A 57,671-nucleotide genomic window follows, 5' to 3' on the forward strand; every position below is an offset into this window, starting at 1 on the left:
CTATAGCTACGGTATTTTTCTTTTTTATTTTCATCCAAAAAAAGAAAATAGAGGTGCTGTTTGATAACATCTCGAATCCTTCCAATCTGCTGGTGATAGTAATAATAGCATAACTGTATGTCGGAGAGCTTATCAAAAGATTCCTGCAAAAAAAGCTCTACATATAGCTTGGTCTCATCCTCTTTAAGATGAACTCTTTCAATTGCTGTGGTATTGAAACTTGCCAATTCTGTTACATATTCTAATAGTTCAGGGATATTCTCGTCTATAGGAATATTCACATATCCTTTTTTTGGAGTATCAACTTTGTAATTGTAAAACGGGATTTCTGTATAGTGTATAGAGATCGGAGATTTTTCTTCTGTTTTTGGAAATACGAAAGAGAAATGAGTGTGTAGTTTAGGATAGTTCTTTTTAAAAAAATCAAGGTATAATGGAGTAGGAAGGTAACAAGTGGTAAGCCATCCCATATCCTCATGGAATAGGCGATGCAATACATTTAGGTATTTCATGTAGTAAATAGGTATTAATTAGTACTTTTTTTGTCCTCAATAAGCAAAGCGGAATCGCCTTAGGGTAGGATTGCTTATAATAATAAAATTACAATAAAAATTANGCCATTGCTTGGTACTGTAGGGATAGAATAGTAGAACTCATTACTCTCTGAATTTGTTAAAAAATGAAAACTAAAATCTGGAAAAAAATAAGGATCAGTACATTTTGAGTCTTCTTTATGTACTGTAAAGACTTTATTACACATAATTTTATGATCAAGATCAAAAATTAAAAGAGACGTTTTTTTAAGTTTTAGGATATCAATCATATTTCCGACCTGAAGAATACAGGCATCAGAATTCCCGTACACACGTTGATTCATTTTTAAAGGAGTATAACTAATATCTGAATATACAGGGTAACCAGAGAAGAAACCTGTAGTGTTATGATGAAGTGAACACCTAAAATCAGGGGTTAAAATCGTGTCTATAGTATTTTTTATGGTTGTTGGTTTCATTCTATTGGTTTTAAGAATAGTAAACATTATCTGATTAAGTGTGTAACTTAATATATTGAGACTGCTGCTTTAAGACTATTTTCTAGCTTAACGATTTTAGCTTCTATCTCAGCTAAAGATAATTCTTCTTTTATCTTATTAAATGTTGAAATAAATCGAGTGATGTTTTTTTTGTTTTTCCCCCAATCGATTAGTTGACTTTCAATACAAGAACTTTTTAGATATATAGTGCCATTATTAATATTAACTGTTATTTCTTCACTCCAGGAACTCAGAGAGAATTTAGTAATCGCAACGCATCCTGTTTCGGATAAAGTATTAATATTCCATTTTAGTTCTTCTATGGTTTCTATAGCTATAATGAATAATTGTTTATCTGATAGTTCTGGTACTGTAATGTTTTTGACATATTTTGGTGGAAATCCGAATATCATATTATTTATTATTTAGTTGTTGTACAAAAATACTTAGGGATTAATTTTGAAAAAATTGAAAATATGGAGTACAAAGAGTCTATGCTATATAAGTTCTATTGGTCTATTTTTAATGCTATTCTGTGTTTTATTAAACACAAAAACCAAAAATCGATAGTATAGCAGTAGCTCAATTATGAGATATAAGTGTATGTAACACCATCTCGACTAATGTCAATTTTAGTTGTTCATAATATATATTAGTCTTTTTTTCGTTTCTTTAGCCAAGGGAATTAATCGGATTCTGGGTGGTAAATTACCATTATCGTATAATCTCTAGTTTATTACTGCCTTTGGGTTTGTGAAGAAATAGATAAGTGTAATACTTATATTTATAACTTTCCCCATCTTCTACTTCCTCTATAGCATGGTAATAAGCAGATTCTCCACGTTCTATAAGCCCCTTTAAAGTTACAACTCTACCATTCCCTCCAAATATAATCTCATATTTATCTAATGGATATTTCTCTTTAAATTTACTGTCAAAAACATTAATAGAATGGTCTATCCTACTTTGGATTCCAGAGTTTTTGGAATCGTTATAATGAACAGATATAAGATATTCTAGCTCCCTATTTTTAACTATTCTTACCCATTTTTCCTCATTTTGATTATATATAACATCCGCATATTCATCATAAAAATCTAGAATTTCTTTTTCTAATTCTTTTTGATCTAGTTCTGTAAGTATTTGTGATTCGCTCCATCCTTTTAGGTTATACGGCACTTCTGCTTCGAAGGTAAATGTTTCTTCATAATAGGGTAACCCATTGGTAAGAGGGGCATAATATTCTTTTACGATATCATAGTCTCCTGCTTCATATGGTTGTTTTTTATCTCGCTTAAATATTTTAAGCCTAAAACTATCATCAGCATCTATAGTTGTATATTCTTTATCATCTATTTTACCTAGCGGAAATAGCTTGACGGTTACTTCTTGAAGACCACTTTGTAAAATCATATCATTAATCGGAGTCGCATGATTCATTAAGCCTACATTTTCATAATGTCTAAACACTAAAAGTCCATTGATGTAAATCTCATAAAAGCAACCGCTTTGATAGCCTTCTATAAAATATTGTGGCATGGTAGTATAGTCTAGAGAGTCTACATTACTATATAATTGTTCTATAGGTCTTTTCATATTATTTTTTTTATGGTCTTGTGCGCAAGAAATATAAAAAACAAAAACCAACAGAGTAGTAGCCCAATAATAAGACTTGGCTATTTGTAACCTCGCTACCATTACCTTATAATCTCTAGTTTATTACTCCCCTTGGGTTTGTGGAGAAATAGATAGTATGAAGTTCTTGCTTTTGCCCTTTTACCATTACGATCTTTGTTTTGAGCGAAAGAATATGCTGACATCCCCAATCTTTCAGTACTCTTTAAAGTAACAACTTTTCCATCTCCTCCAAAAACAATTTCATATTTATCTAAAGGTATACTCTCAACCAATTCTGTATCAAATGGATTTGCATGGTAGGCAATTCGTAATTTCACTTCTTCATTTTGTGAATCATTATAGTAAACAGACTTAAAGTATTCAGTTTCCTTGTTTCGTATCATTTCAACCCAGCCCTTCTCGTTTTGATTCTGTATGATTTTATCATATTCTTGATAAAAATTTAATATTTCTTGTTCTAATATATCCTCATCCATATCTTGTAAATTTATAGATTCACTCCATCCTGTCAATTTATAAGGTACTTCTGCTTCGAATGTAAATGTTTCCTCAAACATAGGAACTCCAACATTTTTAAAACTACCAGTATCTTTACCAGTTGTAGTAGGTGCAAAATACTCTTTAACTATATCATAATCCAAACCTTCCCAAGGTGTCGCTTTGTCTCTTTTAAATATTTTTAAACGGAAACGAGTATTATCTTCAAGTGTTTTATATTCTTTATTACCGATCCTTCCTAAAGGGAATAATTTCACTGTTACTCTTTGTGTTCCACTTTTTAAAATAACGTCATTTATAGGAACTGCGTGATTAGATAATCCAACATTTTCGTAGTGTTTAAAACTTAAAATTCCATTTACATAAATTTCATAATAACAACCACTCTGATGCCCTTCTATAAAATATTGGGGCATAGAAGGATAATTAAGAGGGGCTACATTAGTATATAATTGTTCTATTGGTCGGTTTTTCATACTTGTTTTGTCTTTTTTATGTTCCTGTCCACAAGAACCAAAAAAAACAAAAACTGATAGTAAAAAAGTAGTCCAATACGAGATATACATTTGTACCCTCATGTCGTTATCTTATAATCTCTAGTTTATTACTGCCTTTAGGTTTGTGGAGATATAAATATCTAGAACTTCTAGATTTAACTCTTCTTCCATTATAATCAATATTTTGAATAAATGAAAAAGCAGATTTTCCTTTTCTTTCAATACTTTTTAATGACACCACTCTTCCTTCTGCTCCCAAAATGATTTTATATTTATCTAAAGGTTGAACTTCTAATATTTCATTATCAAAAGTGTTTTTATATTCATTAACCCTTTTTTCAACTTCTTCTTTACCAAAGTAATCTGTAGAATGAATTTGCTCCTTCTCTGATTGAAAAACCATTTCTACCCACTTTTCTTCATCTATATTTTGTATGATTTCACTATAGTTTTTGAAGAATAATAATACTTGTTTTTCTAAGTCCTCCTCATTAGATAAATCTTCTGATTCACTCCATCCAGTTAGCTCATATGGAACTTCAGCTTCGAATGTAAATGTTTCCTCAAACATAGGAACTCCAACATTTTTAAAACTACCAGTATCTTTACCAGTTGTAGTAGGTGCAAAATACTCTTTAACTACATCATAATCCAAACCTTCCCAAGGTGTCGCTTTGTCTCTTTTGAAGATTTTTAAACGGAATCTGGTATTACTTTGTAGCGTAGGATATTCTTTATCACCTATTTTTCCTAATGCAAATAGCTTAACTGTTACTCTTTGTGTTCCGCTTTTTAGAATTACACTATTAATAGGTATAGCATGATTTGCTAAACCAACATTTTTATAATGATTGAATACTAAAAAGCCATTTACATATATTTCATAATAACAACCACTCTGATGCCCTTCTATAAAATATTGGGGCATAGAAGTGTAGTTTATTTTTTGTTTATGTAATTCAAGAATCTTATCTATAGGTCTTTTTTTCATACTTGCTTTGTTATTTTTATTCTCTTGTCCGCAAGCCACTATGGTTATAGCCGCTATTATTAGTAGTAGTATTGTTCTTGTTAATTTCATTTTGTTTAAGAATATGTTGTTTTAGCAGTAAACATCTCAAAAAGATACATAGTACCCAAACTTATAGTTTTTTGCCCAAATACAGGAATATCTTTCTCTTCATTTTTTGGATTAGTGTCTATAATTTCTTCATCATTAAAAATAACAACAGTAAGCTTTTGTTTATATTTTCCTTTAATCCCATCAAAGAATAATTTATCTTCCAAATAGGGTCCTCTTTTATCATCTACACCAAATCTACGGGTAACTCCTGCTGCCGAGTGTAACTCTACATTTCCTTCTGCTGCTANAAAGTTTGTTTATAAATAATTGATTAAAATTGTGTCATGTGTCATGTGGAGTGGAAGCCAAAAAACACCTGTTTGAAGGATTAAAAAGAACTAAATATAGAGGAAGTAGTGTATCTTGTGAAACAAATCAGCAGAAAAGTCAAAAGATAAACAGGAGAGTAATTCCGCATATCCTAAGACATAGTTTTGTTACTTATATTTTAAAAAATGATATCGATTTAAGATATATTCAAACTCTTTTAGGAGGATAGTAGTACTTTAGCAATAAATAATTGAAATTTTACTTGTTTTTCACCTCAGTTATTTATTGTATACTTTTAAACATTAGAGAATCCAACCTGTTTCTTTCTTCCATTAGTTTCTTTAAATTCTGATTTAGTGGCATTTTAAGATGTGATCTATAAATCTGATTATTAATTCCAGAGAGTGTTCTCATTTTTTGAAAGTACACATCTCTCAATAGGAAAAATAAATCAAAAATTTCTAGGTTATTAGAATTAGAGGAATTAAGCTTTTTCAACTGTGTTTCTTTATCTTCGATTAATTTGTATGCAAACAAAAAGTCACGAAGGTACTCATCGTGAAAGAATATTTGTTGTTGAGTTCCGTAACTTCTTACTCTAAAATCCAGTCGCTTTATGTCTTCATAAATTTTCTTTCGATCATTCATTATTGCTTTTAGAGAATCTAGGTTTGTTCTCATTATTCCAATTCTACTTAAAGTGTTTTCATTGAAGAGTTCTACTTCGGAATGAAGTTTATACCATTTAGACTTTAAAAGCGTTATAATATGCTTGAATATAAAACTGATACGCAGTTATTGATTTTATAAGTTGATTTTCAAGAGTTTCCAGGAGTTGGTCTATCTTATATTCCAAATCTTCTAATGTGTCAAATATTTTCATTGCCATTTTATCCTTCATCCATTGCCATACTTTCTCTGCTGGATTTAATTCTGGGCTATAGGGTGGGATAGGTAGTAGAATTATATTTTCAGGTATGGTTACATTTTTTGTGGAGTGAAAAGCAGCATTGTCAATGATCAGGATTTTGACTTCCCTAGGTTTATGTTTAGCAAAATCTTCAAGATATTTTATGAACAATTCTTTGCAAACTCCATCGGTTGTCATGCAAAAAGACTCTCCCGAGATTGGCGAAAAGCTTCCCCATAACCATTTGTATTGGTAACTGTGCTTGTATTTCCCTATAGGCTGTACGCCTCTGGCAGAAATAACCCTTTTCTGTTTGGTAATCAATCCAAATCTGCTTTCATCCTGAAAATATAGGTTGACCGTATCATATTTATTTTTATCTAGACCAGTTCTAATTTGAGTAAATAAATTTTCAAGGTTTTTTAAAAACCTCTTCGGCTTTATCATCTTTCTTATAATGGGATTTTCTAGAAACCTTTAGCTTGGTTTTGTGTTTTCGCCTACAATGAGCATACAAAGCGGCATAAGTTACTTGTTGATTCAATTCCTGTGCTAACATAGCTTGGAGCTCTACATAAGAAGTAATCGTTGTGTGTTGATCCAGAACCTTATTGGCTATAAAAGCTTTAGCTTCTTGGGTAATCATCTTTGTGTTATTGCCACCGCTTTGCACTTCTACTAAACCAGACAAGCCTTTTTCTTGATACAGCACTACCCACAAACCAATAGTGGTAGGGCGTCTTCCCAATTTTATGGCTATATCCTTACGGGATCCGTACTTTTCTTGCTTTATACATAAAAGCATTTTTAAACGATCCCTAACTAACTCTGTAGAGCAGCCTGAATGCAACTTTTTTAAGTACGCTAAATCCTCAACTATATTTATGTTTATCTTTTTTGGCATACCACAAGATAATGAATTATTATCTCGAATTCAAAGTTGAAATAGTATTAGATGTTTCTAAAAACAATTCATTAAGAACGTTTATCTTGTAATTTTCTTCAATTTGTTTTGGAACATAATAATTATTGCCAATAAATGCAATAGCCAATGCAATAAAAGCAGATATAAGCGTCTGTACAAAAGGTTTCTGAAGTTTATTTTTCATAATTGTTTAAAAGATATGACACTTCGTGTTTTAGTACCAAAGATATTGCAGAATTAGCTATGATTGACAAAAAAATTACTTGTCATATCTCCCGTCACAGTTTTGGAAATATTGCTGGAGATAAAATACCAGTACAGATGTTACAAAAGTTGTATAGGCACTCTGATATAAGCACAACTATAGGGTATCAAAGTCATTTTGACCATAGTAAAACAGACAAAGCCTTAAATAATGTTCTCGATTTCTAAAGTTAGCAGTGTTCAATAAACTATGCCAAAGTTTAAATTTTACCTAAAAGGATAGTCGCTATAACTCTTTATTATGAGTTATAGCGACTATTTTACTCTATTTCAATTGCAGCTTTTAAATTATTCTCTAACTCCGTTATTTTATGTTCTATATCAGCTATAGACAGTTCCTCTTTGATAGTGTTAAATGTCGAAATAAATTGAGAACCATTCTTTTTATTTTTTCCAAAATCTGTTAGTTGACTTTCAATGCATTCACTTTCTATAGTAATAGTACCATTATTGATCGTAATTATTATTTCTTCTCTCCATGATCGCCAAGAGAATCTAGTAAAGGCGATAATAATAGATTTTTCATCATGAAAAGCATCAACGTACCATTTTAATTTCTCTATGGTTTCTAAAGCTATGATTACTGATTGTTTATTAGATAGTTCTGTTGTAAAATCAGTTATATATTTTGATGAAAAAAATCGAAATGCCATAATTATTTATTATTGAATTGTTTGTGAAAAATAGTTAATAGTAGAGCTCTAAAAAAAAGCTACCATTCTCCAATACGACTGTTTAAGACGTATTACAAGGTGTTTTTAGATAAATTAGGGTATATCATTTAATATGCTTTTAGGATTGCATATAAAGCTAAGTAACGATCACTTTATAAAATTGATCTTAATTTAAATCAACTTGCCAAAAGCATTAAAAACATACCATTAAATAATGTTTTGAATTCCTAACTCTTATCGAGTTGTTTGGTTATTGTGCCATGCCATACTAGTTTTCCTGTCTTTTGGTCAAAAACTTGAACCGCAACAGGTAGAATATATCTAGGATCATTTTCTACTTTTTTTATAATAGTTTCTATGCATTCTTTTATCCCTCCTAAACTAATTAAATGGTAGTATTCTGAATCCAACCTAAAGGAAAAACCATTATATATTGATGATCTAAAATTTTGATTTATTACACATCTAAAATCAGGATTAATTAATTTTTCTATAATGTATGTACTGGTCATTGTATTATAATTTTAGCTATGATTTACCATCCTCCAATTTTTTTTCGTTCTCTTTGTTGAGCAAGGGTAGCCTCTGGGGTATCAATAGTACTAGGGTATAAAGGTTTAGGAAACCCCTCTGCCTTACGACGCTCATAATCTTGCTGGCGGTAGGCATCAAAAGCATCTCCTAGGGGTAATGGACGGTTTTTATCCATATACCAAACTATTAAAGACCATATTTCATAAGCAGCCCCATCTGATAAGTTATGAGGCTCATAGGCATTGTTTCTATATATATGTAAGTTCTCATAGGCTACGGCATCTACATTGGTAGTAAATACATATTCTCCTATCAATTGATTAAAAGGAAATGTCTGTGCTGGGGTTTTGTTCCATTTAGGCAAGCCTACCAAACCATTTTGCCTATCCATGGTAAAATGTCGTATCTCTGTCTTTCGGACTATATTAAAAATCATTAAAAATAAACCGCCCCCGCCGCCTAGAATTATCAATGCAAATCCTCCAACAGATAATTTTTCTTCAATAGGTAGAAATAAATACCCCCCAGCGAGACAAATAAAAGTGAACAATCCGATGCCTGCATATACTTTTTTCTTAAAGGTATAATCGATAGCAGAAAAATTGGCATCGGCATATAATACGGGGTGTTTTCTTTTTTCTATATCCTCAAGGCGTACAGGCGATGGGCTTTTATATATTTTATGTGATAGTTTACTCATTATAATTTAGCTTACTGTTCCTATTAATTCTGATTTTGTTCCAATCTTTATATTAGTACCAAAAATATCGGTTACTGGTTTGATGCTTTCTTCTAAAGCCCCGAATACAGTTTCTTTATCTAGATCATCTGCTCTAAAGATAAATCCATGATACCTATCCTGATCTCGCTGGCTAGGCCAATATTCTTGTCGCTCTCCATCTAATAAGGCTCTACTGACTAGCATAAACATAGAGCTTTCTTGTTGATAGGGTGGCGCACTGATTTTTTGATATTGTTTGGTGGTTAATCGATAGGTAAGTACCAATACATCTAGGTGATGTTCTTCGTCTAGGGTTATTGTATGGCACTCGATACGTTCTTTATCCATGGTATTGCTTAATCCTTTTGGAAAAAAATAGAGCTCGCATTCTAAGCTACTGGTATTATAAATAAACTTACGCAAAGTCACTCGTACCGCAAAGCTTTTAAGATGTTTTATACCATCTAGTTTTTTAAACTGCTCTTCTTTCCATTTTCCAAAGTCGGTACGCTCTTTATATTCAGGATCATAGGGGTAGTCTTTATCTATGATCTGTAGATCTGTACGGTATCCTATAATAAGATCATACAGATCCTTAGCAGCAATATCAAAATCTGCCCATTGCTCAGAGCCTTTTTCTACCAAGGTATCGCGTTGTTCATACATCATATTACTATACTCATGGGGGTATGTAGGCAGCACCCCTTCTGGCTTGGTATCGCTATTAAGTGCATTATTTTTTAAGAATTTTTGTAAGGGGGTATCGGTATAATAGATTGCAATCACTAGCCCTGCAAAAAATAGAGCATTGGCAGTAATCACCTGCCATGTGGGTAGTTTTTTTACAGTTTTTCCTTTTGCCATATAGCTACTATAAAAAGAAATTCCGCTATTAAGTACCGTTACTGCTGCCATAGCAGAGGTAGCGATCCATGCTATAGAGGCATCATAATCCTTAGCATTATACGATTTTACAGCATCTACCATACACATTATTACTGTAATACCAGAGCCTATTACCCCTAAGCCTTTCCCCCACATAGTTCTATTAGAGAGATTAATAGTTTCAGGAACAGCTCCTCTTTTTATCAATATCGCTTCTTGATATGCTCTGGCTGCGGATAGGGTTTTGGCAAGTGCGCCAAAAGAATTAGTCAAGTTTTTAATATTAAACTCATTTGATAAATCCTTTAATTTTACAGCTAGATTTAGCAATTCTAACCCTGCAATAAAAGCTCTAAACTGTGTGCTGGCGAGTAATCGTTCTATTTTTTTTGCCATCTCAGAGGGTACACGCTCTAGCTCTAGGGTTATTTTTTTGTTTACTACAGCTTCTTCTATGGCTTGCCTAGATTGATTGGTGGCAATGGTTGCAAATACACTTCCTTTTTTGGTATTTATAGTCGTTACCATCTTTAGATTAAGTCCTAATCCCTTGGGGGTATTAGTGGCTAGATCTCCTTTTTTAAACTGAAAAACATTTTGCCCGTTTACCGTAAAAGATTTTAGATACTTAAGAGTTGCAGTATAGGTAAACTGATCTGTGGCGTATTTGGCAAAAGCATCCAATATCCCTTTAAGCGATTTAGCAAATCGTGTTTCTATTTTTAGATGTTCATTGGCTGATAATCCTGTATCACTAAGATCTGTAAACTCTACCCCAGCCATCAGGAGTTTTGGGGTGATTAAGGATTCATCTTCTTGTAGGATTCGATTATAATAGGATGCCCATCGATCCTTATTATAGTTATGCTGATGTTTTAGATCAAACTGGTAATCCTTATATTGTGGGTGGATTGCCAGTAGCGAAAGGTGTTGCTTCTGTAGCTCATATCCTCTAAAAATGCCATCCGCAGTATTTTCTACATAATCATTAAGTCGGTTTTGGTATAGTTGGCTTTGTTGGCAGATGCCAAAATCATCTCGTAGCTTAATGATATATGCTCTTTGCTGTTTGCGTAGATCAACTCCTAGAATTTGTAATAATTTATTCTTGTCTGTTGTTTTACCTAGTTTCTCTATTGCCTCATTATGGTTATAAATGGTTTGATATACAGTTAGGCTATAGGAGAACAATGCATTTATCTGTTTTTCATATACCGATAGTGCTGCTCTATATGGTTGCCCTGATCGCAATCTGTTATAAATTGCCTTGTAATCTTGCCCTGTTTGTATCGATTCTATAATGGCATCTAGTTTATGATACTCTTGCTCTAGTGTATAGCCTATATCTTCTGCAATACCTATGGGATCCTGTAGTATAATAAACATATCCTCTTTTAGCTCTGGATCGGTATCCTCTAACTGCACCTGCTCTAATCGGTGGTGTAACCATCGTGCTTGTATGCTCTCTTCTGCGGTAAATACGGCATCTACCTGATCATAGGATTTTACCCAAGGGATTTCTTCATTGGGTTGCAATCCTGTGCATTCTATACGCTGCATTCTGGCAGCTCTTGCCGAGGTATCGCTACGCATCTTTTGATGATAAGCTACTGACCACTGTACATCAGAGAATGCTACCCATACCACATCGCACTGTGCTACCGATATACCACTATCGATAATGGTGTTATCTGGCTGGCGTACATCATAGAATCCATCATTGCCTGCTATGGTACTGCCTTGCTCCCAGATGATGGGTCTTAGACCGCCCCCCATAACTACTTGGTACTCTAACCACAGACTGTCATCCTCTGCAAATAGGATATAGATATACCCCTGTCGTATTGAGGTCTCTGCATAATAATGGTTATGTAGTTGTGGATAGTTTGGGTAGTGTGTTATTACAAATTCTTCTAATGGTTCTGTACCATCCTTGGTTACTTTAATAGGTTTTGGTTTTTCTTCTTTTTTTGAGGCTGCTACATCTATAGTGCTATCTGTTGCATTTTTATCAAATGCCCCGTGCCTCAGAAAATAGAGTTTTATCCCTGCTTTGGTTACTGTAAGTTCTCTACTCTGCACGATGGGTGCCCCAGGGTATTCTACTTCAAAAATATAACGCCCTACGACCTCATTATATGCCTGTCGTTGTCGCTGCTGAAATGTTAGTTCATCTGCCATTATTGTAGTGATGCTGTATTAGGTTCTTCTTCTGTTTCCCAAACGATGGTTACCTTCTTATCCTGTACCTGCCCCGATAGCTCTTCTATGGTATGGTATCCATCTGCATCGGGTATTGGTTTTTTTACTCGTATGGTAGCAATACCTCCATCGGGGATCGTATAGGTATCTGCCTGTAGGGTTACTCGTTTTATTACCTTAGATTGTCTAATAAGTCGTTCTTCTTTGATCCATCTAGGGTTTACGACTCTGGGGGTGCCTTCTTCTGGTTGTCGTAATAGGTCTTGGTTTTCTTGTGCTATTCTGGTAGTGCCGAGTATACGATTCATAAGGGTACTCTCGGGGAAGGGTATCTGATCTTCGGGTAGGGTGAGTACTGTTTCTGGGCTAGTGGTAGTTAGGGTTACTCCTGGGATGCCTGTGGTGATTACTCCTCCATGTGCGGTTTTGCAATCTACCGTTGCTATAGGGATACCATTGATAAAAACGCCGCTACTGCCTTGTACAATCATATCTGTTGCTCCGACACATGCACAGCTATCTCCTTGTAGAGCAATTGCTTGCCCATTAATGGTTACGCCTGGTGCGGCAGAGGTGATAATAGCACCTCCTATATGTGGGGTGCTACCCGTATACATTGGGCAGCTGTGCATACTGCCTACTACTGCGATGGGTTTTGATGTCATAGGTTCTACTAATATTAGGTGATATCTATTTTGTTACTTGCTCCTTTAATCTCCGTTGTTCTGCCCGATACGGTGGTGGTCTGTCCTATCATATCGGCATTGGATAGGGCTTGGCTACGGATATTTTGCCCCTCTATAATGGTGTCCGATTGTGCGTGTAGGTTCATATTAGCATCGCTATTAATGTTTGTATTACCCTGCGAGTGTAGCGATAGTGTACCTGTGCTATTGGTAGTGATATTGCCCTGTGTGGTGATACTGGTGTCTTGCTGGGATATGATTTGTATATTCTCTATGGCTTGTAGTAGTATATTCTTAGCTTCTAGGGTTAGTGTCTCTGGGGCACTGATCTTAATATTACCATTGGGTTCTAAGGTAATAGTACTACCACTCTGGTTCTGTACAGTGATACTACCAGTTTCATCATCAGAAATTATAGTATTACCACTCTTGGTTTGTATCGCTTTGATCGTATTATCTGGGGTATAGAATTCGCTTTTGGCGGTTTTATTATATGCCGATCCTATAACCAATGGACGTTCTGGATTATCGCCTAAAAAATTACAAAATACCTCGTCTCCGATCTCCGCTACCATATAACTGCCATGTGCTGCTCCTGCATGGGTATTGGTACAGCGTACCCAATCGGTAGTGGTATGGGCTTGTTGCTGCCACGGGAATTGTAGTTTTACTCGGTTTAATCCCTCTGTATCTCTATTATCGATTACTATAGCAGACATGGCTTCTATCTTAGGTACGGCATTAATATTACTATATGGGGGGTGTTCTACTCCTGTTACAATTCCCTCAATCTCATTATGGTAATAGCCAGTGTTATTAAAATGGTGGGTTACTTTAGTCAGCTCATAAGTACCATAGGGATGCTCTGAGGTAGCACTATTACTATAGTGATGCCCTGTTACCTGTAGGTGGTCGCAGGGTTTTAGCCCCAGTATCGTAGTCCTACCGATAGCAGTAATCATACGGGCTTTTTGGCTCTCTGCATGTACTTTGGTTAGGTAATCTAGGTGTTGCTGTGCAAAATAATCATCCTGTAGGTGTGTATAATAATACGTACTTGGTTTACTAAATGCTGCTTCGGATCTATTGGCGGTAGGTGCTAATAGATCTGGGGTACTACTATTGGATTGTATGGTAGTAGCAGTATGGGGCTGCTGTGTGATATGATCGTGGTAGTGTAGTGTGGCTAGCTGCTGCTCTAGATCGTCATTGATAGTAAACTCTTTGATATCTTGCCCGAATGTGCCAGACCATTCTACTACCTTAGTGGGATTTCTACCAATATTTAATTGCTCGCCATCATAGTAGGTAAATATGCCATATCGCTTGCTCATACGGGTAATAAAATCCCAGTCGGACTCATTATATTGTACGGTATAGCCTAGTTGTTTATCGGTTTCTGAGCCGTAGTAAGTGGGTAGTGTGGAGTACTCCCGTAGGATATGATTGCTAATGTTTCTAAAGGTAGTACCTGTATCGAAGCTCTGGCACTGTGTTGATTTTTGTAATCCTATGGTGGGGCTGGCTCCTCTAAAGAGCATCCCTCCATGATTGCCATCATCGTTCTTAGTATGCTGTACACTAAGAATAATCCCTGTAAATTGTAATGCGCCATCTGCTGAGAAGATAGAAATCTCCTGATTCTGGTATTTCTCATGATCTTGGAAGGGTACAGATTGTAAGTCCTTATCCAAAAATGAAGAAAACGATATGCTAAACAAGTGGTGCTTACCTATCTGCTGTATAATTGTTCCATTAAAAGCGGTGTACCCCAATAGCGGTGTACCACCGATGTAAACATTAATTTCTTGTATCATCCTTTATGTTTTTTTTAGTTACTGACTTACGATTATGTTTAGGTTTTAGTCAACTAAATCCGTAAAGGTTTGGGGGGATCATTAGTAACAAATATACCCTATACCTATGGAGTAGTTGCTGCGTAAAAACCGTAGCATTAGTACTGCTTTTTTATGGTTGTTGGTTCGTAGTTTTTTAAAATACTGTTACCCAAATGTACTCTTATATATAAGGGTATACAAGGGGTTGATCAGGGGAAGAAACCCCTTTTTTTATTACGATTATTCCTACACCTGTCTTTTGATCATTTTTAACCTGAGTCTGACATAACAAAATTTACGTCAGTCAGAGTGATTTTCGATAGAAAATAGTATCGAAGACAAGTGAATTTTTCATCAAAATCAAGCCCTTACATCCAATTCATGTTTTTAAGTGTCTTTATGCTCATGATACCTAGCATAGATCCATGCATATATTTTTATGTAACGGGGGTCATCCTCTAGTAGTTTATTTTCAAAATCTGATGTATTGATATTTAGTAGTTCTAGTATACCGAATACGATTTCTTTTGGTACTTCTTCTAAGTTGTCTTCTACTAGCATTATTGTTTTTTTATATGTTATTATTGATCTAAAAAAAAGGATACAAGAGTACTATTGTACACATTGGGCTACAGTGGGGTAATGGTGTACAAAAATTACTCTTGTTCTCCTCATTGGGGGACTACTTTATTTTTTAAAAAATACAGGGGCAATTGATTGGTATATAGTATACATTATATGTCCCCAAGCTATAACCTATTATTATATAGTATTGCCCCTGACCCTATATTTTATTAATTACTTTTTTTTAGTTATTAGACAGCCTATTCCAAAGCCTATTAGAAATAATACTATATGGTCTATCATTTATTTATGTTTTTTGTTTAGAGCGAGGTAGTTAGTTAACAAAGACATCTGGTACGTAGCATTGGGGTATACTGATAGAAAAAAGGAAGATTGTCAAAATAGAAAATAAACTCTATGTATACCTTTTTACTATAACACATCATGTATTATATTGCTATCGTACCGACATCTTTGCACAAACTAACTCAACTTACTCTCACTCTACTATTTTTAAGGATCACCTCTTTTATCGATAATGGTTTATTCTGTCTAATATGATTTATATCTAAAGGAGACTTGCGTATAAGATCTGCAACCTCACAAGAATTTTTCCCTTTTTTATAAAACTCTTTTATCCATTTGCGTAACAATAGAGCATAACCTCTATAAGTTTTTACGCAAAAGCTAAATTGCGAGTGTTTGATCTCTAACTGAGCAAATACGCGTTCTTCAAAAAGGCGTACTTTTCTTTCTTTTTCGTGGGTGGTCGTACTTGGTTCCATATCTATATTATTTTGGGATAATTAAGTTATTTAACTGTGTTTCTAAGGTGTATAAAGTTTCTTTATTATTGGTAATCTTCCTTTTTTAATTAGCAATAGTATCAGTATCATTGTCTTTAAAAATTTGACATTTTCTTTAAATACTTGAATAGTAATAATAAACGTTCGTCATTTAAAGTCCGACCTCCCTTAACAAACTTTTGAATTGAACTAGAAGGAAACCCCAAATGCCTTTCTAAAGCTCTAAGCCTTATAAATTTCTTGTATTTTGTGAGCCAGTTTTTTACCCGTACTCTTATATGATCATTATCCATTTTTAAAATCTTTCAAATTTTTAAAGTGTTAAAAAAAGTTAGAATGTTAGGGGCATATTCCTCTTTTATAAATTATAATTCTTACTTATGCTTTGTATAAAATTTTCTTCGCTAATTATAATTTTCAACTTTAGCTAGTAATGTTTTATTTTAAGTTTGGTCTGCTTTGCTGTTAAATTCTATATATTTGTATAGCACACTATAAATATAAGGAATTTAAAGGAAAAACAGATAAAAATTCTTCAAAATTCAATTATTTTCGGTTTTTTTATGAATACACAAAGAGAAAGAATAGAATTTGTCAGAAAAAAGCGAGGATTAAGTTATCCAAAAATGGCAAAACTCATAGGGGCTGTTAAGGGAGATGCTTTAAGAAAAGCTATCAAAGCTGATTCTGTTAAGGAATACTATATAACACTAATTTCTAATAAACTAAATGTAAATGAAGACTGGATTTTAACAGGCAATGGTGAATGGGAAAATGTAGATGGAAGTAGTGTTGATCTTAATGAGAGAATGTATTTGGAGAAAAACGGAGTAAAAATATATCTAAAGGAAATAACTCAATATTTAGATAAAAACGAGAAAGAGTTAAAAGAAAAAGAAGAGCATTATCGACTTTGGTGGGCAGATAAAATAAATAGTGGTATGTTTAATTTTTTTAAAGAACACGGAATAGAAGTAAAGGTTAATAGTAAAAAGGAAGATTAACTATTACATTAGGGTTTTCCTGTTTAAAAATATGTGCTAGCTCCTGTAAACGAGTATTGTCTCTCTTAACTTTTTTACTTAGGTATTTTTCATAATCTTGATTACTCTTTTGTAAAGATTCTTTGGTTAATAAATCCAGTTCTTCTAAATTTTGTGCATTTGATTGAATTTTGTTTTTGCTCGCCATAACTTTAAAAACAATTATTTTTTAATAATTTCAGAGACAGTATCAAATTCTTTATGATAATCTCGTATGTATTCTTCTTTTTGTTCTTCGCTTATAAATTTCTCATTAACCTCAATAATTATAAAATCAAATAATCGTTTTGAAACGTTGCTTAATTTTTCGAAGCCAATATTAGGTGGTGAAAAAAAGAATTTCTTGGCTAAAAACCAAGTTATTAATCTATATGAAATATAAGCAGCAGTTAATAAGGCGACCATCCAAACTGATCTATCCAAATTCATTTTTGGAGAAATTGCCCAAATTATATATACAAGTGAGGTAATGAAAGAAACTTGAGAAATCAATTTTACCAATTCTGCTACTGAGCTGTATTTTACTCTTTTAAGAAATACGCTTATTATATACAGGAGAATAGAAATACAAAATAAAAAGATGGGAAGACCTATAGCACTAAGAAAAAAGTTTAAATGATTAAAACCCCTCACTTTATGTTCAGCTTTTACTTCATCTAATACCGCTTTTGCATAGTTTGAATTTTCAGCTCTTATAGAATACTCTTGCCTTAAATCTGCAACTTTGGTTTTAAAATCTTCTGATCCAATACTACCGCTTAAATGGTTATCGATTAATAAAAATATTTCATCTCGGGTCTTGTCTCGATCATTTCTAAGTGCAATATTACTACTTCTTGCTTCAGCAATTTTTGGAGGTTTAGGATTTGTCAATAATTGAGAAAAAGCTGCAATGATAGAAATCATTACAGCCGTTATCACAATTGTTTTTCTAATTGTAGTCTTCGTCCTCGTTTTCTCCTGAGTTTCCAATCGATGCTTGATCACCTTTGTCACTATATTTTTCTTCAATTAATACTCCTTGTTCATCTTCAATTTCTGTAAGAGAACAAGCGTTAAAAAGTAACGTGGTTAAAAATAGAAAAGAAAATGTAGAAATTGCGGGAATTGTTTTTTTTAAGCTCATCTTACTAATTTTAAAGTTAAATTTATTTATTTTAAATTTATGTAATTAATTGATATTCAATTAAAATAAACGATATATTCTTGTTTTTTTATTATTAAAAAAATGAATTTTTATGCTGCATTTGCATCTTTTTTTTGAGGTTTTATGTGCCTTTTTTAGTTTTTTTTAACAAAAAAATTACCCAAAAAAGATAAAATGCTACTGCAAGGTATGCAAAATTGCACATTTTTAGACTTATTTAATTGATTATCAATTGATTTAAAACCTTATTTGTGATATGCTAAACCCGTAACTTTGTAGTTCAAAATATGTTTTATTATAGCATCCAATAATTCGGTTTTCCGTAATAATCCATAAAATATATTTATGGCTTTAATGGCAAGATTAAAAGTTATGCAATTTTAGATGGTAGTATCTGCAATTTACGTTCAAGAAAGATCAAGCGCACCTTTTTTACTCAGATAAATAGTCTATTAGATTGGACTGCTATCTCTGCTAGTATTTCTGCACATTACAGCAAATGTAAAAGTGCTACAGGCAAACCTAGTTACAGTGGTTTGCTATTGTTTAAGATGTGTCTACTTCAGACTTGGTATGGTCTGAGCGATTATGAAGTAGAGGATCGTGTTAATGATAGTATTTCCTTTAGTTATTTCTGTGGATTGAATATTGATCAAATAGCTCCAGATCATAGTACTTTAAGTAGGTTTAGGGCAGCTATGACTAACGCCAATGCTTACCAACCACTTTTCAAAGAGATTAATACTCAGTTGGAATCTCATGGTATTATAGTTAAAACAGGAGCCATTGTAGACGCTAGTGTAATAGATACTCCCTTAAAGCCTAAAGGCAAAACCAATCATAAAGTTACTGAGGATAGAGAAGATCTTGAAGAAATAGAAGTAGATAAAGAATATGCCGATAGTGTGGATAAAGAAGCTTCTTGGTTAAAAAAGCAAGGCAAATAGCGTTATGGTTACAAAAAGCATCATGTGACCGATAATGAAGGCTTGGTTTTAGGAATCTTAACTACAAAAGCCAGTGTCAATGAGGTTGGTAATTTAGAAGAGGTATTGGATACAGCAGATTTACCACAAGATATTCCGCTAAAAGCAGATAAAGGGTATCAATCAAAGAAAAATGCAGCACTGCTTAAAGAACGTAAACTAAAAAACCATATTCTCAAAAAGGCATATAAGAATAAACCCTTGACCCATTGGGAAAAGAAATTCAATAAACTGATAGGAAAAACAAGGTTTAAAGTAGAGCGTACTTTTGGAGGTATTAAAAGATGGTTCTCTGGAGGTGTAGCACGTTACAAAGGCATTCAAAAATGCATACTCAAAATCTTATGGAGGCTATGTGCTATAATTTGTATCGAAGTCCAGGGATAATTGCGTCTAATTGTGAAAATTAAGAAAAATGAGCATTAGAAATAGGCATATAGCGGCTAAAAATCAATCAAATTTCGATAGTTACTCCTTTTTTTGATCTAAAAAATAGTAATCCAAATATCATAATCACTTTTAAGAACCTTTTGCAACGGTCTTATTTTATAGGCGCAAAATAGAGTTCATAATAGTATAAAATTAATGAATTATTTAACCTATGTTTAACCTGTAAAAATAAATTAAAAATCAAACTACTGATTAACAGGATATTATGTCTTTTTAATTAGCTATACTCATAGGTTTTAAAAACCTTGAAGGTCTAAAACGTTAATTTTTATACCTAAATCCTAAAAGAACAAAGTGTAAAACATTGCTCCCAGCACTATATAATACCTATTCCCAGTGATAGTATAATTACTCCCAGTAGCTAGGAATACTAAAATTGGTACTGGGAAGTGAATCAGACCTTCGAGGTTTTAAAAACATGTACTGATTATTCTCTAATTTCTATAAATTGTGTGCTTAGGTATAGTTGTTTCCATTCTCCATCTTTATAATCCCCTACCTTAAAATTATACGTGGAGTCATCAACATACTCCCACATATCGGTAACTGTAGATTCTCCATATGTGTATTGATAGATAATGTTCTTTCCTTTAGAAAATACTATTCCCTGAGTTAGTCCACCAAAGACATCAAATTCCCAAAATTTGATCTGCTTAGATTGCTGATCAAATTGTCTTATTCCATGGTTTCGTACTCCTAATTTGGTTTGTTTTTTATCAATGAATCCTATAGAATTTACGACTACAATTGTATTATCTAAGGAGTAGCTAACTTTTATTTCTTGTTTAAACTTGCTTCCATCTCCCCAATTTCCTTCTGCTTTCCATGTTTTATCTATAAGGTTATCAAATATCGAAAGTGCTGAACTCTGCCCAATAGTAAGTATCGGAATCCAGAATAATACTAGTAGTACTGTGTTTTTCATAATCATATATCATAAGTTATCTAAAAAATTAAAAGTATCTGTAGCAACGGTAGTTTTACTTTGCGACTACTCCTAATTCATTTTTTATATCAGTTCGTTCTGTCAGTTTAGTTGGATTTACGCTCCAGCTTTCTGCTATTTTCATAACCAATTCTTCATCGGCATAATCTAAATCTTCTCGTTCCCAATACGTGTCGGATTTTGCTTCTTTAGAAAGTGAATTAAAAAGGTGTAATCCAATTTCTGGCGTAGTCAATTCTCCATAGACTTTTATATTCTCTCCACTTTCTCCGACATAAGCATAGATCCTTTTAGTGGTTCCATTAACAGATTTCATCCAGTTATGGTAGTCTACAATTCTATGAGTTCCAAAAAAATGAGCTTCTCCAAATTCTGTACTTAAACTGTTTAACAGTTTTTCTAATTTTTCAATACTCTGTTTAGTATCTCCTAGTGGTAAGCCCATTCCAACCGCTAAGGTCCATTCTCCTATTGGAGGGGTTATAAAAATACTATTTTTATAAGCACTCTCAATTCCACTTTTCCAGTTCGAAGGTGTAAGGTTCTTTATCTCTAGTATATTTGCTAATTGTATTTTATTATGTGTCTTTACAGCAATCCATACTATTTTATATCCAAAATCGATTGGTTTGTCTTGATCTGTTAGGATTTCTTTTGATTCAGTTTCATATCTAGCTGTTACTCCTTTCTTTTTTGCATACCAAATCGATAAACTGATAAAGGCTATAAGTAATAGTACTAGTACTAGTTTCATTTTATTTTTTTTAATTCTTTATATTTTACAATATTAAAATAGTTAAATAAATTATCTTTTGGTTTTTCGAAATCAATAACCGTTCTTTTAGATTCAATATGAGTTATACAACGATTACAGGTGTTGGTGGTCGTTTTTACACTGGACTCCATTTCCAATTTATACTATATTTATGTTTGTATTTGGGGTAATTAATAGTCCATAATATTTGTTTTCTTTCATCTTTAAAATTTGCCAAATATTTAGTTTTATTTGACTTTATTTTTACTTTTTCAATTTCTTTTTTTATAATTGATTCTGTATAAAGTAAGTCACTAGGGATAAAGTCTTTTGGATATATAATATGAAGGACTAAACTTTTGCATTTATGATACTGAAGTTTAGTACCACAACTATCATCATTTAATTCTGATTCTTTTTCGTCCAAAGTAGCAGTAAATGAATCTTCAAAGATTAAGTTTTCTCCTCTTGATTTGTTATATATTGTATATGTCATAACATCAATAATATCATCTTTTTTTATATATTCATTTTTAATTGGCAGGTTATCAATCTTCAAAACACTATTTTTATTTGCCCCATAATGATTGTAATGTCCAAGTTTTAATTTTGCATTTTCTCTTTTTACTTTGATTTTACAAGTTTGATAAATATCAATTTTTTCTTTGGAAATTATGTCAAATGTTATGTGTAGGTTTTCAAAGATTAAATCATCTTTTGCTAACAAAATTTTAATTTTGTTTACATACAATTCGTAATCTATAATAATTGGTATTGACCCTAGAAGTCCAAAAAATATTCCTATTGCTAATTCCATAGTTCAAATCCCTATTAGTATTAAATTTTGTCGTTGATATTCAGTTGATTATTTTTTTAAATTTATCATTTTTTTTAATTTTTAAAACCTTTTCTTTCTCGTTAGCTCGAGGAATTAAACTGATTCTGATGTGGGAAATTATTGTCGACTAATATTTAATAACAATTCCTACTATTTCTGTCTTATAAAAATAGTGATTATCATTAAAAAAGTCAGACAAAATTATCTGACTTTTTCAATGGTAATCTATAATTCTCTTCATACATCTTTTTATCAAAAATATTTCCAAATAGGTTTTCTTATAAATTTGTGTTTATTTTCTAATAAATATGTGTCTAGCACTCTGGGATGTTTACCTAATAATGATGTTATATTACTTTTTTCTAACTCTGGGATTTTCTTTGCCAAATTGTCTAATTCTATAATATGATTGGCTAACCAATGTGGTAGTTTAGCTCTTTTAATCAACATAGTAAGATGCTCTTCTTTAGATACATTATAATACCGAATAGAGGTGTTAGTAACATATGAAAGCTTTTTTGCTATATCTGTATAGGTTACAGCTTCTGGTCCCGAAATAGTAATGAATTCATTATTTAAGGTATCACTAAGTAAATAATGTACTGCTACTTCTGCTACATCTCTGGCATCAACATAATTACGAGGTGCATCATCCATTGATCCTATTATTTTTTTAAACCTTTTGATTGTAACCGTATTTCGTTCTAAATTTTGCATAAAAGCATATGGCTTTATACAACAGAATTCTATTGCTGATTGTTGTAGATAGTATTCTATTTCTTTATGCCATTTAGCGACTTCTACCAATTCTATCGGATTAATTTCTGGAGCGGATAGTTTAACGATTTGTTGTACTCCTTTTTGCTTGGCTGCATCTATTATCCTTTTTTCATTTTCAATTTGATTGGGGTGTGTCGCTGTTAGCAAAAATACGGTATCAACACATATACAAGCTTTCTCTACCTCTTCTTTGTTCTCTATATTAGCACTGATATAAGAGAGGTTAAAAAAGTTACTTGTTGTAACAGTAGGTTTTCTTTGTGGACTACTCAATACACCTCTAACTTCGCAATTCTTATGTAATAATTCTTTTAATACATAGGTCCCTACAGTACCTGTACAACCAAATACTGCTATCGTTTTTTTATAGTGTTTTTTCATCAGTATCTTTTCTTAGAGGGTTCATTAATGTTACAATCACTCCTCCTATTATAGAGGATAAAAGAATATCAAAGGTATGTGTGTGTAGTTTAAAAGCTTCTACAATGATCATACTTAGTAGTCCCATTAGTATACCAAACAACAGCGCAGTTAGTATTCTATTAAATAATACTACTTTTTTCTTATGTAAATAGGACAGTACTATAAAACAAAATACTGTAGCGATTAATGATGGTATAGCTATATATGAATAACTGCGGTGCATCAGCTCATTATCTTTTAGAAAAAAACTAGGGATACCTGACATAAGAAATGGACCAAGGTATGCTGGTATAGCGTTTTTTAATAATGCTTTTTTAGTAAATCTAAGTTCTTTATTTTCCATTTTGCGGTCTTTTTTTGTGTAAACTAATTTTAATTCCTGCATTGATATAGAGTTTAGTAGTGGATTGAAAATCAAATATTTTATCATCATTAGTATTCTGAAGCTCGAAATTATCTGAGATAGAGTGTAATCCTCTTAGTGTTATCCCTACATTTTTAGTCATCCAATACTGATATTCTACCCCTGTTGATATCACAGTAAATACTGCACGATCAGCCATCTGAGTATTCTCATCATCTAGTGCAATTGGTGTACTAAGGTGAGTCGTAAAATCATTGATATCTCCCACAAGTCGTAGCGTATGCTGCGGAGTAAATTTGTATTCTATATAGGTGTTTGGTAATCCTAATACGAATGAAAATTTTTCATTTAACTTTCCTGATAAACTTACCACAGGGTTAACCCTTGTTTCTCCTGCTAATGTTAGATATCCTACTCCAAACGATAATTTTAAAAAATGCCTCTCTCTACTACCAAACATTTTCTCAGCAAATAGTATCCCATTTATTTGTAAATCATCTGTGCTTATTGCTCCTCTAAGATTAGAGAGCATAAAAGGCATTGCTAGAGCATTGATAGAAAATTTTTTAGAAAAATTATACTTTAGTAACATTGCATAATTAATAGCGTAGATACGTTCTAAATCCGAAGTGGTAAAGGGTATTGATTTTTCATAATCAAAAGTGTGGTAGTCAAATCCAATAGAATTTATGATCATAAATTTTTGTGTGCCTATTGGTGGAATCGTTACTCGTGTTTTTATGCCTTGGTAAGCATATAAATCATCTTTTATAGAGGTATTATAATTTCCGGAAAAAATAGTACGTTCTTCCGTTATTTGGGCATTAACACCTATATAAAGAAATAGTAGTATTAATGAAAAGGGTATTCTGCTCATCTCTGCATTTTTTTTGATTAATTCGATGCAAAGGTTTACAGATTTGAGAAAAGATTACTTGCCATATGATAAGTAATGACTTATAAAAGCCTTTAACCCGCTTTATGCTAGAGCTTCGTTATGAAGTTCTAATACATAAATCGGGTTAAAGAAGTATTTAATTAATCAAAACTAATAGTAACTCATATACATTAATAATCATAGAGTTAGCTCACAAGATATACTTCTAAAAAACACATGTTATTTATGAGATCTACACTTAGGAAGTCAGTTGCTCTATTAGAGATTAAATTACTATATATTAAATCTTAAATAGTTGAAACACTTTTTCTGATACGACTTAATGAGGTGGGTGTTATCCCTAGATATGATGCTAATAGTTTTAGAGGTACTCGCTGAATTACATCAGATTTATGTAAAAGGCGTATGTATCTTTCCTGAGCATCCATAACTTGAAAAGATACTAGTGTGTCAATAATATTTAGCAAGGCATCTTCTGTAATCAACCGTCCAAATTCTTGCCATTCTGGATATTTTTTATACATCTGATGCATTTTTGATGTATGTATTAGGCAAAGCGTCGTATCCTCTAATGCTACTATTTTTGATTTAGAACCTTGCCCTGTCTTTATAGATTCTAAGTCTGTAAAGAAATTATTTTCAAAAATTAACCAAGCCGTGATATCTTTTTCTTCTGTTTCTAAAACAATTCTAATACTACCTTCGGCAATAAAGAAATATTCATTTACAAATTGACCAACCCTTACTATAGTATCATTTTGCTTATATTTTTTAATTATAAAACAATCGACAATATCTTGTAACATTGCTTGATCAACTGTTATTTTTGATTCGATATATTTTGATAGTAGTATCACGTAATGTTAAGGTTTGGGATTGTGTTTTTTACTTTTAAATAAAGTGCTACCAAGTGTTTAAAAAGCTAATTTAGAAAAAACACTTGGTCTAATAAAACTTAGTACTATATCTTATAATTAATAGTGTATTATAGGGTCTAAATCTAGTTTAGTTTTCTGTATTCTTTTTTCCTATTTCGGATATCATCTTTTTAATCAGAGTTATCTGACCTAAATGATAGTAGCTATGCTCAATCATTCCATCAATATTCCTCTGATAATTGCCATATTTTTTATCTACAAATACTTCACCCAGTTTTTTATCTGACATAGATTCTATAGTATCGGCAAATTTTTCTGCCGTGTTCCACATAGTATGTAATAGCTGTTCCCAATCTTCCTTAGATGTTATAGGAGGAAAATCAAAGCTATATTTATCTTTTATCTCTAGAGCTCCTCCTTCTAATACATTTAATACTCCTGTTATATAGTAGCTAATATGAAATGTAAGTGCTGCTATGGTATTTAAAGTTCCAATTTTTTGTATTGCCTGTTCCCAAGTTACGTCTGATAATTGGTCTTTATAGTTTGTATTAGCAACCCATACTCCATTAAGAATAACTTCTCTAAACCGATTCGCTAGTTCTGTTGTACGTTTCATCTAGTTTTTCTTTTTTTTATATTCTAAAGATACTCATAGTCTATCGTATATCGGTTATTTATCTTCAACTACAATAATTATATAGTTCCGTATAGCCTACTGTATATAGCGTTTTTACTAGGTATTATGGTACATATACTGTATGCGTACGCTTCTAGTATGCTAAATTTTGGTTGAATCCAGATCCTAATGTTTCTTTGTTTTCATAAACAATAAACATTTTTATTTTATGAAATTTTCTACAGTATTGCTATTACTTTTTTCTTTATCTTTTATGAATAGTACAGCACAAAATGACTTAAAATCTTTTTCGTTTAAAAAAGGCGAAGTCTTAGATATCATTCTTCTGAGTACAGCTCCTAATTCAGGGGCATTATTTGAACGTTATAAAAAAACCGCTTTTCCTGTAGGATTCGAATACACGTATCAACCCCAACCTGGTTTTAAAACAACTGAACTTACACTTGGTAATCATTTACCTACTAGTTTAATTCTGGGTAAATGGAGTAGTAAAGAAAAACGAGAGGGATTCTTAACTACTATCACTAAAAGGGTGCCTGATTTTCATTCGCAGCGTAGAGCACTTTTTACGTATTTTGGACTTACATATTATGTAGCTCCTAGAGATATTCAATTTTCTGTTGATACTAAAAAATATAATTTAGCGACATCGTTTTGGAAAAAAGATTCAAAAAGTTTCTCTAGTTTTTTAACGCAGTGGAAAAAGGAAGTTATCAAATCCGGAGGAAAAATCATTCTACAGTTACAAGACGGAACATCGCCAACAGGATATGATTATAACCCTGATATATTCTACATTATAGAATGGAAGGATGAATCTAGTTTTGAAACATTTGCTAAGAAACATCCTTTATCTAGTTATGAGGTTTTAAAGAATGTACATCAACTTGTGATTGATTAACTTGCAAAAAAAAAGCTGTAAAAATAATATTCTATGCAAATACTTCTTAACCAATTAGTCTATTTTGGATTTTTTCAAAGTCTTTTTATACTACTCGTTTATCTTTTTTCTCCTAGAAAAAGAAGATATATAAGTGGGTTTATGGCATTCTTGATTGCTGTTCTTTTTATAGGCTTATCGGGTAAGGTTTTGCATAGTGCTGGTGTGTGGGATCGTAATTTTAGGCTTATTGCTTTCTCTGAGCTTTCGGCTTTACTTTTTGGTCCTACGATCTATTTATTTACACGTGCTACTTTAAAAAGAAAAAACTACTCAAAAGAAGATCTGGTTCACTATATCCCTGCTTTAGTATATTCTACATTCATAGCAATATACTTTATAATTCCTTCGGATTCGGTGATACAAGAGCGAGCACGTACTGGAGAAATGATGCGAGTTATATACGCATGCCATGCTGTTGGTTTAATCGTTAATTTAACCTACTGGATACTTAGTTGGAGGGTTTTTCAACATTTTTCTAAAGATATGAAGAACGAGCTTTCATATGAGGTACGTACTCGTTTTATGACTAATTTTTTACTCATCGTAGGAGGGTGTTTATGTATATGGACTCTACTTTTCCTTACGAGCTTGTTTGGTTTCGGTATGCTAGAGCGTAATGCCAGACCTTACATCTGGATTATTTTAACATTCATCATTCTTTTTATCACATATTATGGAATGATATCTCCTCAGGTATTACGCATTGTACCAGATACTGGTTCTAAAAAATATCATCAATCAAAATTAAGCGTAACAGATATGGATCGGTTAAAGGAGCAATTAGAATCATTAATGCTTAAAAAAAAACCGTATTTAAATAGCAAACTTCTGAAAACAGAACTTGCTCAGATGCTTGGTGTAAATAATCCAGAACTTGCTCGGTTACTAAATGAGAATATCGGCATGAATTTTTTTGAGTATGTAAATTATTACCGTATTAAAGAGTTTGTCTCTTTAGCTAAAACTGATAAAGCAAAACAGCTTACTTTTTTTGGCTTGGCACAAGAAGCTGGTTTTAATTCTAAAACTACTTTTAATAAATCATTTAAAAAACTGATGGGAACTTCGCCAACAGTTTACTTTAATAAAAATCTATAAAAAAAAATGAAAATATCTAGTATACTATTAACTATCTTTTTTTCTACCATCATAAATGCCCAGTTAAAAACTCCTAATCTTAGCTCATCGGCTACAATACAACAAACTATTGGGCTTACTGAGGTTACTATTAAATACTCTCGCCCTAGTGCAAGAGAACGTATTATTTTTGGTAAAGATGGATTACTCTCCAATAATGAAGTATGGCGTACTGGAGCTAATGCTGCTACTAAAATTACATTTTCTAATACGGTACATATTAATGGGCAATTATTAGAAAAAGGAAGCTATACTATCCTGAGTATTCCTGGAGTAAAAGAATGGCAGATGAACTGGTATTCATACGAGAATGGAAATTGGAACTCTTATGCAGAAAAAAAACCTGTACTGACATTACAACTTCCTGTGTATACAACGTCTTCTTATATAGAAACTCTAGAAATGCATTTTCAGGACATTACTATCAATAAAGCTTCGCTTGTACTAGAGTGGGAACATACTTTACTAAAAATTCCAATTTTGGTAAATGAAAAAGATCGGATCTTAAAATCTATAGAAAAAACATTGTCTGGCCCTTCTAATTTTGATTATTTCCAAGCTGCATTATACCTCCATGAGTCTAAAACGGATCTTAAGAAAGCGCTAGAATATATTAAAAAAGTAACAAGTTCTGATAAAGCTTTATTTTTTCAGGTTACAAGAGAAGCACTAATACTTAGAGATTTAGGACAAAATAAAGCTGCTATAACTGTTGCCAAACGTGGATTAGCACTTTCTAAAAAAGTAGGAAATAAAGATTTTATAAAACTAAATACTAAAATTATCCAAGAACTGTAATACTACATATAGTGATAGCCCTATGTATGACATTAAAAAAAAATGATGATAATAGATAGTGCTATCACTACGTTTTTGTATGTACAGATGTATAGAAATAGTGATTATTAAAATTTTCTTTTGTAAAATATGCTGTAGGTGTCTTATGAGCATATGATTTAAAATCTTTTATAAAATGACTCTGATCAAAATATCCGTTGTCTAATACTGTATCTAAATAAGCTGTATCATTACTTAGTATTATTTTCTTTACAGTGTCTTGTAACCTTGTTATTTTCTGAAATGCTTTAGGTGTAATTCCAAACTGGTTCTTAAAATTTCTTTCGAATTGTCGAATACTTAGGTTTGTCTTCTTAGCTAATTCTTCTATAGTTTGTATCGTATAATTGTAATATAACTGATCAATAACAGTATCCCATTTTTGGTTTTTTGATTGATAATGGTTTATAAATGATTGCATCAAGAATTTTTCTATTTCTTGGATTTTATCACTAACCGCATTAGTGTTTTCTAATATATCTAATAATAGTTCTCCTCTACTCCCCCATAAATCTTGTACTGATATGTATCTATCATTAAGTTCTGAAAAAGGAACCGAAGTAAAATGACGAAATGCCCCACTTTTAAACCGCACAGATATAAATGATACATTATTGGTTTTATCAAAATACGCAATGCACCTAGGACAAACAATATGCCCTTTACTTAATCGAGTAGTAGCAATAGATAATGGCGTATGTATATAAAATAATAGTTCTAAACCTGTTCCTGGTAATATAGGAGGCAGTCCTAATTCTATATCACTGGATTGATTAAAAGTATAAAATCGATCAATATATTTTGAGAGAAACAGGTTAGGTATATATGTTTTTTTATAGGTCATTAAAACGTTTCTATACTAGGTTCTTTTGCTAACAATGGTATTACCGAATTTACAAAATCTTTATAATGTACTGATGAATGGTGTATTTCAATTGCTTTTTCATTTTCATACGCTTCATAGATAAAAAAATCATTGTCTGTAGCGAACTCTTTCAATAATTTATAGGTCAGACATCCCTTTTCTGCATTACTTTCTGCAACCATAATTTTTGCAAGTTTCAAAAAGGTATCGACTTTATTTATCTGTAAACTTAATTGAGCAATAACAACTTTTTTCATATGTATCTATTTTTATACTGCAAATATGAAAATCAAGATTATATTACAATTGTAAAAAAACGACATTTACCTCAGAATATAAATTAAAAAATAATTTTATGTTAATCGCCTAAATTGTGTAACTGTTTCTATATCTGATTAATGTTATATCAAATTTATATTAAGAAATTATTTGATTATGTGTTATTCATCATCTACTGTACCTCTTCCACCGTATCTCTTATCAATAGTTTCCATATTAAAGTTGCTATTATTCCTCCTAAAATTGGTGCAATTATATATACCCACAATGCGGTTAAATTTCCTGAAATAATCGCTGGGGCTATACTTCTTGCTGGATTAAATGATCCCCCAGAAATCGGTCCTGCAAACAAAATAATCCCTGTCACTATACTGCCTATTACTATTCCTGCTACGTTGGAAAATTCTTTTTTTGCGGTTACTCCTAGAATGGTAAGCATTAAAAACAATGTTAATACCAACTCGATAGTGAAGGATTGTAATACATTTCCTGAGGGTACTGTACCTCCTAAAGATTCGTTTTCAGGAAATAGTACTGTTAGAATAGTACTTGCCAAAATCGCCCCTGATAATTGTGCTATAATGTAGCCAAACACGTTGTTTTTGGGCATTAATTTTCCTATTGCTAAACTAATGGTCACTGCGGGATTTATATGTGCTCCAGAAATTGCTCCAAAAACATAAATCATTGCTGTAACACTAATCCCAAAAGTAGCTGCGATTCCTAATAACCCTAAACTGCCATCTGCATATTGATTAACTAGTATTGCTCCGGTTCCACAAAATACTAATACAAAAGTACCTATAAATTCGCCTATATATTTTTTCATTTGATTGATATCATTTCTTGTTGTAAGTCTTATGCTATTGTAGTATATATACTTCATACATTTTTTGAATAAAAAAAAGAGGATAATGTAAACTCTTACTATCCTCTTTTTTTTACTAATTGTATCTAGTTACCTTAGATTGCTGTTGCTCCAGCTTCTGCTACAGCATGGTCGTTCTCTACAGAACTTCCACTTACTCCGATAGCTCCAATAATAGTATCGTTAGCATCTTTTATTGGTACTCCTCCAGGAAAAGTAATCAATCCAGTATTCGAATGTTCTATATTAAATAGAGGTCCTCCTGGCTGTGATAATTCTCCAATCACCCCAGTGTTCATATCAAAAAAACGTGCTGTTTTTGCTTTTTTTATTGAAATATCTAAAGAACCTAACCAAGCACCATCCATACGTGCAAAGGCTACTAAATTTGCTCCTGAATCTACTACAGCAATATTCATTTTTGTATCTAATGCTATCGATTTTTCTTTGGCTACTTCAATTATTTTTTCTGCTTGTGCTAATGTAATATTCATACTTTTTTATATTTCTGTTTTACTATTTTTAAACACTGCAAAGATATGTCCTAAATCAAGTATCTAATTACTAATATAGCTCATAAACTTATGAAAAAAGGTCAATCAATCGTATTAAACATCTTTTGGGTTAATCCCAAATTTTTGTTTAAAAGCACTACTGAAGTTTGATAGATTATTATATCCAAGGTCTAAATATATATCAGATGATTTTAAGTTTCCTTCTTCTAATAACTCTTTAGCTTTTAATAGACGTTTATGACGTAGCCACTTGCCTGGAGAAACATTATATTCTTTAATAAAATAACGTTTAAATGTTGATAAACTCATATTACATAAAAACGCAATCTCTTCTAATGTAAGGTTTGTATAGCTGTTTTTTTCTATAATTTTCTGAAAGTCAGAAGTCTTATTGGATATCAGGGAATACAAATACGATTCAAACGAAGCTCCATATTTGTTAATTAGGTAAAGCATTAATTCTTCAAATTTAACAGAAAGCATACTTTCCATAAAAACTGAAGATGCTAGGTTTATAGTTGTTAATGAATTTAGATAAGAAGTAATAAAAGTATCGTTTTCAATAGTAAAATAAGGTACTTTATCTTTAATTATGATTTCTGTTGTATGTTTTTTGAGAAATTCTTTAAGCTTCTTATCCGAAAAAAATAATAGTTTACAAAAATAAATAGCTTCCTTGTCTAGTAATTCTGTCCAGAGACAATTCCCTTTTTTTAAAAGTAAAGATTGTTCCTTATTAACTGCTACCGCAACATCAGAAAAATGCACTTGCTTTTTTCCTTCTTGCAGAAAACTAAACATATGCATATTTAGATTAACCTTAGTTTTAATAACGTCTTCAGTCATTCTAAAATCATAGATAAACAAATCAGTATGATCAATAGTATTCTTTAAGTATATTTCTGGAATATTCTCTATTGCCATTTTGTTCTTTTTTTGGCTTATAGCCAATATCACTTTTTATTTTTTCTTCTTCACTGTTATTGTTATAAATGTAAAGCTTTGAAAGCATCTAGATACACAACAACTTTTTTGGTTAAACAAAAATCCTATATCTATGTATAAGCTATAAAAGGTAAAAGCATCTAAACCTAAAATTATTTTTAAATACAAAGTTAAAAAAACAATATTCAAAAAAAGTTAAATGCTTTTACCCTATTAAACTTACATTGACCTATACGCCATTTTTATATTTCTTCAAACAATAATTCTGATGGTTTTCTGATTTTAGCAAGGTTTTGTGTATGATCTTCATCATGTCTATATCCAATTGTAGCAACCACGGATGCGTTTAATCCTTTTTGATCTAATCCTAAAATATCGTTATATTGATCAGAATCAAAACCTTCCATCGGGCAAGCATCTATTTTTAACTCAGCACAGGCAGTCAATAGGTTTCCGAGTGCTAAATATGTCTGACTTTTTAACCAACTACTAGTCTCTTGTGGTGTTTTCTCTGCTAATTTCATTTTCATAAAATCGCTATATCCTTTTAATGCTTCTACATCTAATTGACGTTTTTTAGCTGTTAATTGAATATATTCATCTATTCTATTAGGAGTTACATCCTTATAATTACAGAACACAAATAAATGTGAAGCATCTGTTATTTGGCTTTGATTCCAAGAGACAGGTTGTAATTGTTCTCTAATCTCTTTATTATTAACAATTAACACTTTGTATAATTGTAATCCATAAGAAGAGACTGATAATGTCACAGCTTCTTTTAATTGATCCAAGTGTTCATCCGAAACTTTCTTTATTGGATCGAATTTTTTAGTAGCGTATCGCCAGTTTAAATTTTTAATTAATTCCATTGTATTATTTATTAAGTTGATAGTTTTGCATTATAAAATCTGTTGAGAATCCTATTTTCTTATACATATTCTTTGCCATTTCAGAGGCTTGTAAAGTTACAATAGTCATTTCTAAATCATAAGCTTTATTCAGAATATGGTACATTATTTCGGTTGCAAACCCTTGTTTACGCATTGAAGGAATGATTCCTAAACTATGAACTCCTGCTGTATGCTGAGATTTATAAAAAATTATAGTTCCTACTAATTCTGTTTGATAAAAAATAAGTGTATATGGTATTTTATCTATCGTTTTTAAAAGTATATCTGTACTGATAGTGTAACCAAAAGCTTGTTGAAAAGCTGTACTCCAGAGTGCTGCATCCCTCTCATTTTTAACTACTCTAAATTCTAATTTTTTTGAGATTGTAAATGTTTGGGCTACTAATAAACTCATTCCATACTGTACTGATTTTATAGAAAATCCCTCGTTTACAATAGTTTTATTTTCTGTTCTTTTAGTATCAAAATAAGAAAATGTTAGTGTTTCATCATTATCCTCAATGATAGTTCTAACTTCTATAAGACAAGAGGCAATATCTGTTTTAGCGGTCCAAATTCTATTAGGCCATTCTGAATTAGCTATTGAACAATAGCATATTTCATCAATTTTATAAAAACTCTTAAAAGGCTCACAGGCTATTTCCCAAAGTGAAGTAAGGTTATTGATATTTAATTGGATAGTATTCATATCTATTTTGTATTAATTAAAAGAATTCCGACAATCATTGCTAAGGCGCCTAAAGCACGTTTTATCGTAAAAGGTTCTACAGGTAAGTTTAACCATCCAAATTTACCTGCAATTAATGAAAAAAATAATTGTCCGCAAAGCCCTATAGCAATCATTTTGGAGATCCCTAATTTTGGGATCGTATAGAAATATAAAGAGATGCCTAATACACTAAAAAAGCCTCCAACACACCATAAATACCAAGGTATCTGTTCTACCAATTCCATTTGAATGGTTTCTTTTTTTATAACTAAAACAAATAAAACACCAAATACAGTACTGCTTATTGAAGTCGCAATAACCGCTAAAATTGGTTGTTTTAATAAAGCTCCTAATTGTGTATTAAATCCAGCCTGAATAGCTAAAAATATACCTCCAATGAAGGCTAACGAATACAATATTATTAATTTCATACTACAAATATCAATAGATCAAATGAAGTATTCCTTTACATATGTTGATTGGCTATATTTTATATAAACTTTTACGTATTCTGCTTAATTGTGTGGGAGTGATTCCTAAGTGTGAAGCTATATAATGTAGTGGGATTTGATTTTTAATAGTAGGATGTTCTTTCATAAAATCAAGATATCTAATTTTAGCATCTTTCATTACAAGAGCAATCTCACGTTTTTCTTTATCTAGTATCCAATTTTTTTCTAGGTATGCTATATAAAAGTTTTTTAAGTCAGTATTCTGCTCAATAAGTTCTCTATACTCTTTGTAATTAAAACTGATTAGTATACAATCTTCAATAGCTTCTAAAGCAAAATTAGAAGGTTCATTTGTTAAAGCAGAAACGGTTGAACCAACAAAATCTCTTTCCAAAAAAATATTCTTATGATACATATTTCCATCTTTGCATAAAAAATAAGATACAACGATTCCTTTATATAATATATAGATTTCTTTAGAATGATTTCCTATAGAAAGTAAGTGTTCATTTTTTTTAACATATTTTATTTTGGCAATCGATTGTAACAGCATTATGGATTGCTCACTTACAGGATGATATGCAAAAATTGTTTTTTTGATGAACTGATTATATTCTTTTATTTCTTGCATTTGTTTACTTATCCGTATTTATTTATAGATCTATGAATGCTATATTTCATATAAAAACTTATATGATATTCTTACCTTATTTTTTATGTTTCAGTGCTTTTTTTAGATATTTCTATAGTACTCCTATAATTATCTTTTCTGTACCTAATTCTTTTGTAGATCGCTCCCAAAATTACATTTTTTTTGAACTTTTATCCTTTTTTGATCTTATATAAAAATTAAAATATGGATACTACATAACTACAATCCAATAAACTTCATCTATTTTCTTTACTATACTATGCTTTTGTGTAGTTTTGCATTTTTAAAGAAAATAATATGATTTCTGTAGATGGTATTGCCGTAGAATTTAGTGGAGAGTCCTTATTTAGTAATGTATCTTTTGTGATTAATGAAAATGATAAAATTGCCTTAATGGGTAAGAATGGTGCTGGTAAATCTACGATGATGAAAATCATTGCTGGGGTACAAAAAGCTACAAGAGGTCATATTAGATATCCTAAAGAAGCGGTAATTGCATATTTACCTCAGCATTTATTAACTGATGATAACTGCACGGTATTCGAAGAGGCATCAAAAGCTTTTAGTCATATCACCAGTATGCAACAAGAAATGGATCTCCTTAATAAAGAACTAGAAACCCGAACTGATTACGAATCAAAGGAGTATATGGATATTATCCAAAAGGTAACTGATCTAGGTGAAAAATTCTATGCTATTGAAGATGTAAATTATGATGCCGAAATAGAAAAAGCATTACAGGGATTAGGATTTAAAAGAGAAGATTTTACTCGTGCTACCAGTGAGTTTAGTGGTGGATGGCGTATGCGTATCGAATTGGCTAAGATTTTATTACAAAAACCTGATCTCATATTACTAGATGAGCCTACCAACCATGTAGATATAGAATCTGTAATTTGGCTTGAAGATTTTTTAATCAATAAAGCAAAGGCGGTAATTGTTATCTCGCATGATAAAGCATTTATTGATAATATTACCAACCGTACTATAGAAGTAACAATGGGTAAGATCTATGATTATAAGGCTAATTATTCGCATTATCTTCAGCTAAGAGAAGATCGACGTGTACACCAGATCAAAGCATATCAAGAACAACAAAAATTTATTGCTGATACCAGAGATTTTATAGACCGGTTTAAGGGTACCTATTCTAAAACCAATCAAGTAAACTCTAGAGAACGTATGCTAGAGAAGTTACAGATCATAGAAATCGATGAGATTGATACAAGTGCTTTAAAACTTCGTTTTCCGCCTGCTATGAGATCTGGAGATTACCCTGTGATTGCTAAAGAATTATCAAAAAGCTATGAGGATCATATCGTTTTCAAAAATGCAAACTTGTCCATTTCTAGAGGAGAGAAAGTATCTTTTGTAGGTCGTAATGGCGAGGGAAAATCAACTATGATCAAAGCAATTATGGGAGAAATTGATTTTGAAGGAGAATGTACACTAGGGCACAATGCTAAAATCGGGTATTTTGCTCAGAATCAAGCATCTTTATTAGATCCTAATCTCACTGTTTTTCAAACAGTGGATGAAGTTGCTAAAGGAGATGTTAGAACACAGATTAAAAATATTCTTGGTCAGTTTATGTTTAGTGGTGATCATATCGATAAAAAAGTAGCTGTACTTTCTGGTGGAGAAAAAACACGATTGGCAATGGTAAAACTACTACTAGAGCCTGTCAATGTATTAATCCTCGATGAGCCAACCAACCACCTAGATATTAAATCTAAAGACGTACTAAAAGAAGCCCTATTAGCATTTGATGGTACATTAATACTAGTCTCTCATGATAGGGATTTTCTACAAGGATTGTCTCAGAAAGTATTTGAATTTAAAAACAAAAGAGTAATTGAACATTTCGAAACTATAGATGATTTCCTTATCCGAAATAGAATAGAAAACCTAAAACAGATTGATTTAAAAGAGTAATACTACAGGGTTAATTGTTTGTCTTTATGTACACTTAGTAATTCTATCATTATTACATTTATAGAACTTATCTATTGATTCTTTAAATAGTGAAAGTAAGTGCATATATCGGTAGGATACTTTTTGGTTCTACAATCTCTACAGTGTGTTCTGCTATACAAGAAAATCTATCGGTGTATTACAAAAATTACAATCATCGTTAAAAAGGACAATCTGGTTTCTATCCATACTAGACTACCTTATATAAACTCATCTTTGATTCTGGTATGCCTGTATTGCTTTTTCAATACTTGTAATCATATATAACAAAAAACTTAACAAAATTGTAACTCCTAAAATAATATCTGAACTAGCAAAAATTAAATATATAAACTGCAAATTTATAACGATTAACAATCCCAATAAGCAGACGAATAGTGTGCTTCTCTCCATAATAGAGAGTGTTTTTCTTTGATATATATTTACTCCTACTAAAACCATGGTAATAGAACCTATAAAATTGATATAAAAACCTTCTTCATTTAGCAAAGAAATAGAAAGTACTGTTAGCATAAGAATTACAATTGGTAAGATTATATTAGGAAATAATCTTGCTACCATTGAGGTCTTTATAGAATTCGATTTTACCAATACAAGTCCCTTTAGCGTATCATATTCATATACTAGTACTAGTATATTAAGCAAGAGTATAAAAGTATTAACATATGGAGTTCCTGGCCACTGCTGTGATATGGTTACACTAATTATTCCTAAATTCATTGGGATTAAACCAATCAACCCTAGTAATGAAAAACGCTGTGTTAATACTAATACCCCAAAAATAACTTGCGATATTACAATTAAATATCCAAACCCTTCTAAGTCATATTCTGATAGTGTAGTAATCAAATCCGGAGGACCTATAAATTGCCCAAAACTACCTCCTGAGAGTTTACATAATCCTGATGAAAAAAAGGTAAACCCTAAAAAAAGGCGTATTAAAAGCGTTGTAAAATCTTTATTTGTCATAATAAGGTATTTTACAGTATGACGAGCAGACAATATAATTGTAACTCTTCTTACTAAAAAAATCAATAATCAATTAATTTACATCAACTTAAAACCATAACTTTAACACAATAGAATATTTCTTTTTAATTATATTTAGACACTCTAAACATACTGATCTATTAAGATTTAATTACCATCTGGGTCTGTCAATACCATACTTGCAGAACCTGTTGTTTTTTCACCTGCTTCTCTATCTAATCTAATATTTTCATCTTTCAAGCGACTTTGAATTTTTCTAACATCATTATATGATTCTAATGTACTAGTATTTTAATCTCACCCAAGGTCACATCTGATCATTACCCGAACCAAGGTAAATTATTTAAGATAAAATAGAGAGTATCACCCTAAGCAGTATGGAGTCTCTTTCACTAGTACACATCATATAAAAAGGTATAAGGTAGGATTAACAACAAGAAAGGTGAACCGAAGTGGCTGATTCCTTCTTTTTATGATCTTCATACAGAGTATGAGGTATTGATCTCTTTTTTTTATACATCATATCTCATAGATCATCTATAATCAACAGTATATCGTAAACTATGCACTACAGTATTTTTAAAATTAGAATATTTTTTTTCATAATCAGCATCATAGAACTTATGAGTATGCACTAAATCCACAATATCAGATGTAGCCATCTCTCGTACAACATCCACTGCCATTTTATGATTTTGGTTTCTATAACTAAGATCAGACTGTCCTGCTAATTGCTCTGTAGCAAAAAAAGCTTGATCTAATAAACTAATATTTACATCTATCTTCTCTAGATATACTTCTGGAACTATGGATACAATAGATAGTTTAGCATTATACAGTGATCGCAATGCTATTTTAATATGTCTATCATCCCATGCTATTTTATCAAAAGGATGTCTTACTAATTTTTTATTTTCCCTAATAGGTAATTGTTTCAGACGTTTTTTATATACTCTTTTCTTTCTCTTAGGTATTTTAATTCTTACAAAAACTTTAAAATATATATAACTTACTACTAAAAAAAATAGTAAAAAGAAAACACTTAACACCACTAATACAGGGTTTTCCTCCCAGCTATTAGACATCAAACGGGTATATAAGTATGATGACGTTATACTAAGTATTCCTATAAAAATAATCGGAAAAAAAAGATACGTTACACAAAATTTAAGTATCCCAGTCATCATATCATCAGAGAAAGCTCCTATAGCATATAGTACAGCGAAGATAATTATAAAAATAACTATCACACAAGATAAAAGAACACTAATCGAAAATAACTTAGCATTACCTGAAGCTTCTATCAGCGTACCTGTATCATGATTATATGCTATTGCGAGGCGATCCCCTACGGTATGCCCCCCAAAAGAAGAAGAGGGTATCTTTCTTATAATCTCTTTGGATAAGATATTGGTTTTTATAGTTAACTCTTTTTTATAAGACTCTTCTTCTTCATCTCCAGAGATTTTTATTAATTCTATATCAATTACCTCTCCCTCATAAATAGCGCCCGTTAATTGATCTTGTAACTTATCTATCCAAGTAGGCATTACAGCATATGGGTAGATTACCAATAGAAAAAATAAGATTAAGACATATATGTAATTACCAATTTTTGATGAAAAAAAAAATCCTATTTTATGTAATTTTTGATTAAGACCAATTGCTACTATGATGCAAAAAATAAGTATACTATAAAACATGTAGGTATGTATTAATGGTTTTCTTGTTCTGGAGTTGGTGGTACTGACTCCTCAATTTCCATATTATTTATACTACTCTCCTTGTTACTTCTTTTTTGTTCTTCTATTTTTTTAGAATTAAAATGTCTATAGATATCCAGATGTAATAACATTTTTATATCCTCTCCTTCAAACAAGTTATCCTCTACAATCTTATCCCACATTATCTGGATTTTTTTAAGTTTTTCTATAGGGGTTAATGATTTTATATTCTCTGATGTATTACGCAACTCTTCTCTCATCTTTTTATACAGTTGAGTAGTTGCTAAATCTATTTTTTTCTGAATCGAATCTTGCTTTATTATGGTTATTTTTTTATAAATACAATTTTCAAAAGCTATAATTTTATCTACAGTAATAGGTAACTCTTTTTCATAGATTTTTAGTATTTCATCCTCTTCAAATCCTTTAAACATCAATTGATATATATCGAGTGTCGGTACTAAGTATAGATTTTTATACGTAAGAGTAGATTTATCGTTTAGCAACTTCTTATCAATAAGAACATTTTCTAAGCTTTTTAGTCTACTACTCTTATACCCTAATGTCTCTTCTAAGCAGGTATATATTGGTGATTTATTTTCTTGCGCATAACTACTTAATGGCAGTAATACCATTAGCGTAATAATCAATAACATGCTTCCTTTTTTATGCATAACCAATATCCATTAAACTTTAATATTATTATAATTTATTTAATATTCGCTGAGTTATGATTAAACAAGTGTACCCCTTTATTACTTTGTTTTTCTACTTAATATTAGTATTTCTACTAATTCTATATAATCGATTTTCTATATTTTAAAAGAAAAACTAAATGCGATAACAACATTTTTTTTTAGTATACCTTTTAATACTATGTCCACTCATTATCCAAAAATATACTTTTTCAAGGCGTAATGAAAATCTTTAATTTTCTAAATTTCTGAAAAACTCTTATATAGAGCTTCGAAGGATTCTTTAGGTTAATTCATCCCCCTAATTTCTTTTCTTTTTTAAAGAGGGAGATTATTTTCTAATTCTTTAAGATACTTATCATTAGAATAATCCCAATCATTCTTCATATCCTCTGCAAATTGTTGGTATGTATAACTAGAGTCTTGTTTTTTAATTTTAGCTTCTAAATAATCCTTGTAATACTTAAATCCAAAACCGTAATAATAATTAACCAAAAAATCTATTTTTTTATTTAAAATAAATAAATCAGTAGTGACAGTTTTTTCACCCCCTATTTTGGTAGTGTAGTTCTGTTTTAACAAAAAAATAGTATTTCCTTTTTCCCAAACCCCATTAAAAAAGTCTTTATCTTTACTATAATACCTTGGTTTTCCGAATAGTTTCAAAATACTTTGGTACATTTTTTTTACCATTAATATCATCGTAGGTATTTAACCGCACAAATTGAACGGATTTAGAACTTTCATCTGTATAAAAATATAACCGTGTTGGACTATAATATTTATCCGAAAACTCTTCTATAAAGGTTACTTTATCAAAAACAAATAAGTTTTTATCCTCAGAATCATAAATAGTAAGGTTCTCAAATTTCATTTTATCTTTTTCAATTTTAAAACCTTTATTTTGCAATTGATCAAAATTAAATGGTAGCTTAACTTTCGCTAAATCAAATTTAGATTGTGAAGAACAAGATGTCATTATACTTATAGTTGATAGTAAGATTATATGTATTAGTTTCATTTTTTATGGTTGTATTAATTGAATTTCTGCTTTTCTACCAGAAATATCTTCTAGGTTTTTAATAATATCTATTGGGTCTTCCCAAAATGTTCTTCTTCTATTAAGGGTTTATGTCACCGATTTTAAAATTCCCAACTTCCCTTGTAGTAAAAGAAGTAAGGTATTCAGAAAACTCATTTTCTGTAGGTAAAAAATCAATTTGTTTCGTTAGACTCTTCAAACCTTTATCGAAGACTATATCCAATACATCTATCATGACTTCTTTCTGCTCAGTATTATCTGATGAAGTATTACTCTTTTTTTGAGACTGACAACTTGTGCTAAGTAATCCAATCCATAGTAACGGTATAAAAATCTGCATGGTAGTGGATTGCTGCATCTCTGTGTTTGACCTCTTTATATACTTCGCTGATTTTTTTTGTCATTGTGGTAGCTTCTTTTTGTTGTGCACAACTGCTTATACTTATTGCCAATAGGCAGATCATCAGTTTTTTCATTGGTTACTTATCGTTAAAATATATTTTTTTCATCCTTCTAGCGTCTTGTTTATCAATTACTCGGTACTTAAACTCAGTTTTACCCCCTAATTTCTTTTCTTTTTCTTTATTCATCTTGTTTGATCATTTTTTTATCAAAGGCAGTCAATTTATATTCTTTTACAATTTTAGAATTATTTTCAATCAATAATTTTTCTGCAGCTTTATTCAAATTTCTTTGGGCATGATAAAGCGCATTTTCCTTTTTCGTATTTACAAAATTAACATTTGCACCATGATCAATTAAATATTGAATAAAAAACAATTGTTTCTTTAAAGTTATTTCAGGGTTTAATCCTGTTTTTTGTAAAAAAACAGGATTAAACCTAATACTAGTTTTTATTAATTCTTTATTTAAATCACCCAGTCTAGACTGAAATTGTACGCTATACATAAGAGGTGACATATTATCTTTTTTTGAAACTAAATTTATGTTAGCTCCTTTAGATAAGAGAAATTTCAGCAACCCCAAATGGTTCCCTATTGTAGCCATATGAATCAAGGCCAATTCACTCTCTTTTGAGATCTGATTGATGTCAATTTTTTTATTTAGTAAAATGTTTATTACAGTTGTATCCTTCAATTTAACAAAAACTTCTTCTAAATGTACCCTAGATATCCAATTTTGATCTATCCATTGGATTAGTTGCTTTTCTTTTTCCGCATCACTTTTCGAAATATCTACTATTGTTGTATTATTTAAAGGATCATTAAGCAATATGTTTTGTGATAATTCTTTTTTTTGTGATACAGAAAACCTATTTAAAAATAAATTTTGAATATCAAAGTTGTTTTTGAGCACTGCATAATCTAATGCAGTATATCCATCATTATTTGCAATAGTATCACTCATTTTTTTGTCTAACAAATAAGATACAATTGCTTTGTTTCCATTTAATATAGCAGTATGTAGAGGTGTATCACCATCATTAGTATTTACATCTAGTAGTGCTCCATTATTTACTAGTTTTTTTACCAATTTTAGATCTTTGTTTTGAATAGCACAATGAAGTGCCGATAAGCCTAAGTGAGTTTCAATTACATTAAGATCTACTTTTTTCTCAAGCAATTTATCTATTAATATAGAGTTTTTATTGACTACAGCTATAATTAATGGTGAGATTTGATGATCATCTAATTGATTAATATATTTAGATTCTCTGATTAATTTTTGACTTATTTTATTAGCCTCCTGTATCATTGCAAAATGCAATAAAGTTCTATTATCTTCGAGTTTTATAGTGTCAACATCTATCTTAGAAAGCAAATCTTCAAACTCTTGTATGTTATCTCTATCAATTACCCTCATTATGTCATCAATTTTTATTGATTCGGGTTTAGAATTACAAGAAAGGATCAGATTAAAAAGAACACTAATTAATATATTTTTTTTCATGTCATCAAATTGTTAATTGTATAGTTTGATTCTACCTGTTAGCATGCCTTGGTGTGTATTATGATAATACTTATAATCTATTTAAATCGTAATCTAAAACTAAAACTGAATTCACCCTCAGAACCAAATATAACTCTACTCATCAAAAGAATCTTCTTTCAATTCTCCAGACATACTGCTTTTATAATGCTTACTAAATGGAGAGATACTAAAATACGTTTCTTTTTTAGTAGGTATAAAATCTTCATCTTTCCAGAAGGTTTCTCGTACTAATTGTTGCTCTTCGGTAGCCTCTGGTGTAGGGATCAAGCTTTTAAACAAGGGAGGTGGAAACCCCTCTGCTTTTCTACGCTTATAATCAGCCTCTCTAAACTCATCAAAAGCGCTGCCAGGAGGCAATGGACGGTTCTTATCCATATACCAAACATAAAATGACCAAGTTGCTTTAGGGCTTTCGGTAGTACTCATCATTAAATAATCGGTATCGTGCCATGGGCGCCAAGATCGTGTATCTATAAAAAACTGTAGCTCGGGTCCTGTATACGAGTATTTAGAGTGCATCATTGCCCTACGTGTAGCTCTGAGATGTGTAAATGGAATCGTAAAATAATCAATCAAATTGGCTTTGGGCATGGTTATTAAAGAATTAATGCGATCCAAAGTAATATAGGTTTGATCAGGAGCTATTTTATGTTTTTTCCATTGATTATAGGCTGGTATTAAAAAAGGAAGACCGATACAAATAACTATTATTAAATATATAGTATCCATAGTATCCTCTTCTAAAAGTTCGGAAATAGGAATAAATAAAGCAAAAAAAGCAAAAATACCCATATAAATATACATACCAGTTTTTGCTGTTTTTTTATGAGACGGCATCCATTCCTTAAGTATAGTTCCATTAAAAATGGGGTAATAAGTTTTACTTTTATCTCTTCTTTCTTTTGTAATTCCTAATGGGCTATCATAAATCACAAAAGGTAAAAACGGTTGATTTTTAAAACGTTTGGCGTGTTGATAATTATAATCTATATTGCTTGTTTCTTCCATTTCTTTTTGGTGGTTAGTTCTTGTAGGGTATCCCTATCAATTACCTTCATTACGTCATCAATTTTTATTGATTCGGGTTTAGAGTTACAAGAAAGTATCAGATTAAAAAGAACACTAATTACTATATTTTTTTCATGTCATCAAATTGTTAATTGTGTAGTTTGATTCTACCTGTTAGCATGCCTTGGTGTGTATTATGATAATACTTATAATCTATTTAAATCGTAATCTAAAACTAAAACTGAATTCACCCTCAGAACCAAATATAACTCTACTCATCAAAAGAATCTTCTTTCAATTCTCCAGACATACTGCTTTTATAATGCTTACTAAATGGAGAGATACTAAAATACGTTTCTTTTTTAGTAGGTATAAAATCTTCATCTTTCCAGAAGGTTTCTCGTACTAATTGTTGCTCTGCGGTAGCCTCTGGTGTAGGGATCAAACTTTTAAACAAGGGAGGTGGAAACCCCTCTGCTTTTCTACGCTTATAATCAGCCTCTCTAAACTCATCAAAAGCGCTGCCAGGAGGCAATGGACGGTTCTTATCCATATACCAAACATAAAATGACCAATTGATTTTGGGCTCTTTAGGCGGGTGACTCATAGTCAAGTAGTCCTCATCATGCCAAGGACGCCAAGGGCGAGTATCTATAAAAAACTGTAATTGTGGTCCTGTATATGAGTATTTAGAGTGCATCATTGCCCTACGTGTAGCTCTGAGATGTGTAAATGGGATGGTAAATTTATCTATCCTGTTCGCTTTGGGCATCGTTATTAAAGAGTTGATACGGTCAAAAGTGATATAGGTTTGATCAGGGGCTAATTTGTACTTTTTCCAGTTTTTATAAGCTGGGATTAAAAATGGAAGACCAATACAAAAAACTATTATTAAATAAATAGTATCCATAGTGTCTTCTTCCAAAAGCTCCCAAATAGGTATTAATAAAGAGAAAAAAGCAAAAATTCCTATATATATATATATCCCATCTTTTGCAGTCCCTTTATGAGAGATTTTTGCCAGTTTGATCTTTTTGTCATCAAGAAGTAGATCGGTAAACAATTTTTTTCGTTCCTCTTTTTCTTTTGGCACTTTTTTGGGTTGCAGGTATATGACAAAAGGTAAAAACCTACCTAGTTTAAAACGTTTGGCGTGTTGATAATCATAATCTATATGGGTTACTTCCTCCATTTCTTTTTGGTTGTTAGTTCTTGTTCTGTTCCTACAAATACTCGGTCATTAATCCCATCCATGACTATGATACGTTCTAAAACTATAATTGGTAGAGTAAACAATACAATAGAAAAAAGGCTTTTCAAAAACCACATATTACTTTGCTGTTTTTTTCTTTTTTTTGCGCGATAATAAACTATAATGTGCTTCTTCTTCTGTTGTCATATAGTCTTTATCTTTCCAGAAGGTTTCTCGTACTAATTGTTGCTCTTCGGTAGCCTCTGGTGTAGGGATCAAACTTTTAAACAAGGGAGGTGGAAACCCCTCTGCTTTTCTACGCTTATAATCAGCCTCTCTAAACTCATCAAAAGCACTGCCAGGGGGCAATGGACGGTTCTTATCCATATACCAAACATAAAATGACCAAGTTGCTTTAGGGCTTTCGGTAGTACTCATCATTAAATAATCGGTATCGTGCCATGGGCGCCAAGATCGTGTATCTATAAAAAACTGTAGCTCGGGTCCTGTATACGAGTATTTAGAGTGCATCATTGCCCTACGTGTAGCTCTGAGATGTGTAAATGGAATCGTAAAATAATCAATCAAATTGGCTTTGGGCATGGTTATTAAAGAATTAATGCGATCCAAAGTAATATAGGTTTGATCGGGAGCTATTTTATGTTTTTTCCATTGATTATAGGCTGGTATTAAAAAGGGGAAACCTATAAATAAATAAATAAATAAATATTGTACTTCCATGATTTTTCCATTTCTAATGCTGGTCACTATAGGTAAAAAGAATATGAAAAATATTGATATACTCATATATATATATATACCAGTTTTTGCTGTTTTTTTATGAGACGGCATCCATTCCTTAAGTATAGTTCCATTAAAAATGGGGTAATAGGTTTTACTTTTATCTCTTTTTTCTTTTGTAATTCCTAATGGGCTATCATAAATCACAAAAGGTAAAAACGGTTGATTTTTAAAACGTTTGGCGTGTTGATAATTATAATCTATATGGGTTACTTCCTCCATTTCTTTTTGGTTGTTAGTTCTTGTTCTGTTCCTACAAATACTCTATCATTAATCCCATCGGTATGGTAAAATCCAGACATATAATCCATTCGTATTGCAGGAAACATACCCGCAAGGTAGCGTTTTTTTCCGTTTCGTTCTAATGGAAAATGCTGTGTGTCAGAAATTGTAATACTATTTACTATTAAGAATATTCCTTTTTCAGAAAAATCTATATCAGTAACATTTATCGTTATGGTTGCTGTGGGTGGTTGATCTTGTTTAACAGGGTTAATAGCTACATTTTTTACTACACATTTAGTAATATCTTGGTAATTGCTACTTCCTAAGCCGTCGGGTAAGTATAGTATTTTATTATCAAGGATTTCTGTGTCAGTAAGGTATCCGCCAAAGCTAATAGTTGCTTTAACTTCTTTAATTTTATAATCGGATAAGGTAGTGATACTTTTATCAGAATAACTACCTACCCTTAATGTTTCTCCTACTTGGGTTTCTTTAGTAACTTTAAGCTTCATCCTGCCACTAACCAGAATATCCATTAAATCTTCATATTGTTTGCTAAGGTCTACCCAATCGGTAAATCCTGTTTTGTGCATAGCTTGCCGGGTTTCTGGTTGTGCATGTTGGTTAATCTGCGCGATATAATCCCCCTTAAACGATACTGCATCCCAAAATATATTTGAAGAAGGGATTTCTCCAAAAATTCCATTCTTGGCAATACGCTCTATCGGGGAGTCCTCTAGATAGGCGGCATAAAACCCAACACAAAGCCCTACAATCAATAGCCCCCAACCCACAGGGTTCCAACCTAAGGCAGCTCCGCCAGATAATAACATCCCTGCCAAACCTAAGGCAGCAGAAGCCGTATACGCTACCGCAGCATCGTAATCCCGCTCCCAATAGTTAAGACCCGCCTCTGCTGTGTCTATTAATACTCCTGCATATCCTACTCCAGTAGCGATTTTACTCGTAGTTCCTTTAAAAGCTCTTAATACATCAGCATCCATAACTGTTACCTTCATTTTTAAGTATTTTACATTACGCACCCCCACATAGGCATCGGCTATAGCGGTTAAAAATTTAGAGATAGTTAAACCAAATTGGTAATCATTATCAGATTTTCTTAGTGCTGCTGTTGCAAGGGCTAGGTTGATAAAACTAAGGTTTCTAAGGAGTTTAGTCCAGAACGGGCTTGCCTGAAAATCTCGTATACCGCTTAGGGTATCATTATGAATTGCCTGCTCGAAAGAGGTCGTAAACGCAATTTGCTTGGCTTGCATGATGTCATCTAAATTATTCAAAAATCTTTTTTGAGCTTTTTTAAATGCTTTAAGAGATTTTTTATTAATGTTCATAGACTTTCTTACAAAACTTGTTCTACCAAGATCTGATTTTATAAATTCTTTCCCCAAAGTGGTTACAGTAAAAGAAGTCTTTTGTACTATCCCTTTAATTTTGATACGGGTACTATTCATTGTTTTTTTCCATACCTTCAATATTTCATCACCATCTTCTACAATACCCCGAGTTACATCCATTAATGCATTGGTAATACCCATAAATTTAAGGTAGTTGGCGTTTCCTTCTATCTCTTCTATAATGGTTGGTTCATTAAATATTTTGCCAATGGTATTTTTTCCTTCCAAAAGTTTTTTAATAAAATCTTTTCCTTCTTTAGTATTAGAAACCCATTCTCTAGCTTCTTCTTTGGTTTCTAGAAAACTATCTTTAAAATTGGCAGGCTGCCAAAGATCAGCCAATAATTTTGCTTTAGTGTACTTAGATAATGTAATGCGGTCGGTAGTGTTCTCTAAATAATCATTTTCAATTTTTGCATAATAATCACTATCTGCATAATCAATAAAAATTTCTCGAGCTTTTTTTATTTTTCTCTTAAGATCTAATCTTTCTTTGGTAGCTAACACTATATTTAGTCGATCAGCATCAATTTCTTCTCCTATTTTATCAATATTGTCTTCGCTAGCAAATGCAACAGATCTTAAATTTACACCAATATTGTATAGCGCTTCTATTTGTTTAAAGTCTTTAGGTTTTTGTAATGTTTTTGGGTCTTTTCCATTACGCAATGATTTTTCGACATCTGATACACTAATTCCTGTTTTCATAGAAATCATAGTTGCATCCATTTTATTCCACAGATATTTTAAATAATTAGAAAACTCTTCTAATATCCCTACTGGATCATGTAAACATAGGGTTGCGTCTAGTTTATAGCCTTGTGTATTATTAGCCTCATCTGCACAAGCAATTTTATAATTTTGCCCAACCACATTAAAATCTATTTGCCCTTCTGGGATAAATATAGTACTGTTTTTCATTATACTCCAGGGTGCGGCATCGATCTGAGACTGGTTATTAACATGTTTGGTCAGATCGTATTTTTGCATGCGTCTTTCTCGCGGTGTACTATCCTCTCGCATGGTTTTAAAATAATTAGCACTCCATTGCACCTCTGAGTAGGCAAACCATAGGATATCATCGGGTTCGGCTACGTATTGATCGATCTGTGTTGCCCCAGATTGTGGTTCTCTTATATCTTTTTCTTTAAGCGATTTATCAATTTCTGTTAGGCATCCTCCTATGCCTACTTGCCACTCACTCCATCCCTGAGTATCGGCTTGGTTAATCACATATAAAAACCCAGATCTAAGCCCAGTACCTGCATATACATAGTTACTTAGTTCTTCTACCTCTGGTGCGCACTCGGGAGTAGCGAGGGGCATAAAACTATCTTTATCTACCCCTTCTAACATCAATGGGGCATACTTAGAGGTACGATTAATCAATGCGATACGTAGCAGATTCATACGTATACCTGGTTTGATGACCTGCAATGGTGGGCTTTCTATACTGGTTACTCCTTTGCCCTCTGCAATAAAGGTGCATTGGTATAAGATGTCATTATATTGCCCTTCTTTTTTTTGTTCTGTTGTTTCTGCCATAATCTATGAGCATTGATTTTGTTGTGATGTGTCTTCTGTTTCCCAAACGACTTCTACCTGCTTATCCTGTACTGTACCAGACAGGCTTACTGTTCTGGGATTGCCCCCTTGTTCTTGTGGAGGCAGATTGAGTGTAAAGGTTACTGTTTCTCCATCATCAAAGTTGATTACATCAGCTCTTAGGGTAACCTGGGTGATTACTGATGATTTTCTGGTTATCTTTTCTTCTTTTACCCATTGTAGGTTATAGATTCGTGGTTCTTCTTCTTGCTGCTCTCTAAGCGCGTTTTGATTGGCTTCTGCTTCTTTGGTATTGCCTAATACTCTATTTATTATAGAAATTTCTGGAAAAGGAATTCTGTTTACAGATAGGGTTACGGGAGTCATTGGTTCTGATACAAAGCCATATATGATATTGGGCTCTCCTTGCGAGATTATTCCTCCGTGTGCAGTCATATCTCCTACTGATACAGCAGGTTTTCCGTTATGAAAAATAGCGGGATGACCTTGTGCAATCATGTCTGGGGGCCCTATACAGGTACACATATCTCCTTGTACGGCTGCGGGTTTGTTATTATGTAAAATATTGGGTGCCCCAGGACCAGTAATAGGGCCTCCTACATGGGGTACTGTGCCCGAACACATGGGGCAGGTGTGCATAGATCCTACGGTTGCTGCTTGACCTGGCATAGATTTTTCTTTTTTTTATTACTATTTATTGTTTGATAAAAGGGGTAAAGGCTAGTTCTACATATAATCTGTTTTGCCTGATGCTCCTTGTATGGTGGTCATTTGCCCTTGTACTTTAGTTTGCTGTCCTTTTAGCTTTGCTTCGGATTGCCCTTCTACGACTGTGTTTACTCCTTTTATAGTAGTATCACTTCTTGCCTCTACAGTTACTGAGGCATCACTAGTTATGGTAGTATCTCCTGTGGCTTGCATTGTTGCTGCTCCTTTTGATAATACTAAGGTATCACCCTCTGATGCAGTTTTGATTTCTCTTTTTGCTTGGATATCGACATTTTCTTCGGCGATCATTTTTATATTCTTAGCATTAAAAGTCATCGTCTCCAATGCTGTAATATTCATATTATTATTAACCGTATCGATAAGAATAGTATTTCCATTAGTATCCATAATCGTAATACTTTCGCCCCCTTTAGTATCATTAAACTCTAGGGTATGCCCAGATCTCGTTTTTATAATTTTTATATCATTCATCTCGGTAGCAAACCCCGATGGGTTAGCAGTACCAGAATATAAAGCTCCTAGTATAAAAGGGCTTTCTGCATTCCTGTTTTCGAACCCTACCATTACCTGCTCTTTTTTTTCTGGTAAGAAATGGAAGCCTTTCTCTGAGCCCCCATGAGGAGTGATCATACGCAACCAAGGAGTCATCGTACCCATCGCTTTTTGCCATGGAAATTGTACTCGGATTCTTCCTAAATTCTCTGGATCTGCATTATCCATCACCGTAGCTACCGTAGTATCACTCTGTGGGTATCGATTAAGATCCATATGTGGATAGGTATCGAAGCTGGCTTCTACCGCTGTAAACTCATTATGATACACCCCATGCTCTGTATTGGTATGAGTAATACCAATAATTCTATACCTACCATAACCCTGTACTCTTATCAATGCTCCTAGGGCAACACTAGGGTTATCACTAACCCCTCTAGCGATCACCTGTTTCATCGCTCTAGCGATAGTATGCTGTTCTACTTGGGTATCTAACCTAGATTTTTGGTTGCTATCAGTGTATAGGCTATGTGATGCCTGCGTAGGCTTATGATACAGCGTTTTAGATCTATTATCCATAAAACCATGATACCCCTCTGATGGGATATTGATTTCTTTACTACTCTTTTGGTGTAGCTCATCAGTAAGATAATCACTACTGATATACGTAGTAGCATTAGCTACCGTATCGAGCTCTATACTAAAATCCTGTAGATCTACCCCATAACTCAGTTCAGTTTCTTCAGTACTAGGACTACCAAATATCAATTGCTTACCATTATAGTAAAACCACTCATTATGATATGCCGCTAATCGACTAGCGTAGCTAAAAGCACTTTGGTTATGCTGTACAGAATAGTGTATCGTTTCTGAAGATCGAGGAGCAAAACTAGTTTCTAATTTCCCCACATCATATCCCTGAAAAGTGCGCTCTAAGATCTCAGATAAATTTACATCACTATATGATGTAAAATGAGCACCATTATCGGCTAGTATACTACTACTCTTAGCATGTAACTTTATCAGATTACCCTTTTGCTGATCAGATCCCTTGATCGCACGTACCTTTGTAACCACTCCTTTAAACTCTAATTCTTTATACCCCCCATAATTACCAAGTGCTTGGATCTGTACTGTAATGATCCCGCCTAGATACTCTTTACTTGCACCTACGAGCTCATCACTTAGTTGCTCGATTACATCAGCTCTACATACGAGCTCTAAATCATGATGCGCATCTAGTTGCTGTTCTATTTTTAAACTAAGATAAGAATGTAAAGGAGTAGATGATAAATAAATAGATGTAGTAGTCTGGAGAGCCATAGTGGTTTTTTAGGTTTAGATAATTACTTTTTTTTTATTAGTTTCCCGAAATAATAGCATCAAAAATAGGCTTTTATATCGGTTTTAACAACCTTAATTTTACAGGGGAAAATCCCCCTGTTTTAGAATTATTTAATAATAAAAAGAACCTAAACAGTATTCGCTATAACAGTAAAATAAAACATGTAATAACCTATTAATCAAACACATCCACACATTATATCATTTACTTAAACACCATAAAAACAACTATTTCATATTTCCTAATTTATTTTTTATTTTTTTCAATTCTTCTAGTTTCATACTTCTCCCTCCTTATCACTAGTACGATTAACACATCAATTAACAACGGGTAAACATGATTACTATTTTGCTTTTTTTTAGTCTGTGAGTGCTTTGAGTATTATAAATTCTATCAAAACATTAGCACCCAACCTACAATCCAATATATGCTACTTATCATTCCAATCCATCCACATCCACTACTTGTCATTCTAGCATAGGCATAGGGTAAATAATAGCCAACTTATAACATCAAAAAAAAACTATATTAATAGGTACGAATGAAAAAACAAATCAATAAATTTGATATATACAGAAGAAAAAAAAACCTAACCAACTACTAATCAGCATTAAAATTTAATACTAGTATAAACTACACAAAAAAAAAGAATCATGAAAACTACTGCAAAAAGCACTAACCATACTTCTTATACATCCAATACCCATAGCCCCCCTTTTTTTAACAAAAAGAAAGAGAAAAACTCTTTTTTTAATTCTAAAAACAATACCAACAGCTTTTTTACAAATTCTTCTTCAACCAATACGCCACTGATCCAAAGACAGGAGAGTATACCACAAAGTGATGCTTTTAAACCATATCCAAAAAAAATAGAAGACGGTTTAAAGAAAAAAGAACAATGGGCATATACAGAGGCAGCAAAATGGGATATGAGATATAATCAGGTTTCTTTTAAAAAAATGGATAAACTAGAGGCCCATGATAATAAAACATTTAACTCCTATCATTTTCAAAGAGTTGTTGATTTTTATATAAAAAATGCAAAAAAAGAAAAAAAAGGAAATAAAGGCGAAACCGAACGCGCATGGAAACAATGCTCTCCTGCGATGTATTATGCAATGAATAAATTATATAATTGGTCCGGAAGAGATAAAATAAAATCAGGGTATGTGGTAGATTATAAGGATAAAAAAACAGGAAAAATCAGTAAAGGAATCGTTACCCTAATGAAAGAAAAAAATCTTATCGGAGCTAAAAAACGATTTGTAGCCGTAGATGAAGATGGCAAAGCAGGGCACTATTCTAATAAAAAAGTAGTTAAAATGAATGAAAGTGTAGCCGGATGGGCTAAAAAACAAACCACGATGAATGGAGTAGGGATTTTTCTTGTCTCTGTAATAGGAGGATATCATTCTATAACGCTTATTGCAGATAGAAGAGGTAAAAGTGTCTCATATAGACTCCTAGACCAGCATGGAAACTCTAGCATGGGAGCATCCTCTTCTTTTGACAGAACCATCAAACACACCAAAAAAGAAATAGACACCTATTTTGTACGTATGGCGAGTAGCTGGGGTAGCATAAAAAAGAATTATAGCTTTAATGTATTCGAACTCAAAAGAGATTAGTTATGAACAAAATAATATGCCTTATTTTTTTACTGCTATACAGCTCTTGCATCGACCATAAGCAGCGTAAAAACAAAAAAAATGTACAAACGCCACCCCTTAAGTTCGAAAAAATAAACAACGTCTTATTTAGAGACCCTAAAACACTAATATTTTATTATAATGAGTATGATGTCTGCCATAAAAAAGAACTATACCAATCTAAACAAAAACTCCAATGTATAAAAGATCAAAACAATATCTGTATAACAGATATTGATGTAAACTCTTTTATAGCAACAACTACATTCTGGGTCGATAAAAAATATATCTTTTTTATTAATGATAACCCAACTACTATCCAAATAGAAACCATCCATATTGACTCATCAATTACTGGATATTATTATGAAAACTCAATGTATCGGATTAGAAAAAATAATCTAGAATATTTTGGACAAAAATGGTTAAGCGATACCGTTATAACCTGTAAAAATAACCCCATTCTAAAAAATATTAATTCAGACGAATTTAAAGTAGTATATATTGAAGAAGATCATGACTGCTCTATAAACACCTATGGAATATATAAAGATAATTTTATGTTTCATGGATGTTGGTTAGATTTAGATAAAATTTCCAAAGGATTAAAAGAAAAACTAATTTTGGCTAAACAAAATCAAAGTTTTGCAAAAAAAATTAAAATTTAAAACCCGAATTATAACCCCATACTCATCATTCTAGCACAACCTACAATCCAATACATACTTATCATTCCAACCCTTTCACATCCTCTACCTGTCACTCCTGTATAGGCTACAACCCATGACTTAATAATTATAAACACCTATAAGTCAATAAAATACACAACATCTGACTATAAATTTCAGATCTCGACTCCGAGGGCATACAGTCATAACCCCACCAATAACGAACAACAGAAAACTAAAAACCTAACATCTAAGTCCTAAAAAAAAGTTCAAAAAAAATTCAACTATTTTTTCTCAGTTTCAAAAAATGAAACTGGGATGTTCTATACTTGCCCCATAATTAACACCAATTCAATTTAGAAATCATATGCACTATACTAGAATCGCCCTTTATATAATCAAGATAACATATAGCATCATAGCCATAGTTACCGCATTATTCTTTAACACCTAATCGATACACAAAAACACACCAATCAACTCTATTTTATACTCATAACCATACAAATATGATCCTATACATCATCTCCCCAAAAAAGACTACTATCTATGAAGAGGATTTCATACGACACAATGAAGAACCTGCACTAAACCTAAAAGGACTACTATTAAATGTAACAGAATTTATACCCGACGACAAAGAACCCATACCTAACATAAAAGAATCTATACCCGATCAGAAGGAACCCGTACCTAACATAAAAGAATGCATACCCGACCAGAAGGAACCCGTACCTAACATAAAAGAATGCATACCCGACCAGAAGGAACCCATACCTAACATAAAAGAATGCATACCCGACCAGAAGGAACCCGTACCCGACGAGAAGGAACCCATACTACACAATAACATTTAGTAACGCTTTACTAAAGCACAACAATCACTGTAGTAGTATTTATGATAGTAAAGTAATCTCTTAATTACTATTTAGAAATAAAACTGATACCCAATACTACTACACTTAATAATGTAAAAATTAAATTTATATATATGACTAATTCAAAAAACTCAGAAGCAGGGATATTAGAGCAATATCGTATCGCATTAGAAAATGTTAAAAACCAATCAGAGATTGCCGCAGAAATGGCAGAACTCAGCTACGATGCTAATAAAATTGCAGAAGGAGAACAATTACTACTACAAACCCGTAATGCCTATAATTCTAATAAAAAAGAAGATGATGAAACCACAATAGCATCTGCAACTTTTAAACAAGAAAAAGAAACGCTAGACAAACAATACAAGCAACATCGCAAAAAATCAAAAGCTATATTGCGCAAAAATCCAGAAGCCTTAAAAAAACTAGAAATACATACTAGAATACCATACGGATATGTAAACTGGATAGAAATGATACGTACATTCTATACTAATATAGATCAAGATATCTTACAACAACTAGCATTACTAAAAGTAACTGCCGAGGATATCGACACAGGAAAACTACAAATAGAAAAAGTAGAAAAAGCTCGAGCAGAATACATCAAAGAAGCAGGAGAATCACAGGATGCGACACAGCAAAAAGATCTTGCATTTTCTAAAATGGATGATTGGATGAGAGATTTCTATGCCATAGCAACTATAGCACTAGAGGATAAACCACAATTGATGGAAGTTCTAGGTAGAAAAAGAAAAAGCTAATACCAGTAGACAACATCACCTCACTGACAGATAATGTTAGTGAGGTTTTTTCCTACCCCCTACTATCATACACTACTATATTATAAATGTAATCTAAAAAGAGATAAAAAAATAAGTTAGATTTGTAATCAATATACGCAACGTAGTATAAAACGTAAATCAACAACCTCGGAGCAAACTCACGAGGTATGTTTTTGAAAAAAAAATATTTTGATGTCTAAGCAAACCTCGTGGAATTAAACCTTCAATGAGGAATTAAAAAAACAAGAATATGGGCTGGGATATAAGCTATCATCCAATATCAGAAAATCAAATAAAGGAATGGTATTTTGATGTATTAGATAATCAAAATCTAATCGAAAAATTAACGACTGAAAACAAAATTGAAGAGTTCTACAAAGAAAAATATGCAGAAACTATAAAAATTGGATTAGAAACAAAAATCGATGATATATTTGATAAAAGTCACGGATATAATATTGCAATAGTACAAGGCTTTTTTCAACAATTTTTCTATACCAGAGGCGCTGCCCTTTCATTTTCAGAAAATCCATCACTACAGCAGTATTTTAAAAAATGGAATGAAATAGTCCCAAATGAAAAATTAACTAAAAATGTCAATAATCAAATTATTGAAAACTATTGTTCGGGTGTCTATATTCCAAAAAACAAAGTCATCGAATTAATAAATGACTATGCAGATAATCCTGAAATTAAAAAAGAATTAGATAACTTATTTTCACATCATAGAATTGATGTATTTTTAAAAGCACTAACTTTTGCAAAAGACAATGAATTAGGTTTATTAGAAGCTACAGAAGTTATAGAACCTAATCCAATAGATTTAAATAGTTCCTCTTGTTATTCTAACCTGTTTAATTGTGACCCAGAAGGTGCAATACTATACCAACAAACGGCCATGAAGCAAATCGCCGAAATTGAAAAAAAGAAAAACCTAAAAGAAGGAGAAATAGTATCAAACGCAGAATATCAAGTAACCAATATTGCAACCAATAAGAAAAAAGAAAAAAAAGGGTTTTGGAAAAAACTATTCAGAAAATAAACCACTATAAATATGAAAACCCATAGTTTTAAATAAAAGAATTTCATTCTTTTTCTACCACAAGATTATCATTCCTACATAAGCAAGACCCCATTCTTATAACTAGTATTATAGATTCCACATCAAGTTAGGAATGACAAACCTGTAAAAATGTATCGCACCTAAAA

Annotated in this window: 62 protein-coding genes and 2 pseudogenes; 11 read left to right on the forward strand and 53 right to left on the reverse strand. The window is 32.0% G+C overall.

From position 1 onward, the window contains the following. The 9 genes from N456_RS17720 to N456_RS17775 all read right to left on the reverse strand — a co-directional run. A partial coding sequence (locus tag N456_RS17720; RefSeq protein WP_148639365.1) for a hypothetical protein occupies nucleotides 1-512 on the reverse strand: 512 nt, incomplete at its 3' end. A 547-nt stretch (nucleotides 513-1,059) separates the two neighbouring features. Continuing rightward, the gene (locus tag N456_RS17730) at nucleotides 1,060-1,446 is read right to left on the reverse strand and encodes a hypothetical protein (protein ID WP_062060106.1); all 387 of its coding nucleotides are present in this window, start codon (nucleotides 1,444-1,446) and stop codon (nucleotides 1,060-1,062) included. Between the two features lie 301 nt (nucleotides 1,447-1,747). Beyond that, nucleotides 1,748-2,629 carry a hypothetical protein gene (locus N456_RS17735; RefSeq protein ID WP_148639367.1) on the reverse strand — a complete coding sequence of 294 codons (882 nt, stop codon included), beginning with the start codon at nucleotides 2,627-2,629 and terminating at the stop codon, nucleotides 1,748-1,750. Nucleotides 2,630-2,730: 101 nt separating this feature from the next. Next, nucleotides 2,731-3,747 (reverse strand): hypothetical protein, encoded by a 1,017-nt coding sequence (locus N456_RS17740; RefSeq protein ID WP_062060109.1) that lies wholly within the window; start codon nucleotides 3,745-3,747, stop codon nucleotides 2,731-2,733. Nucleotides 3,748-3,751: 4 nt separating this feature from the next. Beyond that, the gene (locus N456_RS17745; RefSeq protein ID WP_062060111.1) at nucleotides 3,752-4,747 is read right to left on the reverse strand and encodes a hypothetical protein; all 996 of its coding nucleotides are present in this window, start codon (nucleotides 4,745-4,747) and stop codon (nucleotides 3,752-3,754) included. Between the two features lie 594 nt (nucleotides 4,748-5,341). After that, complete coding sequence (locus tag N456_RS17760; protein ID WP_062060117.1) at nucleotides 5,342-5,740, reverse strand: hypothetical protein; 399 nt, start codon at nucleotides 5,738-5,740, stop codon at nucleotides 5,342-5,344. 64 nt (nucleotides 5,741-5,804) lie between these two features. Continuing rightward, complete coding sequence (locus N456_RS17765) at nucleotides 5,805-6,416, reverse strand: IS630 family transposase (protein WP_062060119.1); 612 nt, start codon at nucleotides 6,414-6,416, stop codon at nucleotides 5,805-5,807. Continuing rightward, nucleotides 6,382-6,873, reverse strand: coding sequence for a helix-turn-helix domain-containing protein (locus tag N456_RS17770; protein ID WP_062060121.1), 492 nt, complete (start codon nucleotides 6,871-6,873; stop codon nucleotides 6,382-6,384). The genes N456_RS17765 and N456_RS17770 overlap by 35 nt, the downstream gene beginning before the upstream one ends. A 19-nt stretch (nucleotides 6,874-6,892) precedes the next feature. Beyond that, on the reverse strand, nucleotides 6,893-7,078 hold the full coding sequence (locus N456_RS17775; RefSeq protein WP_062060123.1) for a hypothetical protein: 186 nt from the start codon (nucleotides 7,076-7,078) through the stop codon (nucleotides 6,893-6,895). Between the two features lie 2 nt (nucleotides 7,079-7,080). Between N456_RS17775 and N456_RS17780 the strand changes: the two genes are divergently transcribed. Continuing rightward, nucleotides 7,081-7,326, forward strand: a complete 246-nt coding sequence (locus tag N456_RS17780) for a site-specific integrase (protein ID WP_062060125.1) — start codon at nucleotides 7,081-7,083, stop codon at nucleotides 7,324-7,326. 92 nt (nucleotides 7,327-7,418) lie between these two features. Here N456_RS17780 and N456_RS17785 read toward each other — a convergent pair whose 3' ends face one another. The 8 genes from N456_RS17785 to N456_RS17815 form a co-directional block, all read right to left on the reverse strand. Continuing rightward, nucleotides 7,419-7,811, reverse strand: a complete 393-nt coding sequence (locus N456_RS17785; protein ID WP_062060129.1) for a hypothetical protein — start codon at nucleotides 7,809-7,811, stop codon at nucleotides 7,419-7,421. A 248-nt stretch (nucleotides 7,812-8,059) separates the two neighbouring features. After that, entirely contained in the window at nucleotides 8,060-8,344 is a 285-nt protein-coding gene (locus N456_RS17790) for a hypothetical protein (protein WP_062060131.1), read from the reverse strand. Nucleotides 8,345-8,367: 23 nt separating this feature from the next. Next, entirely contained in the window at nucleotides 8,368-9,066 is a 699-nt protein-coding gene (locus N456_RS24115; RefSeq protein WP_062060133.1) for a hypothetical protein, read from the reverse strand. A gap of 6 nt (nucleotides 9,067-9,072) precedes the next feature. Beyond that, nucleotides 9,073-12,153 (reverse strand): toxin VasX, encoded by a 3,081-nt coding sequence (locus N456_RS17800; protein ID WP_062060135.1) that lies wholly within the window; start codon nucleotides 12,151-12,153, stop codon nucleotides 9,073-9,075. Next, entirely contained in the window at nucleotides 12,153-12,839 is a 687-nt protein-coding gene (locus N456_RS23805; protein WP_082422583.1) for a PAAR domain-containing protein, read from the reverse strand. The genes N456_RS17800 and N456_RS23805 overlap by 1 nt, the downstream gene beginning before the upstream one ends. A gap of 14 nt (nucleotides 12,840-12,853) precedes the next feature. Then, complete coding sequence (locus N456_RS17810; protein WP_062060137.1) at nucleotides 12,854-14,677, reverse strand: type VI secretion system Vgr family protein; 1,824 nt, start codon at nucleotides 14,675-14,677, stop codon at nucleotides 12,854-12,856. Nucleotides 14,678-15,085: 408 nt separating this feature from the next. Beyond that, complete coding sequence (locus tag N456_RS24605; RefSeq protein ID WP_158447806.1) at nucleotides 15,086-15,259, reverse strand: hypothetical protein; 174 nt, start codon at nucleotides 15,257-15,259, stop codon at nucleotides 15,086-15,088. Between the two features lie 491 nt (nucleotides 15,260-15,750). Further along, the gene (locus N456_RS17815; protein ID WP_062060139.1) at nucleotides 15,751-16,047 is read right to left on the reverse strand and encodes a hypothetical protein; all 297 of its coding nucleotides are present in this window, start codon (nucleotides 16,045-16,047) and stop codon (nucleotides 15,751-15,753) included. A 584-nt stretch (nucleotides 16,048-16,631) separates the two neighbouring features. Here N456_RS17815 and N456_RS17825 point away from each other — a divergent pair. After that, complete coding sequence (locus tag N456_RS17825; RefSeq protein WP_062060141.1) at nucleotides 16,632-17,072, forward strand: helix-turn-helix domain-containing protein; 441 nt, start codon at nucleotides 16,632-16,634, stop codon at nucleotides 17,070-17,072. Here the strand turns inward: N456_RS17825 and N456_RS17830 are convergent. From N456_RS17830 to N456_RS17840, 3 genes are read right to left on the reverse strand one after another with little or no spacing between them, the layout of a single operon-like run. After that, complete coding sequence (locus tag N456_RS17830) at nucleotides 17,050-17,259, reverse strand: hypothetical protein (RefSeq protein ID WP_062060142.1); 210 nt, start codon at nucleotides 17,257-17,259, stop codon at nucleotides 17,050-17,052. The genes N456_RS17825 and N456_RS17830 overlap by 23 nt on opposite strands. Before the next feature lie 14 nt (nucleotides 17,260-17,273). Then, nucleotides 17,274-18,017, reverse strand: coding sequence for a hypothetical protein (locus N456_RS17835; RefSeq protein WP_062060143.1), 744 nt, complete (start codon nucleotides 18,015-18,017; stop codon nucleotides 17,274-17,276). A 25-nt stretch (nucleotides 18,018-18,042) separates the two neighbouring features. After that, nucleotides 18,043-18,237 (reverse strand): hypothetical protein, encoded by a 195-nt coding sequence (locus N456_RS17840; protein WP_062060144.1) that lies wholly within the window; start codon nucleotides 18,235-18,237, stop codon nucleotides 18,043-18,045. 398 nt (nucleotides 18,238-18,635) lie between these two features. On the opposite strand from N456_RS17840, the pseudogene N456_RS17845 reads away from it, so the two are divergent. After that, nucleotides 18,636-19,654: pseudogene (locus N456_RS17845) on the forward strand (IS5 family transposase). Nucleotides 19,655-20,121: 467 nt separating this feature from the next. Here N456_RS17845 and N456_RS17850 read toward each other — a convergent pair. From N456_RS17850 to N456_RS17885, 8 genes are all read right to left on the reverse strand, one after another. After that, nucleotides 20,122-20,619 carry a hypothetical protein gene (locus N456_RS17850; RefSeq protein WP_062060145.1) on the reverse strand — a complete coding sequence of 166 codons (498 nt, stop codon included), beginning with the start codon at nucleotides 20,617-20,619 and terminating at the stop codon, nucleotides 20,122-20,124. A gap of 55 nt (nucleotides 20,620-20,674) precedes the next feature. Next, nucleotides 20,675-21,394, reverse strand: a complete 720-nt coding sequence (locus tag N456_RS17855) for a hypothetical protein (protein WP_062060146.1) — start codon at nucleotides 21,392-21,394, stop codon at nucleotides 20,675-20,677. Between the two features lie 136 nt (nucleotides 21,395-21,530). Further along, nucleotides 21,531-22,211, reverse strand: a complete 681-nt coding sequence (locus N456_RS17860; RefSeq protein ID WP_062060148.1) for a hypothetical protein — start codon at nucleotides 22,209-22,211, stop codon at nucleotides 21,531-21,533. 273 nt (nucleotides 22,212-22,484) lie between these two features. After that, nucleotides 22,485-23,393 carry an NmrA family NAD(P)-binding protein gene (locus N456_RS17865; RefSeq protein ID WP_062060150.1) on the reverse strand — a complete coding sequence of 303 codons (909 nt, stop codon included), beginning with the start codon at nucleotides 23,391-23,393 and terminating at the stop codon, nucleotides 22,485-22,487. Continuing rightward, complete coding sequence (locus tag N456_RS17870; protein WP_062060152.1) at nucleotides 23,377-23,778, reverse strand: DUF1576 domain-containing protein; 402 nt, start codon at nucleotides 23,776-23,778, stop codon at nucleotides 23,377-23,379. Before N456_RS17870 ends, N456_RS17865 begins: the two co-directional genes overlap by 17 nt. Then, nucleotides 23,768-24,676 carry a DUF6268 family outer membrane beta-barrel protein gene (locus N456_RS17875; protein WP_062060154.1) on the reverse strand — a complete coding sequence of 303 codons (909 nt, stop codon included), beginning with the start codon at nucleotides 24,674-24,676 and terminating at the stop codon, nucleotides 23,768-23,770. Before N456_RS17875 ends, N456_RS17870 begins: the two co-directional genes overlap by 11 nt. A gap of 308 nt (nucleotides 24,677-24,984) precedes the next feature. Beyond that, a complete protein-coding gene (locus N456_RS17880; RefSeq protein ID WP_148639369.1) occupies nucleotides 24,985-25,554 on the reverse strand; it encodes a Crp/Fnr family transcriptional regulator in 570 nt (189 codons plus the stop codon). Nucleotides 25,555-25,702: 148 nt separating this feature from the next. Then, nucleotides 25,703-26,194: a DinB family protein gene (locus N456_RS17885; RefSeq protein ID WP_062060158.1), complete on the reverse strand. Its 492-nt coding sequence runs from the start codon at nucleotides 26,192-26,194 to the stop codon at nucleotides 25,703-25,705. Between the two features lie 229 nt (nucleotides 26,195-26,423). Here N456_RS17885 and N456_RS17890 point away from each other — a divergent pair, with 229 nt between their 5' ends. The 3 genes from N456_RS17890 to N456_RS17900 are packed head-to-tail and all read left to right on the forward strand — an operon-like array spanning nucleotide 26,424 to nucleotide 29,093. Then, nucleotides 26,424-27,116, forward strand: a complete 693-nt coding sequence (locus N456_RS17890) for a hypothetical protein (RefSeq protein WP_062060160.1) — start codon at nucleotides 26,424-26,426, stop codon at nucleotides 27,114-27,116. A gap of 33 nt (nucleotides 27,117-27,149) precedes the next feature. Further along, a complete protein-coding gene (locus tag N456_RS17895) occupies nucleotides 27,150-28,256 on the forward strand; it encodes an AraC family transcriptional regulator (protein WP_062060162.1) in 1,107 nt (368 codons plus the stop codon). Between the two features lie 6 nt (nucleotides 28,257-28,262). Continuing rightward, on the forward strand, nucleotides 28,263-29,093 hold the full coding sequence (locus N456_RS17900) for a DUF2911 domain-containing protein (protein ID WP_062060164.1): 831 nt from the start codon (nucleotides 28,263-28,265) through the stop codon (nucleotides 29,091-29,093). 67 nt (nucleotides 29,094-29,160) lie between these two features. Here the strand turns inward: N456_RS17900 and N456_RS17905 are convergent, their stop codons facing one another. From N456_RS17905 to N456_RS17945, 9 genes are all read right to left on the reverse strand, one after another. Beyond that, entirely contained in the window at nucleotides 29,161-29,976 is an 816-nt protein-coding gene (locus tag N456_RS17905; RefSeq protein WP_062060165.1) for an AraC family transcriptional regulator, read from the reverse strand. Next, nucleotides 29,976-30,254: a putative quinol monooxygenase gene (locus N456_RS17910; RefSeq protein ID WP_062060167.1), complete on the reverse strand. Its 279-nt coding sequence runs from the start codon at nucleotides 30,252-30,254 to the stop codon at nucleotides 29,976-29,978. Before N456_RS17910 ends, N456_RS17905 begins: the two co-directional genes overlap by 1 nt. Before the next feature lie 194 nt (nucleotides 30,255-30,448). Beyond that, nucleotides 30,449-31,105, reverse strand: a complete 657-nt coding sequence (locus N456_RS17915) for an MIP/aquaporin family protein (protein ID WP_205410284.1) — start codon at nucleotides 31,103-31,105, stop codon at nucleotides 30,449-30,451. Nucleotides 31,106-31,239: 134 nt separating this feature from the next. Beyond that, nucleotides 31,240-31,638, reverse strand: coding sequence for a GlcG/HbpS family heme-binding protein (locus N456_RS17920; protein WP_062060169.1), 399 nt, complete (start codon nucleotides 31,636-31,638; stop codon nucleotides 31,240-31,242). A 114-nt stretch (nucleotides 31,639-31,752) separates the two neighbouring features. Next, on the reverse strand, nucleotides 31,753-32,583 hold the full coding sequence (locus tag N456_RS17925) for a helix-turn-helix domain-containing protein (protein WP_062060171.1): 831 nt from the start codon (nucleotides 32,581-32,583) through the stop codon (nucleotides 31,753-31,755). A 263-nt stretch (nucleotides 32,584-32,846) separates the two neighbouring features. After that, nucleotides 32,847-33,476, reverse strand: coding sequence for an NAD(P)H-dependent oxidoreductase (locus N456_RS17930; protein WP_062060173.1), 630 nt, complete (start codon nucleotides 33,474-33,476; stop codon nucleotides 32,847-32,849). Between the two features lie 4 nt (nucleotides 33,477-33,480). After that, on the reverse strand, nucleotides 33,481-34,206 hold the full coding sequence (locus N456_RS17935; RefSeq protein ID WP_062060175.1) for a GNAT family N-acetyltransferase: 726 nt from the start codon (nucleotides 34,204-34,206) through the stop codon (nucleotides 33,481-33,483). Nucleotides 34,207-34,208: 2 nt separating this feature from the next. Then, nucleotides 34,209-34,658: a DMT family transporter gene (locus tag N456_RS17940; RefSeq protein ID WP_062060177.1), complete on the reverse strand. Its 450-nt coding sequence runs from the start codon at nucleotides 34,656-34,658 to the stop codon at nucleotides 34,209-34,211. A 52-nt stretch (nucleotides 34,659-34,710) separates the two neighbouring features. Further along, a complete protein-coding gene (locus tag N456_RS17945; RefSeq protein WP_062060179.1) occupies nucleotides 34,711-35,310 on the reverse strand; it encodes a Crp/Fnr family transcriptional regulator in 600 nt (199 codons plus the stop codon). A 318-nt stretch (nucleotides 35,311-35,628) separates the two neighbouring features. Between N456_RS17945 and N456_RS17950 the strand changes: the two genes are divergently transcribed. Beyond that, on the forward strand, nucleotides 35,629-37,266 hold the full coding sequence (locus N456_RS17950; RefSeq protein ID WP_062060181.1) for an ABC-F family ATP-binding cassette domain-containing protein: 1,638 nt from the start codon (nucleotides 35,629-35,631) through the stop codon (nucleotides 37,264-37,266). A gap of 249 nt (nucleotides 37,267-37,515) precedes the next feature. Here the strand turns inward: N456_RS17950 and N456_RS17955 are convergent, their stop codons facing one another. From N456_RS17955 to N456_RS18015, 15 genes and pseudogenes are all read right to left on the reverse strand, one after another. Continuing rightward, on the reverse strand, nucleotides 37,516-38,274 hold the full coding sequence (locus N456_RS17955; RefSeq protein WP_062060183.1) for a DoxX family membrane protein: 759 nt from the start codon (nucleotides 38,272-38,274) through the stop codon (nucleotides 37,516-37,518). A gap of 168 nt (nucleotides 38,275-38,442) precedes the next feature. Next, nucleotides 38,443-38,559 (reverse strand): annotated as a pseudogene (locus N456_RS25440) (VOC family protein); the annotation flags it as partial. 269 nt (nucleotides 38,560-38,828) lie between these two features. Beyond that, on the reverse strand, nucleotides 38,829-39,998 hold the full coding sequence (locus tag N456_RS17960; RefSeq protein WP_062060184.1) for a hypothetical protein: 1,170 nt from the start codon (nucleotides 39,996-39,998) through the stop codon (nucleotides 38,829-38,831). 11 nt (nucleotides 39,999-40,009) lie between these two features. Continuing rightward, entirely contained in the window at nucleotides 40,010-40,675 is a 666-nt protein-coding gene (locus N456_RS17965; protein WP_148639370.1) for a hypothetical protein, read from the reverse strand. A 357-nt stretch (nucleotides 40,676-41,032) separates the two neighbouring features. Beyond that, on the reverse strand, nucleotides 41,033-41,380 hold the full coding sequence (locus N456_RS17970) for a hypothetical protein (RefSeq protein WP_158447928.1): 348 nt from the start codon (nucleotides 41,378-41,380) through the stop codon (nucleotides 41,033-41,035). Next, nucleotides 41,349-41,735, reverse strand: coding sequence for a hypothetical protein (locus N456_RS17975; protein WP_148639372.1), 387 nt, complete (start codon nucleotides 41,733-41,735; stop codon nucleotides 41,349-41,351). Before N456_RS17975 ends, N456_RS17970 begins: the two co-directional genes overlap by 32 nt. A gap of 320 nt (nucleotides 41,736-42,055) precedes the next feature. After that, nucleotides 42,056-42,232, reverse strand: a complete 177-nt coding sequence (locus tag N456_RS24610; protein WP_158447929.1) for a hypothetical protein — start codon at nucleotides 42,230-42,232, stop codon at nucleotides 42,056-42,058. A 106-nt stretch (nucleotides 42,233-42,338) separates the two neighbouring features. Continuing rightward, complete coding sequence (locus tag N456_RS17985) at nucleotides 42,339-43,667, reverse strand: ankyrin repeat domain-containing protein (protein WP_062060192.1); 1,329 nt, start codon at nucleotides 43,665-43,667, stop codon at nucleotides 42,339-42,341. Nucleotides 43,668-43,802: 135 nt separating this feature from the next. After that, complete coding sequence (locus N456_RS17990; protein ID WP_062060193.1) at nucleotides 43,803-44,717, reverse strand: hypothetical protein; 915 nt, start codon at nucleotides 44,715-44,717, stop codon at nucleotides 43,803-43,805. A gap of 271 nt (nucleotides 44,718-44,988) precedes the next feature. Next, a complete protein-coding gene (locus tag N456_RS17995; RefSeq protein WP_062060195.1) occupies nucleotides 44,989-45,909 on the reverse strand; it encodes a hypothetical protein in 921 nt (306 codons plus the stop codon). Beyond that, complete coding sequence (locus N456_RS24615) at nucleotides 45,897-46,037, reverse strand: hypothetical protein (RefSeq protein ID WP_205410285.1); 141 nt, start codon at nucleotides 46,035-46,037, stop codon at nucleotides 45,897-45,899. Before N456_RS24615 ends, N456_RS17995 begins: the two co-directional genes overlap by 13 nt. Before the next feature lie 10 nt (nucleotides 46,038-46,047). Next, nucleotides 46,048-46,932, reverse strand: a complete 885-nt coding sequence (locus tag N456_RS18000; protein ID WP_062060196.1) for a hypothetical protein — start codon at nucleotides 46,930-46,932, stop codon at nucleotides 46,048-46,050. Beyond that, a complete protein-coding gene (locus N456_RS18005) occupies nucleotides 46,920-49,895 on the reverse strand; it encodes a toxin VasX (RefSeq protein ID WP_062060198.1) in 2,976 nt (991 codons plus the stop codon). Before N456_RS18005 ends, N456_RS18000 begins: the two co-directional genes overlap by 13 nt. A 3-nt stretch (nucleotides 49,896-49,898) precedes the next feature. Then, a complete protein-coding gene (locus N456_RS25260) occupies nucleotides 49,899-50,585 on the reverse strand; it encodes a PAAR domain-containing protein (RefSeq protein WP_082422584.1) in 687 nt (228 codons plus the stop codon). Between the two features lie 57 nt (nucleotides 50,586-50,642). Then, nucleotides 50,643-52,460, reverse strand: coding sequence for a type VI secretion system Vgr family protein (locus N456_RS18015; RefSeq protein ID WP_062060200.1), 1,818 nt, complete (start codon nucleotides 52,458-52,460; stop codon nucleotides 50,643-50,645). A gap of 675 nt (nucleotides 52,461-53,135) precedes the next feature. On the opposite strand from N456_RS18015, the gene N456_RS18020 reads away from it, so the two are divergent. Continuing rightward, the gene (locus N456_RS18020) at nucleotides 53,136-54,110 is read left to right on the forward strand and encodes a hypothetical protein (protein WP_062060202.1); all 975 of its coding nucleotides are present in this window, start codon (nucleotides 53,136-53,138) and stop codon (nucleotides 54,108-54,110) included. 2 nt (nucleotides 54,111-54,112) lie between these two features. Further along, nucleotides 54,113-54,799, forward strand: coding sequence for a hypothetical protein (locus N456_RS18025; protein WP_062060203.1), 687 nt, complete (start codon nucleotides 54,113-54,115; stop codon nucleotides 54,797-54,799). Between the two features lie 8 nt (nucleotides 54,800-54,807). Here N456_RS18025 and N456_RS25190 read toward each other — a convergent pair whose 3' ends face one another. Continuing rightward, a complete protein-coding gene (locus tag N456_RS25190; RefSeq protein WP_262482854.1) occupies nucleotides 54,808-54,936 on the reverse strand; it encodes a hypothetical protein in 129 nt (42 codons plus the stop codon). A gap of 854 nt (nucleotides 54,937-55,790) precedes the next feature. Here N456_RS25190 and N456_RS18035 point away from each other — a divergent pair. Beyond that, nucleotides 55,791-56,441: a PQLLE family protein gene (locus tag N456_RS18035; RefSeq protein ID WP_062060207.1), complete on the forward strand. Its 651-nt coding sequence runs from the start codon at nucleotides 55,791-55,793 to the stop codon at nucleotides 56,439-56,441. A 271-nt stretch (nucleotides 56,442-56,712) separates the two neighbouring features. Beyond that, nucleotides 56,713-57,504 carry a hypothetical protein gene (locus N456_RS18040; protein ID WP_062060208.1) on the forward strand — a complete coding sequence of 264 codons (792 nt, stop codon included), beginning with the start codon at nucleotides 56,713-56,715 and terminating at the stop codon, nucleotides 57,502-57,504. Nucleotides 57,505-57,671 lie beyond the last annotated feature (167 nt).

This window comes from Aquimarina longa SW024 (genome assembly GCF_001401755.1).
GTDB lineage: Bacteria > Bacteroidota > Bacteroidia > Flavobacteriales > Flavobacteriaceae > Aquimarina > Aquimarina longa.

Bases quoted from the DNA above. Each gene is read 5' to 3' on its own strand.
- N456_RS17730 (WP_062060106.1), bottom strand. From the start codon at position 1,446: ATGATATTCGGATTTCCACCAAAATATGTCAAAAACATTACAGTACCA.
- N456_RS17735 (WP_148639367.1), bottom strand. From the start codon at position 2,629: ATGAAAAGACCTATAGAACAATTATATAGTAATGTAGACTCTCTAGAC.
- N456_RS17740 (WP_062060109.1), bottom strand. From the start codon at position 3,747: ATGAGGGTACAAATGTATATCTCGTATTGGACTACTTTTTTACTATCA.
- N456_RS17745 (WP_062060111.1), bottom strand. From the start codon at position 4,747: ATGAAATTAACAAGAACAATACTACTACTAATAATAGCGGCTATAACC.
- N456_RS17760 (WP_062060117.1), bottom strand. From the start codon at position 5,740: ATGAGAACAAACCTAGATTCTCTAAAAGCAATAATGAATGATCGAAAG.
- N456_RS17765 (WP_062060119.1), bottom strand. From the start codon at position 6,416: ATGATAAAGCCGAAGAGGTTTTTAAAAAACCTTGAAAATTTATTTACT.
- N456_RS17770 (WP_062060121.1), bottom strand. From the start codon at position 6,873: ATGCCAAAAAAGATAAACATAAATATAGTTGAGGATTTAGCGTACTTA.
- N456_RS17775 (WP_062060123.1), bottom strand. From the start codon at position 7,078: ATGAAAAATAAACTTCAGAAACCTTTTGTACAGACGCTTATATCTGCT.
- N456_RS17785 (WP_062060129.1), bottom strand. From the start codon at position 7,811: ATGGCATTTCGATTTTTTTCATCAAAATATATAACTGATTTTACAACA.
- N456_RS17790 (WP_062060131.1), bottom strand. From the start codon at position 8,344: ATGACCAGTACATACATTATAGAAAAATTAATTAATCCTGATTTTAGA.
- N456_RS24115 (WP_062060133.1), bottom strand. From the start codon at position 9,066: ATGAGTAAACTATCACATAAAATATATAAAAGCCCATCGCCTGTACGC.
- N456_RS17800 (WP_062060135.1), bottom strand. From the start codon at position 12,153: ATGGCAGATGAACTAACATTTCAGCAGCGACAACGACAGGCATATAAT.
- N456_RS23805 (WP_082422583.1), bottom strand. From the start codon at position 12,839: ATGACATCAAAACCCATCGCAGTAGTAGGCAGTATGCACAGCTGCCCA.
- N456_RS17810 (WP_062060137.1), bottom strand. From the start codon at position 14,677: ATGATACAAGAAATTAATGTTTACATCGGTGGTACACCGCTATTGGGG.
- N456_RS24605 (WP_158447806.1), bottom strand. From the start codon at position 15,259: ATGCTAGTAGAAGACAACTTAGAAGAAGTACCAAAAGAAATCGTATTC.
- N456_RS17815 (WP_062060139.1), bottom strand. From the start codon at position 16,047: ATGGAACCAAGTACGACCACCCACGAAAAAGAAAGAAAAGTACGCCTT.
- N456_RS17825 (WP_062060141.1), top strand. From the start codon at position 16,632: ATGAATACACAAAGAGAAAGAATAGAATTTGTCAGAAAAAAGCGAGGA.
- N456_RS17830 (WP_062060142.1), bottom strand. From the start codon at position 17,259: ATGGCGAGCAAAAACAAAATTCAATCAAATGCACAAAATTTAGAAGAA.
- N456_RS17835 (WP_062060143.1), bottom strand. From the start codon at position 18,017: ATGATTTCTATCATTGCAGCTTTTTCTCAATTATTGACAAATCCTAAA.
- N456_RS17840 (WP_062060144.1), bottom strand. From the start codon at position 18,237: ATGAGCTTAAAAAAAACAATTCCCGCAATTTCTACATTTTCTTTTCTA.
- N456_RS17850 (WP_062060145.1), bottom strand. From the start codon at position 20,619: ATGAAAAACACAGTACTACTAGTATTATTCTGGATTCCGATACTTACT.
- N456_RS17855 (WP_062060146.1), bottom strand. From the start codon at position 21,394: ATGAAACTAGTACTAGTACTATTACTTATAGCCTTTATCAGTTTATCG.
- N456_RS17860 (WP_062060148.1), bottom strand. From the start codon at position 22,211: ATGGAATTAGCAATAGGAATATTTTTTGGACTTCTAGGGTCAATACCA.
- N456_RS17865 (WP_062060150.1), bottom strand. From the start codon at position 23,393: ATGAAAAAACACTATAAAAAAACGATAGCAGTATTTGGTTGTACAGGT.
- N456_RS17870 (WP_062060152.1), bottom strand. From the start codon at position 23,778: ATGGAAAATAAAGAACTTAGATTTACTAAAAAAGCATTATTAAAAAAC.
- N456_RS17875 (WP_062060154.1), bottom strand. From the start codon at position 24,676: ATGAGCAGAATACCCTTTTCATTAATACTACTATTTCTTTATATAGGT.
- N456_RS17885 (WP_062060158.1), bottom strand. From the start codon at position 26,194: ATGAAACGTACAACAGAACTAGCGAATCGGTTTAGAGAAGTTATTCTT.
- N456_RS17890 (WP_062060160.1), top strand. From the start codon at position 26,424: ATGAAATTTTCTACAGTATTGCTATTACTTTTTTCTTTATCTTTTATG.
- N456_RS17895 (WP_062060162.1), top strand. From the start codon at position 27,150: ATGCAAATACTTCTTAACCAATTAGTCTATTTTGGATTTTTTCAAAGT.
- N456_RS17900 (WP_062060164.1), top strand. From the start codon at position 28,263: ATGAAAATATCTAGTATACTATTAACTATCTTTTTTTCTACCATCATA.
- N456_RS17905 (WP_062060165.1), bottom strand. From the start codon at position 29,976: ATGACCTATAAAAAAACATATATACCTAACCTGTTTCTCTCAAAATAT.
- N456_RS17910 (WP_062060167.1), bottom strand. From the start codon at position 30,254: ATGAAAAAAGTTGTTATTGCTCAATTAAGTTTACAGATAAATAAAGTC.
- N456_RS17915 (WP_205410284.1), bottom strand. From the start codon at position 31,105: ATGAAAAAATATATAGGCGAATTTATAGGTACTTTTGTATTAGTATTT.
- N456_RS17920 (WP_062060169.1), bottom strand. From the start codon at position 31,638: ATGAATATTACATTAGCACAAGCAGAAAAAATAATTGAAGTAGCCAAA.
- N456_RS17925 (WP_062060171.1), bottom strand. From the start codon at position 32,583: ATGGCAATAGAGAATATTCCAGAAATATACTTAAAGAATACTATTGAT.
- N456_RS17930 (WP_062060173.1), bottom strand. From the start codon at position 33,476: ATGGAATTAATTAAAAATTTAAACTGGCGATACGCTACTAAAAAATTC.
- N456_RS17935 (WP_062060175.1), bottom strand. From the start codon at position 34,206: ATGAATACTATCCAATTAAATATCAATAACCTTACTTCACTTTGGGAA.
- N456_RS17940 (WP_062060177.1), bottom strand. From the start codon at position 34,658: ATGAAATTAATAATATTGTATTCGTTAGCCTTCATTGGAGGTATATTT.
- N456_RS17945 (WP_062060179.1), bottom strand. From the start codon at position 35,310: ATGCAAGAAATAAAAGAATATAATCAGTTCATCAAAAAAACAATTTTT.
- N456_RS17950 (WP_062060181.1), top strand. From the start codon at position 35,629: ATGATTTCTGTAGATGGTATTGCCGTAGAATTTAGTGGAGAGTCCTTA.
- N456_RS17955 (WP_062060183.1), bottom strand. From the start codon at position 38,274: ATGACAAATAAAGATTTTACAACGCTTTTAATACGCCTTTTTTTAGGG.
- N456_RS17960 (WP_062060184.1), bottom strand. From the start codon at position 39,998: ATGTTTTATAGTATACTTATTTTTTGCATCATAGTAGCAATTGGTCTT.
- N456_RS17965 (WP_148639370.1), bottom strand. From the start codon at position 40,675: ATGTTATTGATTATTACGCTAATGGTATTACTGCCATTAAGTAGTTAT.
- N456_RS17975 (WP_148639372.1), bottom strand. From the start codon at position 41,735: ATGAAACTAATACATATAATCTTACTATCAACTATAAGTATAATGACA.
- N456_RS24610 (WP_158447929.1), bottom strand. From the start codon at position 42,232: ATGAAAAAACTGATGATCTGCCTATTGGCAATAAGTATAAGCAGTTGT.
- N456_RS17985 (WP_062060192.1), bottom strand. From the start codon at position 43,667: ATGAAAAAAAATATATTAATTAGTGTTCTTTTTAATCTGATCCTTTCT.
- N456_RS17990 (WP_062060193.1), bottom strand. From the start codon at position 44,717: ATGGAAGAAACAAGCAATATAGATTATAATTATCAACACGCCAAACGT.
- N456_RS17995 (WP_062060195.1), bottom strand. From the start codon at position 45,909: ATGGAGGAAGTAACCCATATAGATTATGATTATCAACACGCCAAACGT.
- N456_RS18000 (WP_062060196.1), bottom strand. From the start codon at position 46,932: ATGGAGGAAGTAACCCATATAGATTATAATTATCAACACGCCAAACGT.
- N456_RS18005 (WP_062060198.1), bottom strand. From the start codon at position 49,895: ATGGCAGAAACAACAGAACAAAAAAAAGAAGGGCAATATAATGACATC.
- N456_RS25260 (WP_082422584.1), bottom strand. From the start codon at position 50,585: ATGCCAGGTCAAGCAGCAACCGTAGGATCTATGCACACCTGCCCCATG.
- N456_RS18015 (WP_062060200.1), bottom strand. From the start codon at position 52,460: ATGGCTCTCCAGACTACTACATCTATTTATTTATCATCTACTCCTTTA.
- N456_RS18020 (WP_062060202.1), top strand. From the start codon at position 53,136: ATGAAAACTACTGCAAAAAGCACTAACCATACTTCTTATACATCCAAT.
- N456_RS18025 (WP_062060203.1), top strand. From the start codon at position 54,113: ATGAACAAAATAATATGCCTTATTTTTTTACTGCTATACAGCTCTTGC.
- N456_RS18035 (WP_062060207.1), top strand. From the start codon at position 55,791: ATGACTAATTCAAAAAACTCAGAAGCAGGGATATTAGAGCAATATCGT.
- N456_RS18040 (WP_062060208.1), top strand. From the start codon at position 56,713: ATGGGCTGGGATATAAGCTATCATCCAATATCAGAAAATCAAATAAAG.